The sequence below is a fragment of the Micromonospora sp. KC207 genome, from assembly GCF_004348615.1.
Lineage (GTDB): Bacteria > Actinomycetota > Actinomycetes > Mycobacteriales > Micromonosporaceae > Micromonospora.
In genome coordinates this window covers 1-44,016 of the sequence record NZ_SMKJ01000015.1, presented here as the reverse complement: position 1 = coordinate 44,016, position 44,016 = coordinate 1, and the positions used below count along the sequence as shown (strand labels likewise).

Genomic DNA, 44,016 nt, shown 5'->3' with positions numbered 1-44,016 from the left:
GTTCGTGGGCGTGCGCGTACTTCTTTTGGGTGGTGGGGGGCGCGAGCATGCGCTCGCCCTGGGGCTCGCTTCCGATTCGGCCGTCGAGGGGCTGATCGCGGCGCCGGGTAATCCGGGGATCGCCGAGGTGGCCGAGCTGCGGGCGGTGGATGCCGCCGATCCCGCCGCCGTCGCCGCGCTGGCCGTGGAGACCGGCGCCGACCTGGTGGTGATCGGGCCGGAGGCACCGCTGGTGGCCGGGGTCGCCGACGCCGTACGCGCCAAGGGGATCGCCGCGTTCGGGCCGTCCGCCGAGGCCGCCCGGCTGGAGGGCTCGAAGGCGTTCGCCAAGGACGTGATGACCGCCGCCGGCGTGCCCACCGCGCGGGCGTACACCTGTACGGACCCGGAGAGCACGGCGAAGGCGCTGGACGAGTTCGGCCCGCCGTACGTGGTGAAGAACGACGGGCTGGCCGCCGGCAAGGGCGTCGTCGTCACCGACGACCGGGCCGCCGCGCTGGCGCACGCCGCCGAGTGCGGCCGGGTCGTCGTCGAGGAGTACCTGGCCGGCCCCGAGGTCTCCCTCTTCGTGGTCACCGACGGCGAGGCCGCGCTGCCGCTGCTGCCCGCGCAGGACTTCAAGCGCGTCGGCGACGGCGACGCCGGCCCGAACACCGGCGGCATGGGGGCGTACGCGCCGCTGCCCTGGGCCCCGCCCGGCCTCGTCGACGAGGTCATGGCCGACGTCGTCCACCCGACCCTCGCCGAGATGCGCCGCCGGGGCACCCCGTTCGCCGGCCTGCTCTACGTCGGCCTGGCGATGACCGCCGCCGGCCCCCGGGTGATCGAGTTCAACGCCCGCTTCGGCGACCCGGAGACCCAGGTCGTGCTGGCGCTGCTGGAGACGCCGCTCGGCGGCCTGCTGCACGCCGCCGCCACCAACACCCTGGCCAACCACCCGCCGCTGCGCTGGCGCGACGGCGCGGCGGTGACCGTGGTCGTGGCCGCCGGAAACTACCCGGGCACCCCGCGTACCGGCGACGTGATCACCGGCGCCGACCGTCCGGGCGTCATCCACGCGGGCACCGCCCGCCGGGCCACCGACGGGGCGTTGCTCTCCGCCGGGGGCCGGGTCCTCTGCGGTACGGCCACCGGCCCCACCCTCGCCGCCGCGCGCGACGCCGCGTACGAGCTGGTGGGTGGCATCGGGCTGGCGGGCTCGCACCACCGCACCGACATCGCCGCCGCGGCGGTCGACGGCCGGATCACGATCCCCGGTCAGCCGAAGTAGCGGTGCAGCTCCCTGGTGAGCACCTTGCCGGTGGCGTTGCGCGGCAGGTACTTCACGAAGACCACGTCGCGGGGGACGCTGAACCGGGCCAGGTAGTGCCGGACGTACTCGCGGACCGCCTCCGGGTCGAGGGTCTCGCCGGGGTGCAGGGCGAGGAACGCGGCGAGCCGCTGGCCGTACTCCTCGTCCGGCACGCCGATCACGGCCACCTCGCGGACCTGGGGCAGCTGGGCGACCAGGTCCTCCACCTCGGACGGGAACACGTTCTCCCCGCCGGAGACGATCATGTCGTCGGCCCGCCCGTCGACGAAGAGCAGCCCGTCGGCGTTGACCCGGCCGAGGTCACCGGTGTCCAGCAGCCCGTCCCGGCTCTCCCGGGCCGAGCCGGAGGTGTAGCCCTCGAAGAGCATCTCGTTGCCGACGAAGATCCGGCCGACCTGGCCGGTGGGAACCGGCCGGCCCCCGTCGTCGAGGACGCGCAGCTGGGTGCCGTGCGGCGGCCGGCCCGCGGTGGTCGGGGCGGCCCGCAGCTCGGTGGGGCCGGCGATGGACGCCCAGGACACCTCGGTCGAGCCGTACAGGTTGTAGAGGACGTCGCCGTAGGCGTCCATGAAGCGCAGGGCGAGCCCGCCGGGCAGTGCCGACCCGCTGAGGGCGACCACCTTCAGGGGTGGCTTCCGCTCGGGCGGCGGCACCTCCATCAGCCGCTGCACCATCACCGGTACGGCGAACATGGCGTCGCAGCGGTGCGCCGCGAGCGCGTCCAGCGTGGCGGCCGGGTCGAAGCGGCGGTGCAGCACGATGGTCGCCCGCAGGGCGAAGCAGACCTGGAGGGCCGCGTACCCCCAGGTGTGGAACAGCGGCGCGGCGATCATCACGGTGTCCCGGACGTGCAGCGGGATGCGGTCGATGATGGACACCAGCGGGCCGAAACCGTGCGGGGTGGGGCGGCGCGCCCCCTTGGGCGCGCCGGTGGTGCCGGAGGTCAGCACGACGGTCCGGCCCTCGCGCGGCGGCGGCTGGAGGTCGCTGGGCGGTGCCGCCGCGACCAGTTCCTCCAGCCGGGCCTCGTCGACCCGGTGCAGTTCGGCGGGGAGGCCGAGGGTCCGCTCGGCGAACTCGGCGTCGTGTACGAGGACCTTGAGCCCCTGCTCCTCGGTGACGGTGGCGAGCTGGGCGGGGGAGAGCCCGGTGTTGACCAGCACCGCGTCCGCGCCGAGCAGGGTGGATGCGACCATGGCCTCGACCAGCCCGTGATGGTTGCGGCAGAGCAGCCCGATGGGGTCTCCGGGGGTCACGCCGAACGCGTTGCGTAGCGACTTGGCCAGCCGTTCGGCCCGGTCGAGCAGGGCACCGTACGTCAGCTCCGTGCCCCGTTCGTCGACCACGGCGGTGCGGTCCGGGTCCCGGGCGGCGGCCTGGCGCAGCTCACCGGCGAGGTTCCAGCCCCACCGGCGCAGTGCGTTGAGTTGCGCGGCGACCCGGATCGGCCGGCCCGGGGTGAGCAGCCCGCGCCGGGTCAGCGTGGCGACGGTGAACGGCAGATCCATCCGCGGGTCTCCTTCGGTGGCGTGCGGGCAGGGCCCCCACCTGGAACTCCGTGCCCGGCGGGGTCCTGTCGATCATGCACCGGCGGTGGTGGCGGGGCCCAATCACGCCCTGCTCACGGGCCTTTTCGGTGCCTTTCGTGGCCGCGCCGGAGCCCTCGGTGACGAGGGCTCCGGCGCGGCTGCCGTACGTGGTGCTGCGGTGACGGGCGCGGGATGGTCCGGCCGGTCCGGTGTCGAGGCCGCGGTGGCGGCTCGGGCTCAGCGGACGTACACCCCGGAGATGGCCCGGGAGATCACCAGCCGCTGGATCTCCGACGTGCCCTCGAAGATGGTGTAGATCTTCGCGTCCCGGTACCAGCGCTCGACCGGGTGGTCCCGCAGGAAGCCGGCCCCGCCGAGCAGCTGTACGGCCTTCTCGGTGACCGCCACCGCCACCTCGCCGGCCTTGAGCTTGGACATCGAGCCCTCGCCAGCGGTGAACGGGCGATTGTTGCGTCCCATCCAGGACGCCCGCCAGACCAGCAGTCGGGCCGCGTCGATCTCCATCCTCATGTCGGCCAGCGCGAACGCGACCGCCTGGTTCTCGATGATCGGCCGGCCGAACTGGACCCGGTCCTTCGCGTACTCCAGCGCGTACTCGTAGGCGGCGCGGGCCACGCCGAGCGCCTGCGCGCCGACCGTCGGCCGGGACAGCTCGAACGTGCGCATGGCGGCCTGGCCGGTGGCCTTCTGGCCGGAGCGGGCGCGGGCCAGCCGCTCGTCCAGGGCCTCCTTGCCGCCGAGCAGGCAGCGGCCCGGGACCCGGACGTCGTCGAGGAAGACGTCCGCCGTGTGCGAGGCGCGCAGCCCCAGCTTGCGCAGCTTCCGGGTCGCGCTCAGCCCGGCGGTGCCCGGCGGTACGACGAACGCGGCCTGGCCGCGCGAGCCGAGCGTCGGGTCGACCGAGGCGGTGACCACGTGCACCCCGGCGATCCCGCCGTTGGTGGCGTACGCCTTCTGCCCGCGCAGCACCCACTCGTCGGTGGCCTCGTCGTAGACCGCCCGGGTACGCATCGCGCCGACATCGGAGCCGGCCTCCGGCTCGGTGGTGCAGAACGCGGCGACGGCGGGGGAATCGGCGTCGCCGAAGCACTGGGGGACCCACTCGACGAGCTGGTCCGGGGTGCCCGCGCCGTAGATGGCGGCCACCGCGAGGGAGGTGCCGAAGATGCCCAGGCCGATGCCGGCGTCGCCCCAGAAGAGCTCCTCACTGGCGATCGGCAGGGACAGGCCGGTGGGGTCGGCCCAGCAGGTGGCGAGGAACTCGAAGCCGTACAGCCCGACCTTCGCCGCCTCCTGGATGACGGGCCAGGGGGTTTCCTCCCGGGCGTCCCACTCGGCGGCGGCCGGGCGCACGACCTCGGCGGCGAAGCCGTGCACCCAGTCGCGCAGGTCCCGCTGTTCCTCGTTCAGGTCGAGCGAGAACTCGGCCATCGTCAGGCCTTGGGGATGTCGAACAGGTTGGCGATGTTGGCGGCGAGGCCCAGGTCGCCCTTGGCCTTCAGCTTGCCGGTCATGAACATCATCACCGGGTTCGCCCCGCCGGAGACGATCTTCAGGAATTCGAGGGGACCCATGGTGAGGCTCAGCTTGGGGTCGTGCTGCGGGGTCTCGTTGACCGTGCACGCGCCGTCGGCGACCACGATCTCGTAGGTGTCGGTGCCCCCGTCGGGGCGGCCGGTGATGCTCCAGTGGATCACCGCGCTGGTGGAGCCGGCCCGGTCGGCGCGGAACAGCGTCGGCATCCGGCCGAAGACCTCGCTCAGGACCTTGCCGCGCAGGTCGCCGGACATCACCTCGGCGATCTTGTCGTCGGGGGTGGACTTGACCAGCTGGGCGAACTCCTTGGGGCCGTAGTTGGCGAAGTTGGCCGGGTCGAAGTCAGTCATGGGAAGTGAACCTCTCGGGCGGCAACTGTGGTTACTCTGGCGTAACCTTACGCACGAGTAGGTATGCTCGCAAGGTGTCCAGCACCCCCACCTTCAAGCGCCTCCCCCGAGCCGTACGCGAGCAACAGATGCTCGACGCGGCCGTCCGCGTCTTCTCCCGACGCGGCTTTCACGCGGCCAGCATGGACGAGATCGCCGAGGACGCCGGCATCTCCAAACCCATGGTGTACGCGTACCTGGGCACCAAGGAGGAGCTCTTCGTCGCCTGCCTGCACCGCGAGGGCACCCGCATGACCGAGGCGATCGCCGGAGCCGCCGCCCCCGACCTGGACGCCGACGAGCGGCTCTGGCGCGGGCTGCGGGCGTTCTTCGGCTTCGTCGGCGCGCACCGCGACGGCTGGGCCGTGCTCTACCGCCAGGCCCGGGGCTCCCAGCCGTTCGCCGGGGAACTCGCCGCCATGCGGGCCCGGCTCGTCGAGGTGGTCGCCGGGATGCTCGACCACGCGCTGCGCGCCCGGGGCCGCGAGGTGAGCGCCACCGACCTGGAGGTCGTCGCGTACGCCCTGGTCGGCGCGAGCGAGTCGCTGGCCGACTGGCTCGCCGACCACCCGGAGGCCGACCCGGAGAAGACCGCCACCCGGATGATGAACGTCGCCTGGCTCGGCGCGGACCAACTCCTGCGCGGCATCACCTGGCACGCTGAGGGGTAAGGAAGGGCCCCCTGTTGACGCCTTCGGTATGGGACGGGCCCCCTGTTAACGCGCCCGACTCCGATGCGTGCCGGGGCATGCGGGAGCACGTCGTGGCCCGGCCCGAGGTTGTCGGTCGGCGCACGAGGACGGGCGCGTGCTCGACGGATCGTCGGGCGGCGGCTGGCCATGCCTACGGCCCGGCCGGCGACGTGCCCGGCCGGTCGGCGGCGGCCGGCGGCCGGCAGCGCGATTGGCGGGGAACGGTCACCCAAGGTCAGCGGCGCGGCGGCGGGCGCGTTGCCGCAGCCAGCGGGCGGCCTCCAGCAGGCTGGTGATCGCGACCGACACCCCGACCCCGGCCAGGATGCCCTTGACGGGTTGCCGCTCGAAGGCCAGCCCGCCGAAGTAGCCGAGCAGCCCGCAGTAGACCGCCCAGGTGCTGCTGGCCAGGGCGTCGAAGACGACGAACGACCGCAGCGGGTACCGGACGGCGCCCATCGTCAGGGTCACCGCCGTACGCCCGCCGGGGACGTAGCGGGCGGTGGTGAGCATCATGCCGCCGTGCCGGTCCACCGCCCGGCGGGCCCAATCCGACCCGGCCCGCCGGCGGCTGCCCGTCGGCAGCCGCGCCAGCCAATGCGCGCCGCCGCTACGACCGATGGCGTACGACAGGTGGTCGCCGGCCAGTGCGCCGAAGGCGGCCAGCGCGATCACCATCGTCAGGTTCGGCTGCCCGCCGACCGCGAACACCCCTGCGGTCACCACGACGGCCTCGCCGGGTATGGCCGGGAAGACGGCGTCGACGGCGGTGACCACGAAGATCACCAGGTAGACCCACGGCGAGGTGATCGTGTCGTGGAGCAGGTCGAGCACCGACTGCATGTCCTCATGCTCTGCCGTCGCGGTGTCAGGAAGGGGCCCTTCCTATACAAAAGGCGTTAATAAGGTGCCCTTCCTTACACCCTTCCCGTCGGCGGTGGGGGAGCGGGAGGTGAGGACGACCGGCGCGGACAGCTCCTCCTCCACCGCCGTTGGCCAGTCGGCCGGCGGGCCGGCGGCGTCGTAGACCGGGCGGGCCGCCAGCAGGCGGGCCGTGAGGGCGGCCTGACGGTCCAGATCGCCGGGTGGCCCGGGGTCCAGCCGGTCGATGGTGTCGTAGCGGTGGCAGATCCGCAGGCCCCGGTCTGCCAGGTCGAGGTGGGTCAGCGCGAGCCCGTCGACGCCGCCGGCCACGGCAAGGGCGTACCGGTGGGCGACCGCGTCGAAGTGGCCGAACCGGAACCGGCCCTGCCACGGGTTGGTCGCGTTGTGCGGGTCGGTCAGCGGCAGCGTCGGGTCCTCGGTGACCAGCGGGCCGGGGCCGTGCCGGGTGGTGGCGATGCGCAGCACGCCGAGCCGCTCGGCGGTGCCGGCCAGCCCCGCCTCGGCGAGCAGCCCTTCGGCGTTGGCGAACGTGGTGGTGCTCCACGTCGTGTACGGGTGGAAGCCGTGCCACTCGTCGAGCAGCACCCCCTGTGCGCCCTCGAAGACGCAGGTCCCGGCGCGTAGCACCCCGGCCAGATGGGACCGGTCGACGATCGCCACCCGGTCGGCGAACCCGGTGAAGGCGGGCAGGCAGTCGTCCACGGGCGGGGCGTCCAGGGGGCCGAGTTCGGCGGTGAGCCGGTCGCGCAGCGCGGCGAGCCGGCGACGCAGCAGGGCCGGGGCGCGGCAGTCGGCCACCCTCGGCGCGGAGTCGGGGTGGGCGAGGCCGTACGCGACGGCCTCGCCCACCCCCAGCCCGCAGGAGCCGTGCCGGTCCGCTCCCCGGGCCAGTTCACGGGCCCGGTTGGCGGCCCGGTGGTACGGGGTCGCCAGCAGCGCCTCCCCGTCGACGGTGAGCCGGTCGAGCGCGTCGGGCACCCCGACCGAGGCGAGGTGGTCGGCCTCGGCGGCCAGCGCGAGGGGGTCCACCACCACGTGCCGGGACAGGTGGGTCCGCACGCCGGGGCGGAACGTGCCTGCCCCGAACTGTGCGAACGTGTGATGCCGCCCGTCGCGCAGGACGACGTTGTGCGCCGCCTGCGCGCCCCCGTTGAAGCGGATCACCGTGTGGACGGGCCGGGTGGCGCAGAGCCAGTCCACGACGGTGCCCTTGCCGGCGTCGCCGTAGCCGAGGTCTACCACCATCACGTGGTTCACAGCCGGGTCACTCCCCGGGAGGTGGGCGGCGTCGACGGCGCGGGCAGCGCGCACACCTGGTCCCGCGCGCCCCGGCCGAGTCGGGCCAGCGCCTTCGACACGGTGCCGGTGGCCGTCGAGCCGGCCCGCTCCAGGTCCGCCAGGCCCTGGTCGAGGTCGACGGCCTGCTCGCCGAGGCCGACGGTGAGCGCGATGGTCTCGCAGACCGCGTCGAGGTCGTCGAGCACGACGGCGTTCTGCCCGAGCAGGTCGCGCCAGAAGTCCAGCACCTTCGCGTTGCCGGCGTAGTGGCTGCCGGCGGGGAGCAGGTAGTAGGTGTCCCACCGCCGGGTCACCTCGTCGACGATCTGTCGTAGCGGCACGTCCTCGCCGAGGTCGTCGCCGATGAGCCGGCTCACCTGTCGCCGGTCCACCTGGGGGTAGGCCAGTTCGTCGCCGATGATGAACAGGTAGCCGCGCCGGCCCCGCTTGTCCCAACAGTCGGTGACCGTCCGCCGGGCCATGAAGTACATGGCCAGCTCGTACGACTCGGTCATCTGGCCGCCACCGCCGCCCTCCAGCACGATCCGGCCGAGGTCGTCGTCCATCCGGTTGTCCGACTCGAACTGCCCGACCTGCAACGGGACCCGGTCGCAGGTGGCGTCGCCGATCGCGCCGAACATGATCTGCGGATCGCGGGCGTACCCCTGGCGGAGCAGGAGCCCGAGCAGTTGCGGCAGCTTGGTCTGGAGGGTGCGGGGCACGTGCCCCATGGAGCCGGTGACGTCGAACAGCACCGCGATAGCGGTCGACTGCGGGTGCTCGGCCGAGTCGCGGCTCTCCCGGGTCGCGCCGTGCGGGTCGAGCGCGGAGTGCACCTTGCGCGCCCCGCTGTCGCTGTACGCGAACGCGCTTTTGCCGGTGGCCCGGCGGTACCGGTCGGCGGCGTCGTACACGTCGGTGGACCACATTCCACTGCCCATGGCAGCCTCCCTAGGGGTTGAGGGTGAAGGGTCGGAAGGTGCGCGGCCCGTAGAGCCGCTGAAGCACCTCGTCCAGTTCGCGCAGCAGCCGCCACGCGTCGTCGGGGCGGGACCGCAGGGCCGGTCGGCGGCAGCCGTCGGCGAAGGCACGCAGTTCGCGCGGGGCCCGGTCGCCCATCAGCCACGTCATGCAGCCGGCGGTCATCGCGAGGTCGGTGCCGGGCCCGCAGGGCCGCCGCGCGGCGACCTCCGGCGGGTACCAGTCCTCGTGGCCGGGCACCAGCGCCGGGATCGCTGCCCCGGTGGCCACGGAGAAGCACCAGTCGACGAGCACCACGCCGTGCCCGTCGGGCTCGATCAGCAAATGCCGGGGCAGCACCGCGCCGTGCACCACGCCGGCCCGGTGAGCCAGGCCGAGGGCTACCAGCAGCCGCCGCCACATCCAGGCCGCGTCCCGGCCGTCCAGCCCGTCGGGGTACGCCCGGCGCACCTCGTCGAGGCTGTGCAGGCCGGGCGCGGTTGCCAGCACGCTGATCCGTCGCTCGGCCCCGGTTGCCGGGTCCCGGTGCCGGAGGGTGTCGACGAGCCGGGGCACGTACGGCAGGTAGCGGGGGTCGCCCCGCTCCTCGATCGTGCGCAACGCGTGCTGTTCGCGGGCCATGAGGTCGTTGTCGGCGGGGTCGCGGGGCAGCTTGAGCAGCCGGTCCGCCCCGACGTCGTACAGGTCGGCGAGGTCGCCGGTGTGCGCGAGCGGGCCGAGCCGGTGGCCGCCGAGGACGACGGGACCGGCGCTCGTCCGGCCGACGCGCCAGCGGGTGGTGACCTGGACGAACGCGTCGGTGGCGGCGGCGCGTACCGCCGGGTCGAGCGCGCCCAGCCGGTCGGGGTGCAGGGCCGTGACCAGCTCGCGGTAGCGGCGGGCCGGCGCGTCGGCGCCGAACAGGTCGGCGTCGGTGCGGGCGGCGGTGACCAGCCGGATCGCCTCGTCGGTGTTCACCGCACCGTCTCCTCCCGGGCGGGGCGCAGCAGCGCCGGGTGCAGCAGCCGGGCGTCGCCGGCCCGGTAGAGCTTGGCGCGGGGGCCGCCGCGCGTGCCGCCGCGTTCGGTGCTCGTGCCGGTGCTCTCCACGAAGCCCGGCACGGAGAGCACCTTGCGGTGGAAGTTGCCGGGGTGCAGCGGGTGCCCCCAGACCGTCTCGTAGACGGCGCGCAGCTCGGTGATGGTGAACTCGGTGTCGAGGAAGCGGGTGGCCAGCGGCGTGTACTCCAGCTTGGACCGGGCCCGCTCCAGCCCGTCGTCGATGATCCGGTCGTGGTCGAAGGCGAGCTGCCGGCTGCTCAGCGCGGTCACCGGCAGCCAGATCGCGTCGTCGGCGTCACTGCCGGCGGCCGGGTCGGGCAGGTCGGGGGCGAACGCGAGGTACGCCACCGAGACGATCCGCATCCTGGGGTCCCGTCCCGGGTCGCCGTAGCTGCCGAGCTGCTCCAGGTGGACGCGGCGCAGCCGCTCGCCGCCGAGGTCGGTCTCCTCGGCCAGCTCCCGACGCGCCCCGGTCGCCAGGTCCTCGTCGGGCTGGACGAATCCGCCGGGCAGCGCCCAGTGACCCTCGAACGGCGGCGCGCCCCGGCGGACGAGCAGCAGGTGCAGCGCGTCGGACCGGATGGTCAGGGCGACCACGTCCACGGTGACGGCGACCGCCGGGTAGGCCCGGGGATCGTAGGCGGCGAGGAACTCCTGCTCGTTCACGGCATCTCTCTCACTATGAGAACGTCTCAACCTGAGAACAACTTAGCGCACGAAAGAGTGGATGCCAAGCCCCGCCGTCGAAGTGCCGCCCCGGCGTGCCGGTCAGCGCACGGACCCCGCCAGGTGCGGCCGGCCGGACCGCGCGTCGTGCAGGGCGAACTCCCAGGCCGGGCCGTCGGCGGTGGCACCGAAGGCCACCGTGGACGGCAGCGGCACCGGCAGCTTGAACGCCGCCTCGACCGTGTACGCGTCCGGCAGCCGGCTCTCCAGCGCGGCCAGACAGCGGGCCTTGCTCCACATGCCGTGCGCGATGGGGCGGGGGAAACCGAACAGCCGCGCCCCCAGCCGGGACGTGTGGATCGGGTTGTGGTCGCCGGAGACCCGGGCGTAGTCCGCGCCCACCTGCGGCGTCACCCGCCAGTGGGCGGTGGCGGCCGGCGCGGCGGGCCGCTCACCCCGGCTGCGCCGCTCGCCGCCGCCGGCCGTGCGCTCCCTGCCGAGGTACGTCGACACGCCGTGCCACACCTCCGCCCCACCGACCGAGCCGACCAGCGCCACGTCGACCTGCCGGCCCCGGTCGTGCGGGCGCAGGTTCTCGGCGTACGCGCGCAGGTCGAGCGTCTCGCCGGCCTCGACCGGCCGGTGCACGGTGATCCGGTTGGCCACGTGCACCAGCCCGACCAGCGGCAGCGGGAACCCCGGCGTGGTCATCAGCCGCAGCGCCAGCGGAAACCCCAGCACGTGCGGGTACGTCCCCGGAAGCCGGTCGGCCAGCCGGAACCCGCAGACCCGGTCGTAGTCGGCCAGGTGCGCCCGGTCGACGGTGACCCCGGCGACGGCCAGCTCGACCGCCGGCAGCGCGTCCCCGCGCCGACGACCCGCCCCCGGCAGCGCCCCGAGCAGGGCCCGCCGGTACAACGGGCCCGCCTGCGGCAGCCGAGGCAGCTCCACCACCGCCCGGCCACCCGTGTCAGCGCCGGTCATCACGCCCCCAGCAGGCTCTGGCCGCAGACCCGGACGATGTTGCCGCTGACCGCGCCGCTGGCCGGCCAGGCCAACCAGCCGATGGTCTCGGCGACATCCACCGGCAGGCCGCCCTGCGACATGCTGTTCATCCGGCGGCCCGCCTCCCGCATCACCAGCGGGATGCGGGCGGTCATCCGCGTCTCGATGAACCCGGGGGCGACCGCGTTGACGCTGATTGCGCGCTCGCGCAGCGCCGGGGCGAGCGACTGCACCAGGCCGATCACCCCCGCCTTCGAGGTGGCGTAGTTGGTCTGCCCCCGGTTGCCGGCGATCCCGGCGATCGAGGAGACCGAGACGATCCGGCCACCCGCCGGGATCAGCCCGCGCTCCAACAGCACGTCGTTGATCCGCTCCTGGCTGGACAGGTTCACCTCGATGACGCTGTCCCACCGGTCGGCGTCCATCCGGCCCAGGGTCCGGTCCCGGGTGATGCCGGCGTTGTGCACCACCACGTCGACCCGGCCGTGCCGCGACGCGAGATGCTCGACGAGCCGGGCGGGGGCGTCCGGGGCGGTCAGGTCGAGCTGCACGGCGGTCCCGCCGATCTCGTTGGCGACCCCGGCCAGCTCGTCCCCGGCGGCCGGGACGTCCAGCGCGACGACCCGCGCGCCGTCGCGGGCCAGCACCCGGGCCAGCGCCGCGCCGATGCCCCGGGCCGCCCCGGTGACCAGGACGACCTGACCGTCCAGCGGCCGGTCCCAGTTGGCCGGCGGCTCGGCCGTGCCGGCCCCGACCCGGATCACCTGACCCGAGACGTACGCCGACCGGCCGGAGAGCAGGAACCGCAGGGTGGCCTCCAGGCCGGTGGCCGTGCCGGCGTCGCCGTGCGCGGTGACGTGCACGAGCTGGGCGGTCACGCCCCGGCCGAACTCCTTGCCGACGCTGCGGGTCAGCCCTTCGAGGGCCCGCTGGGCGGTCGCCTCGCGCGGCGAGCCGCACTCGTCGGGTGGGGTGCCGAGCACGATCACCCGGCCGCTGGGCAGCACCGAGCGGGCCTGCGGGTGGAAGAAATCGTAGAGCTGGCGCAGGCCGGTGGAGTCGGTGATCCCGGTGGCGTCGTACACCAGGGCGGCGTGCCGCCGGTCGGGGCCGGCGGCGGCCGGGTCGGCCAGCTCGACCCCGGCGGCGGCCAGGACCTTGCCGACCGGCTCGGCGAGCCGGCCGCCGGTGGCCGAGCCGAGCAGGACCGGCCCGGGGACCAACGGGTCCCCCGGGGTGTGCCGGCGCAGTCGTGGCGGGTCGGGCAGCCCCAGGCGCTTGACCAGCGCGCGGCCGGCCCCCGATCGGACGAAACTCGCGTACCTGTCGGTCATAGGCGTAGCCTACTGGCCAGTAGGTTGTGGGCAAGTCCTGAATTGGAGGCGGGATCGTGCAGAGCATCCGGCGGGTCGCGGTCATCGGCGGCAACCGCATCCCCTTCGCCCGGTCCAACTCCCGGTACGCCAGCGCGTCCAACGCCGACATGCTGGGCGCGGCCCTCGACGGGCTCGTCGCCCGGTTCGGGCTGGCCGGGCAGCGGGTCGGCGAGGTCGTCGCGGGGGCGGTGCTCAAGCACTCCCGGGACTTCAACCTCACCCGCGAGGTGGTGCTCGGCTCGAAGCTCGACCCGCACACCCCGGCGTACGACATCCAGCAGGCGTGCGGCACCGGCCTGGAGGCGACGATCCTGGTCGCCAACAAGATCGCCCTCGGGCAGCTCGACGTCGGCATCGCCGGCGGCGTCGACACCACCTCCGACGCCCCGCTCGCCGTCAACGAGGAGATGCGACGCACCCTGATCCGGCTCAACTCCGCCCGCACCCTCGGCGAGCGGCTGCGGATCGCGGCGAAGCTGCGCCCACTCCAGCCGTTCCAGCCGGAGATCCCGCGCAACGCGGAGCCGCGTACCGGGCTGTCGATGGGCGAGCACGCCGCCCGCACCGCCCTGCGCTGGAACGTCGACCGGCAGGCCCAGGACGAGCTGGCGCTGCGCTCCCACCAGCGGCTCGCCGCCGCGTACGAGCGGGGGTTCTTCGACGACCTGATGACCCCCTATCTGGGGCTGACCCGGGACCAGAACCTCCGCCCGGACACCACGCTGGAGAAGCTCGGCTCGCTCAAGCCGGTCTTCGGCCACCGGGGCCCGGACGCCGAGCACGCGACCATGACCGCCGGCAACTCGTCTCCGCTCACCGACGGCGCGTCCACGGTGCTGCTGGCCAGCGAGGAGTGGGCGGCCGAGCACAACCTGCCGGTGCTCGCCTGGTTCTCCTGGTCGGCGACGGCGGCCGTCGACTTCGTGCACGGCGACGAGGGGCTGCTGATGGCCCCCGCGTACGCCGTGCCCCGGATGCTGGCCGGGGCCGGGCTGACGTTGCAGGACTTCGACTACTACGAGATCCACGAGGCGTTCGCCTCCCAGGTGCTGGCCACCCTCGCCGCCTGGGAGTCGCCGGAGTTCTGCAAGGACCGGCTCGGCCTGGACGCCCCGCTCGGGCCGATCGACCGGGACAAAATCAACGTCAACGGCTCGTCCCTGGCCGCCGGCCACCCGTTCGCCGCCACCGGCGGGCGGATCGTCGCCACGCTGGCGAAGCTGCTCGCCGAGGCCGGCTCCGGGCGGGGGCTGATCTCGATCTGCGCGGCCGGCGGGCAGGGGGTCACCGCGATCCTGGAACGCTGACCCGCCGGCTGACCCGTCACCCGGGCGCTGACGCACGGGCCGCGGCTCTTCGTCCCGGGCGCGCAGCACGTCGACGTCCGGCGGCCAGGTGGCCGGCGGCCGACGTTCACCGTGCGTTCAGCTCGGTGTGTGGCTGTGGTGACCTCGGGCCGGCAGGGTGACCGGCGGCGCGCATGCGCCGGCAAGATCCGTACTCTGCGTCCGAACGGGGCCCGGCACACCGATGGACATCAGCGCAGCCGGGGCACCGGACCTGTCCGTGGTCGTCCCCATGTACAACGAGCAGGACGTCGTCGCGGTGTTCGTCGAGCGGCTGCGGCCGGTGCTCGACGGCACCGGCACCACGTACGAGGTGGTCGCCGTCGACGACGGCAGCCGGGACCGCACGGCCCGGCTGCTTCTCGACCACGCCCGGTCCTGGCCCCAGCTGCGGGTGGTCCGGCTGCGCCGCAACAGCGGCCACCAGGCCGCCCTGACCGCCGGGCTGCACCGGTCCCGGGGGCGCTGGGTGGTCAGCATCGACGCCGACCTCCAGGACCCGCCCGAGGTCATCCCCGAGATGCTGGCCACGGCCCGCGAGCGGGGCGTCGACGTCGTGTACGGGGTGCGCGCCGACCGGAGCACCGACACGCCCTTCAAGCGGGGCACCGCAGGCCTGTACTACCGGCTGATGCGCCGCATCGTCGGCGCTGACCTGCCCGCGCAGGCGGGCGACTTCCGGCTGGTCAGCCGGGACGTGGTGGAGGTGCTGCGCCGGTTGCCCGAGCGCACCCCGGTGTACCGGCTGCTGGTGCCCTCGCTCGGCTTCGCCGCCGCCGAGGTGCGCTACTCCCGCGCGGTCCGGGCCGCCGGGGCGACGAAGTACCCGCTGCGCCGGATGGTCGCGCTGGCCTGGGACAGCACGGCGAACTTCACCGCCGCGCCGCTGCGGCTGGCCACCTGGCTCGGCGTGGTCAGCTTCGCGTCCTGCCTGGTGCTGGCCGTCCTCGGCCTGATCGCGTACGCCGGCGGCGCGACCATTCCGGGCTGGACCTCGCTGTTCGTGGCGGTGCTGCTGTTCAGCGCCGTCCAGCTCATCTGCCTCGGCCTGCTCGGCGAGTACGTCGGTCGCATCTACCGCACCGTGCAGAACCGCCCCACCCACCTCGTCGGCTTCGACTCCGCCGAGGTCCCCGACCCGCCGGACGTGACCGTCGTCGAGCCGACCGCCGTACGCGACGCGCCGGCCGTGGCGGTGACGGGTGGCCGGGCCGGTGACTGAACCGGCCGTGCTGACGCAGGACGCGGCGGTACGGGAGGCGCCCGCGACGCGGGGCGTGCCGGCGGGGCGGGGCGGGATGGCCCGTCGGGTCGCGGCGGCGCTCGCCTGGTCGGCGGCGCTCGCCGCCCTCCTCGCCGGCTGGTGGTGGACGGGCACCCCCGGCGGCGACATCGCCCGGTACGTCGCCTACTGGGCGCTCGCCCTGGTGCTGCCCGGCACGCTCGTGCACCGGGCGCTGCGGGGCAGCCGGGGCAACCTGCCGGAGGACCTGGGCTACGGCGCGGCGGTCGGTCTGCTGCTGGAGCTCGCCGCCTGGGCGGTCGCCACGGCCAGCGGCACGCAGCCGGCGCTGCGCTGGTGGCCGGTCCCGGTGCTGGCGCTCTTCGTCGCGGTGCCCGGGCTGCGGCGGCACTGGCGGATCGCCCGGCCCCGGCCGCTGCCGCTGCCCTGGACGCTGGCGGTCGCCGGGGTGCTGGTCCTGCTGGTGGCCTGGGCGGCCGTGGGCTGGCGGGCCAACCCGCTGCCGCCGGTGGACCACGTCTACTACCAGGACCTGCTCTACCACCTGGGGCTGGTGCACGAGCTGACCCGGGACATGCCCTTCGAGCTGCCGCAACTGGCCGGGGAGCCGCTGCGCTACCACTACCTGGTCGACGCACACCTGGCCAGCGCCAGCATGATCACCGGTACGGGGCCGGCGACGGTCCTGCTCCGGCTGTGGCTGGTGCCGGTCGCCGCGACGGCCGTCGTCGTCACCGCCGGGCTGGCGCGGGACCTCAGCGGACGCTGGTGGGCCGGTCCGGTCGCCGCCGGGACGGCGTACGTCGGGGTGTCGCTCTCCCTCGGCTCCGCCGCCACGGCCAGCGGCACCCTCCCGCTGTCCGTCGAGAGCCCGTCGCAGACGTACCTGCTGCCCCTGCTCCTGCTGCTCATCGGCGTCTGCGTGGACGTGGTGCGCGGCCGGCGGCCCGGGCCGGGCTGGGCGCTGGTGCCGGCGGCGGGCCTGGCCGTCGCCGGTGCCAAGTCCAGCGGCCTGCCCCCGCTGATCGCCGGGGTGGCGCTGGCCGGGGTGGTCGTCGGCTGGCGGGCCCGCCGGGTGCCGTGGGCCGTCGTGTCGCTGTTCGCGGTGCTGGTCGCGGCCATGGTCGTCGGGTACCGCCTGTTCGCCGGGGGCGGCGCGGGCGTGCTCTCCCCGCAGGTGTTCGGGGTGCTGCGCTTCACCGCGCCGTGGCGGCAGACCGTCGGCGCGGGCGGGGGCATCGCCGCCGGCGGCCTGCTGCCGCCGGGACTCGCGGCGGCCGGCGGAACCGGGTGGCTCTTCGCGGTCGCCGTGCTGGGCTGGTGGCTGGTGCTCCAGGCGCCCCGGTTCGTGGGAGTGCTGCTCCTGGCCCGCCGGGGCACCCGGGTCGACCCGGCGGCATGGCTGCTGGCCGGCGCGCTGGTCGCCGGGGCGGGCGGGGCCTGGTCCTTCTTCCACCCGTCGGTCAGCCAGCTCTACTTCTTCCTGGCGGTGGTCCCGTTCGGGGCGCTGCTGACCGGCTGGCTGCTGGCCGCGGCGCGTCCGTGGTGGCCGGTCGTGGCGGTCGCCGGGGCGGTGGGCGCGGCGGCCCAGTGGCTGCTCGACCCGCTGGGTCCACCCGAGCGGACGCGGCGTGCCTGGCTGTGGGCGATGGCCGTGCCGGCGGGCCGGGTGCTGTTGCTGGCCGGCGTCGCCGCGCTGTTGGCCGTCCTGCTCACCGGGTTGCGCGCCCGACGGGGCCGGGGCCGGCTGCCGGCGGGGCCCGGCGAGGATCGGCCTCCGGCGGGGGCGTCGTGGCGTAGCCGGGCGGCGGTGGCCGGGGCGGTCGCCGCGCTGTGCGGGGCGAGCGTGGCCGGCGGCCTGGAGTGGACCGCCCGCCGGGTCGGGGACCCGCCCCGGGTGCTCTCCGCCGCCGACCGGCCGTGGGCGATCACCCGGGACGAGGCGCGGGCCGCCCTCTGGCTGGACGCCCATGCCGGCCCGGAGGACGTGGTGGCCACCAACGTGCACTGCCGGCCGGTGCCGACCGTCGCGCACTGCGACGCGCGGGCCTTCTGGGTGAGCGGGCTGGGCGGACGGCGGGCGCTGGTGGAGAGCTGGGGCTACACGGACGAGGCCCTGGCCGCGCACGCGCGCGACGGCTTCTCGTACCCCCGACAGCCCGCGCCCGACCCCGAGCTGTTCGCCCGCAACGAGCGGCTGTTCACCGCGCCGACGGCCGGGGAACTGGACCGGGTGCGCCGCGAGAACGGCGTCCGGTGGCTGTTCGCCGACTCGGCCGCCGGCCCGGTGTCGCCGGAGCTGGCCCGGCTCGCCGAGGTGCGGTTCGTCGCCGGCCCGGTGACCGTGTACCGCCTCCGCTGACCATGTCTGCGGCGGTGGTCCCTCCTGCGCAACGCCCACGCCACAGCAGACCAAGACCCTCGTGGTGACCGCGACGTTGCACGACATCCCGCGTCTGACCAGCAGCGGCTTCCCGCCGGCCCGCGCCGGCCCGCTCCGTCGCCAGGGGCGGGCTGGCTCGGGTGGCGGGCCCGGCGTGCGAAAGAATGAGGCACGTGACGACGATCCCGAACGTGCTCGCCCACCGGTACGCCTCGCCCGAGCTGGTCGCCCTCTGGTCACCTGAGGAGAAGGTGCGGATGGAGCGGCGGCTCTGGCTCGCCGTCCTCCGCGCCCAACGGGACCTCGGCGTGGCCGTCCCCGACGGCGTGGTCGAGGCGTACGAGCGGGTGCTCGACGACGTCGACCTGGCCTCGATCGCCGAGCGCGAGCGGGTCACCCGGCACGACGTGAAGGCCCGCATCGAGGAGTTCGGCGCGCTCGCCGGGCACGAGCACGTGCACAAGGGGATGACCTCCCGGGACCTCACCGAGAACGTCGAGCAACTCCAGGTCCGGGCGTCGCTGGAGCTGGTCCGCGACCGGGTGGTGGCCACCCTCGCCCGGCTCGCCCGGCTCGCCAACGAGCACTCCGGCCTGGTCATGACGGGCCGGTCGCACAACGTCGCGGCGCAGGCCACCACGTTGGGCAAGCGCTTCGCGTCGGCCGCCGAGGAACTGCTGATCGCGTACGAGCGGCTGGAGGACCTGATCGCCTGGTACCCGCTGCGGGGGATCAAGGGTCCGGTCGGCACCGCCGCCGACCAGCTCGACCTGTTCGACGGCGACGCCCACAAGGTCGCCGAGCTGGAGCGTCGGGTCGCCGAGCACCTCGGCTTCGCCCGGGTGCTGGACAGCGTCGGCCAGGTCTACCCCCGCTCGATCGACCTGGCGGTGCTCGCCGCGCTGGCCCAGGTCGCCGCCGCGCCGTCGTCGCTGGCCACCACGATCCGGCTGATGGTCGGCCAGGAGCTGGTCACCGAGGGCTTCAAGGCCGGCCAGGTGGGCTCCAGCGCGATGCCGCACAAGATGAACACCCGGTCCAGCGAACGGGTGAACGGCTTCGCGGTGATCATCCGGGGGTATCTGTCGATGGTCGGCGAGCTGGCCGGCGACCAGTGGAACGAGGGGGACGTCTCCTGCTCGGTGGTCCGCCGGGTGGCCCTGCCGGACGCGTTCTTCGCCGCCGACGGGCTGTTCCAGACGTTCCTCACCGTGCTGGACGAGTTCGGGGCGTACCCGGCGGTGGTCAACCGGGAGCTGGAGCGCTTCCTGCCCTTCCTGGCCACCACGAAGATCCTGGTCGCGGCGGTACGCCGGGGCGTCGGCCGGGAGGCCGCGCACGAGGCGATCAAGGAGCACGCGGTCGGTGTGGCGCTGGCGATGCGGGAGCGGGCGGCCGCCGAGAACGACCTGTTCGACCGCCTCGCCGCCGACGCCCGCCTGGGCCTGTCCCGCGCCGACATCGATGCCCTGGTTGCCGACCGCACCGCCTTCGTGGGCGCGGCCGGGGCCCAGGTCGACCGGGTGACCACCCGCATCGCCAAGATCGTCAGCGCCCACCCCGCGGCGGCAACCTACACTCCGCCCCCTATTCTCTGACCCCGCCGGCCGGCGGGGACGGGTCAGGAGTCGCGGGTGGGGGTTTCGGCCGCAGAGGAGAGGTCGGGGGCGCTGGCGGGTTCGGCGATGCCGCCCGGGTCCTTGGCGATCGTCGGGTCGTGTGCCGTGTCGGCGGCGATCGCCGGCTGGTCCGGGGGCATGACGTCCGGGGTCTTGGGGGCCACGATGACGGCCGTGCCGTACGCGCAGATCTCCATCCACATCTCGCCGCAGTCCCGGCTGTCGAAGCGCATGCCGATCACGGCGTTCGCGCCGAGGCGGCGGGCCTCGTCGCCGAGGCGGGCCACCGAGTCCGTACGCCAGCGGGTCAGGTTGTCCGGCGCCATCGGGTCGTACGCGCCGCCGCGGAGGTTCTTCACCCCCTCGCGGTACGGGTTGCGCGTCCTGGCCATCGAGGACACCACTTCACCGAGGATCTGGCGGATCTCGTAGCCGGGCAGTTGATCCGTCGTCACGACCAGCACGTTCTGATGCTGTCGCACCGGCCGGCGGCCGTTCGTCGGCCATGGCCACCTGACCGGATGCTGCAAAAGGGGTCGGCGCGGACGGCCGGCGCTCCGCCGACCATCCGCGCCGGGCAGGGCCCTAACCGGCAGACACCGGCCACCGAGGTATCCGGGGTCCGGTTGTACGCGATGTAACGATTCGGCGAACGCAGCCGCGGTGAATCGCCTGCCTCCGGACGTATCGCGCGGGATCGGACGCGATACGTCCCCGCGTCCCGCCGGTTATGTCGATCACTGCCTGGACTGCCCCCGGCCGGTGCGGCTGAGGCGGTATCTGCCAGGTAGGCTGGCTGCGCTCGCCCGTTGTGGGTCGGCACCCAACTGCGTACACAGTCAGGAGTGCCCAGTGCCTCGCGTCGTCGTCGACGTCATGCTCAAGCCCGAGATCCTCGATCCTCAGGGCCAGGCCGTCGCAAACGCGCTGCCCCGGCTCGGCGTCAGCGACGTCGCCTCTGTCCGGATCGGCAGGCGGATCGAGATCGACTTCACCGGTGAACCGGACCTGGACCGGGCCCGGGAGATCGCCGACAAGCTGCTCGCCAACCCGGTCATCGAGGACTTCACCGTCCGCCTCGTCGAGACCGTGGACGCGCAACCGTGACCGCCCGGGTCGGTGTGGTGACGTTCCCCGGCTCGCTCGACGACGGGGACGCGGCGCGGGCCGTCCGAATCGCCGGCGCGGAGCCGGTCCGGCTCTGGCACGGCGACCCGGACCTGCGCGGGGTGGACGCCGTCGTCCTACCCGGCGGCTTCTCCTACGGCGACTACCTGCGCTGCGGCGCCATCGCCCGGTTCGCCCCGGTGATGGAGACCCTGGTGGACGCCGCCCGTGGCGGCCTGCCGGTGCTCGGCATCTGCAACGGCTTCCAGATTCTCTGCGAGGCTCATCTGCTGCCCGGCGCGCTCACCCGCAACCAGCACCTGCACTTCCGCAACCGCGACCAGGTCCTGCGGATCGAGGCGGCCGGCACGGCGTGGACGAACACCTTCCAGCCCGGCCAGGAGATCCTGATCCCGGTCAAGAACGGCGAGGGCTGCTACGTCGCCGACGCCTCGACGCTGGACGAGCTGGAGGCCGAGGGTCGGGTCGTCGCCCGCTACGTCGGCGGCAACCCCAACGGGTCGCAGCGCGACATCGCCGCCATCACCAACCCCGCCGGCAACGTGGTCGGCATCATGCCGCACCCCGAGCACGCCGTGGAGGCGCTCACCGGCCCTTCCCTGGACGGCCTCGGCTTCTTCACCTCGGTGCTCAAGTACCTGGTGGGGGCGCCGGCGTGACCGTGCGCGGCACCAACGGTCGGCTCCACCGCCCCGGCGGCGGCGAGCGCAACGAGGAGAGGTCATGACCACCCATCCGGACCCGGCGGTACGGGAGACCCCGGGCGGCTTCCCCGCCGCCCCGGCGGAGCCCTTCGCGGCCACCGTGGCTCCGCAGGCCGGCCCGGTCGCCCCGGCCCGGCCCGGCGAGCCGGTCCACCCCGAGTCGTCCCGGCCCGTCCCGGCCGCCGACTGGGCGCACGGCCTGGACACCGTGTCGCGCGCCGCCGAAACCCCCGAGGAGCTTCAGCCGTACGCGGAGCTGGGTCTCCGCGACGACGAGTACGCCCGGATCCGGCAGATCCTCGGCCGGCGTCCCACCCAGGCCGAGCTGGCCATGTACTCGATCATGTGGAGCGAGCACTGCTCCTACAAGTCGAGCAAGGTGCACCTGCGCCAGTTCGGCGAGAAGGCCCCGCCGAGCGACCGGCTGCTGGCGGGCATCGGCGAGAACGCCGGCGTGGTCCAGGTCTCCGACGAGCTGGCGGTGACCTTCAAGGTCGAGTCGCACAACCACCCGAGCTTCGTCGAGCCGTACCAGGGCGCGGCGACCGGCGTCGGCGGCATCGTCCGGGACATCCTCGCCATGGGTGCCCGCCCGGTCGCCGTGATGGACCCGCTGCGCTTCGGCGCGGCCGAGCACCCCGACACCGCCCGGGTGATGCCCGGCGTGGTGGCCGGCGTCGGCGGCTACGGCAACTGCCTCGGCCTGCCCAACATCGGCGGCGAGGTCGTCTTCGACCCCTGCTACCAGGGCAACCCGCTGGTCAACGCGCTCTGCCTCGGCGTGCTGCGGGTCGACCGGCTGCAGAAGAAGGAGGCCACCGGCCCCGGCAACGTCGTGGTGCTGATGGGCGCCCGGACGGGCCGCGACGGCATCGGCGGCGTGTCGGTGCTGGCCAGCGCCACCTTCGACGAGGGCAGCGAGCAGCGTCGCCCGTCCGTGCAGGTCGGCGACCCGTTCATGGAGAAGCTGCTGATCGAGGCCTGCCTGGAGCTGTACGACGCCGAGCTGGTCGTCGGCATCCAGGACCTGGGCGGCGCGGGTCTGACCTGCGCGCTCACCGAGACGGCCGCCTCCGCCGGCACCGGCATGCGGGTCTGGCTGGAGCGGGTCCCGCTGCGCGAGGCCTCGATGGAGCCGCAGGAGATCCTGGCCAGCGAGTCCCAGGAGCGGATGCTGCTGGTCGTCGCACCGGAGAAGCTGGAGGCGGTACTCAAGACCGCCGAGAAGTGGGGCGTCTGGGCCACCGCGATCGGCGAGGTCACCGCCCCGTCGCCGGACGGCCGGCCGGGCCGCCTGGTGATCACCTGGCGCGACCAGCTCGTGGTGGACGTCCCGCCGGGCTCGCTGGTCGACGACGGCCCGGTCTACGCCCGCCCGATGCGCGAGCCGGCCGACCTGATCCTGCTCCAGGCCGACCGCGCCGAGACGTTGCCCCGGCCGTCGACGCCGGAGGCCCTGCGCGAGACGGTGCTGCGCATGATCGCGTCGCCGAACCTGGCCGACAAGACCTGGGTCACCGAGCAGTACGACCGGTACGTGCTGGGCAACACCGTGCTCGCCCAGCCGGAGGACTCCGGCGTGATCCGCATCGACGAGCGCACCGGCCTCGGCGTGGCCCTGTCGCTGGACGGCAACGGCCGGTACGCCCGCCTCGACCCGTACCACGGCACCAAGCTGGCGCTGGCCGAGGCGTACCGGAACGTGGCCGTGACCGGTGCGAAGCCGATCGCCGTGACCAACTGCCTCAACTTCGGCTCGCCGGAGGACCCGGGCGTGATGTGGCAGTTCGCCGAGGCCGTGCGTGGCCTGGCGGACGGCTGCCTGGAGCTGGGCATCCCGGTGACCGGCGGCAACGTCAGCTTCTACAACCAGACCGGCGCGGCGGCGATCCACCCGACCCCGGTCGTGGGCGTGCTCGGCGTGCTGGACGACGTCGCCAGCCGGGTGCCGATGGGCTTCGTCCCCCGCTCCGCCGGCGACCACGACCAGCTCTTCCTGCTCGGTGAGACGCACGTGGAGCTGTCCGGCTCCGAGTGGGCCTGGGTCACGCACGAGCACCTCGGTGGCATCCCGCCGCAGGTCGACCTGGGCCGCGAGCGGCAGCTTGCCGACCTGCTGGCCGAGGCGGCCCGGGTCGGGCACCTCAGCTCCGCGCACGACCTCTCCGACGGCGGTCTCGCCCAGAGCCTGGTCGAGTCCTGCCTGCGGCGTGGCGTCGGGGCGGCGATCGCGGTGCCGGAGCAGTTCACCGGTGGCTCGATGCCGTTCGTCTTCCTGTTCAGCGAGTCGGCCGGGCGGGTTCTGGTTTCGGTGCCGCGCGGCCACGAGAAGGCGTTCACCGCACTGTGCGCCGAGCACGGGGTGCCGTGGGAGTTCATCGGGGTCACCGACCCGGCCGGCGGGGCGTTGGAGGTGCGCGGCCAGTTCCGGATCGGCTTGGACGAACTTGCCGCCGCGCACACCGCCACGCTGCCCAGGCTCTTCGGCGGGTCGGAGCAGCCGGTCGCGTCGGCGAGGGCCGTCCCCGCCGCGCCGTCCGCCGCAGCGGCAGCGACGCAGCCCGTCGCGGCGACGCTGGCCGTTGGCGAGGCGGAGTCGTCCGCGCCAGCAGCGGAGCCGCCCGCACCGGAGGCTGCCGAGCCGCCAGCGGCTCAGGTCGCCCCGGCTGTCGCCGCCGACGGGCCGCAGCCGGCCGGGGCCGAGCCGCAGCGGGTCGACGGCGCGGAGCCGGCGGACGGTCCCGACCCCGGTGAGTCCGATCGGTCCGCCGCGCCCGATCAGCGCTGAGGCGTTGACCGTAACGGTCTACGCCCAGCCCGGCTCGGGTGCCCGGTTCGACTGGGGGCTGGCCGGGGCGGCGGAACTCGGCCGCGTCTGCGCCGTCCTGGTGGTGGTGGACGTGCTCTCGTTCACCACCACCGTGGAGGTGGCGGTCGCCCGGGGCATGCGGGTGCACCCGTTCCCCTGGGGCGAGCAGGCGGCCGAGTACGCCCGCCGGGTCGGCGCGGTTGCCGCCGTGGGGCGTCGGCAGGTGACCCCGGCCCAGCCGTGGTCGCTCTCCCCGGCGGCCCTGCGCACCGCGCCGGCCGTCGCGGACCTGGTGCTGCCGTCGCCGAACGGCTCGGCGATCAGCGCCGCCGCCAGCGCCACGGGGCTGCCGGTGGTCGCGGCCTGCCTGCGTAACGCCCGCGCCGTCGGGCGTTGGCTGACCGACCAGGGGTACGGCTCGGTCGACGCCCCGATCGGCGTGGTGGCCTCCGGGGAGCGCTGGCCGGACGGTTCGCTGCGCCCGTCGGTGGAGGACCAGCTCGGGGCGGCGTATGTGCTCGACGCGCTCTCCGGTGTGCCCGGCGGGCTGTCGGTGGAGGCGGCGATGGCGCTTGCCGCGCTGGCCGCCATTCCGGACGTACCGTCCGCCGTGCGCGGCTGCGTCTCCGGCCGCGAACTGACCGAGGGTGGCTTCGGCGGGGACGTGGAGGTCGCCGTCCAGGTCAATGTCTCGGGCGTGGTGCCGGTGCTGCGCCAGGGCGTCTTCTCCGCCGCCCGGCTCTGAGCAGCCGGGCCACACACGCCTACTCGAGGGGAGCGGCTGCCGGAGTCGGCAGCCGCTCCCCTCGTCGTTCGGGCGCGGGATGGGCCCGCGTCAGATCAGTCGTCCAACCAGTCCAGCCGGCGGCCACCCCGGTCCTGCTGCGGCGGGCCGTCGGGCCGGTCCCGGCCCTGCTGCTGGGCCTGGTCGTCGTAGTAGCCGCCGCCCTGCTGCTGGTCGTAGCTGGTCGGCTGCGCGTAACCGCGGTCGTCGTAGCCGCCGCGTTGCTGCGGGGGCTCCTGACCGTACCCGCCCTGTTGGCCGTAGCCCCCCTGTTGGCCGTAGCCCTCGGTGCCGTACCCGCCGCGCTGGTCGTAGCCGCCTTGCTGGCCGTAGCCTTCGGTGCCGTACCCGCCGGTGGGTGCACTGCCGCCGGCGTACCCGCCGGTGGGCTCGCCGCCGCCGTAGCCGCCGGTGGGCTCGCCGCCGCCCCGGCCGTACTGCGGGGCCTCCGGCTGGCCGTAGCCGTGAGCCTGCTCTGGCTGGTAGGTGCTGGTCGGGTACGGGTCGGCGGGTGGTGTGTAGGAGGCGGTGCCGTCGCCGGTGTAGCGCCCGGTCGGCTCGTCGTAGCGCTCGCCGCCGTAGCCGCCACCGCCCTGGGCCGGGTACCCCCTGGCCGGTGCGCCCGCCGGGGCGCCGTACCCGCCGCCGGACGGTGCCTCGGCGCCGTATCCGTCGCCCGCGTTGCCGTACCCGCCACCCGAGGCCGGCGCGCTGCCGTACCCGCCACCCGAGGCCGGGGCGCTGCCGTAGCCGCCACCCGAGGCCGGCGCGTTGCCGTACCCGCCACCCGAGGCCGGGGCGCTGCCGTACCCGCCCGGCGCGGAGGCGCTGCCGTAGCCGCCGCCCGATGCGGGGGCGGTGCCGTAGCCGGCACCGGAGGCCGGCGCGCCGCCGTACCCGCCGGCCGCGCCGTAACCGCCGGCCTGGGGCTCGTCGCCGTAGCCGCCGCCGGCCCAACCGCCCTGCTGTTGGCCGCCCGCGCCGTACTGGGCGGGCGGAGCGCCGTAGGGGTCCGGCGGAACGTCGTCGACGATCGGCCGGTGCATCATCGTCGGGGCGTCACTGAGCGAGGTGCCGCCGACCATCGTCGGGGCGGGGCCGGCACCCACCCGGTTCACCACTCGCGTCTGGTCGTCCACCCCGCCGTACGCCCCCCGGGTGGCCGGGATCGCGCCCGCCGCGGCGGCACCCGTCGGGGCGTCCTCGGTGTCGTCGCCGGTCTCCCGGCGCTTCATCCACAGCAGCACGATGGTACCGACGCCGACCGCCACGAACAGGCCGCCGAGCAGGATGAGCAGCCAGGACCCGAAGCCGCTGTCGTCCTCGGCGGCGGCGTTCTTCACGGCGCCCGCGGTGGCACCCGGCGTCTCCTCGGTGGCCTCGTCGGTCGCCTCGTCGGTCGGCAGCGGCTCCTCGCTGGCCGACGGGCTGGGGCTCGGGCTCACCTCGACCTTGATCGCCAGGCTGAGCCGCTGGCCGCTCACACTCTGCCCGGCACTCGCGGTGAAGGACTTGGTGGCGTTCACCGTGCCCTGGATTGCGCCGATGTCGATCCGGCCGGGAGTGATGGGCCGGTCGGTGCTGCCGGTGAAGCTGAAGTTGCCGCTGCCGTTGCTGGTGGTCTCGTAGCGGTGCCCGGCGCTGTCCTGGAGCATCACGACGGCGTTCGGCACCGCCTCGCCGTTGGCCGTCGCGACGACCTTGCCGGAGACCGACCTGACGGTCTGTGTCTGGGCGGGGGTCGTCGGCGCGGCCTTGGCGACCAAGGTGACCGTCGTCGAGCCCTGCTGGCTCTGACCGTTCGTGTCGGTGGCCTTGACCGTGATCACAGCGGAGCCGTTGGCGGCATCGGCGGCGAGCCTGAAGGTTGCGGTGTAGTTGGCGCTCTGGTCGACGCGCCCGCGAGAACAGCCGTCAACGCAGGTCAGCTTCGAGTTGTTCGAGTTGACCTGCACGTCGGCCGATTCGTCGGGGATGGCGAATTTCAGGCTGTAGGTGACTCGCACGGTGCCGCCAGCTTCGACCGAACTCGGCGAGGCCGATACGTTGCCGACACTGGGAGCGGCCAGGGCGGGTGTGGCGGGGGTGGCGAGCAGGGCGCCGACAACCAGCGCCACGACCACACCGGCCCGCTGCTGCCAGGCACGTCGGTGTGTTGACACGTCCACCGCCTTCCGGTCTGACTTCCCTGGCCGGCGGGGCGCCGGCCGGGGATCATCACGGTACGAATACGCCGTCGGCAACTATGCCTTGTCTGACCGGATCGGCGCGACCCAGGGCCAGCGTCGAAAGCGCCGGAGCAGGGTCGTATCGTCCCTTCGTGTCCTCTCCGCACTTTAAGTCCGCAGCGGTCGCCGAGGCGCTCGCCGCGCTCGATGAAGGTCGTACGCCCGAACGGCCGGTGTTCCGGGAGGCGGTCCGTGCCTTGTTGGCCGCCCTCACGGAGCGTGCCCCCGGCCGATCGGTGGAGGTGCGTGTCCCACCTTACGGTGCAGTTCAGTGCATTCCCGGTCCCCGACACACCCGCGGCACCCCGCCGAACGTCGTCGAGCTGGATCCGACCACGTGGCTGGAGCTCGCGACGGGCCGCCGGAGCTGGGCGGACGCGGTCACCGAGGGTCGTGTTCGGGTCAGCGGGGCCCGTTCGGACCTCTCCGCGCACCTTCCGCTTCATCTGAGTGAACGATCCGACTAGACGATCACTCACCGGAGCTGGACCGTGACTTTCTGTATTGACGCTGATTCGCGTACACTGTCAGGCGACGACAGTGGTCCCGGCCGGGCAACGCGGACCAGCAACTCCGTCCGGCCCGGCCAGTCCCGACCAGCATGAGGGAGCGGCAGGTGCCCCGAGGCGACGGCCGGCTGAGCCACGACCTTGATCCCCAGCGACCCGGCCCCCAGGACGCCTGCGGCGTCTTCGGCGTCTGGGCGCCCGGGGAGGAGGTCGCCAACCTGACCTACTTCGGGCTCTACGCCCTCCAGCACCGTGGCCAGGAGGCCGCCGGGATAGCCGTCAGCGACGGCTCCGGGGTGGTGGTCTACAAAGACCTCGGCCTGGTGGCCCAGGTATTCGACGAGCCGACCCTGGCGAGCCTGCGTGGGCACCTGGCGATCGGTCACGCGCGATACTCGACGACCGGCGGCTCGACCTGGGAGAACGCCCAGCCGACCATCCGGTCCACCAGCGCGGGCACCACCATCGCGCTGGCGCACAACGGCAACCTGGTCAACACCGCCGAGTTGCAGCGCGAGGTGGCCGAGCGGGGCCTGGTCGCCGACGGCGCGACCAACGACACCTCGCTGGTGACCATGCTGCTGGCCAGCCGGCCGGACCTGTCGGTCGAGGCCGCCGCGCTGGAGGTGCTGCCCCAGCTACGCGGGGCGTTCAGCTTCGTCTTCATGGACGAGTCGACGCTCTACGCGGCCCGCGACCCGCACGGCGTGCGCCCGCTGGTCCTCGGCCGGTTGGAGCGCGGCTGGGTGGTGGCGAGCGAGACCGCCGCGCTGGACATCGTGGGCGCGAGCGTGGTCCGCGAGGTGGAGCCGGGCGAGCTGATCGCCATCGACGAGGACGGCCTGCGATCGGCCCGGTTCGCCTCGCCCGAGCCGAAGGGCTGCCTCTTCGAGTACGTCTACATCGCCCGCCCCGACGCCACCATCGCGGGGCGCAACGTGCACGCGGCCCGGGTGCAGATCGGCCGTCAGCTCGCCAAGGAGCACCCGGTCGAGGCGGACCTGGTCATCCCGGTGCCGGAGTCCGGCACCCCGGCGGCCATCGGGTACGCCGAGGAGTCCGGCATCACCTACGGCGCCGGTCTGATGAAGAACCCGTACGTCGGCCGGACCTTCATCCAGCCGTCGCAGACCCTGCGCCAGCTCGGCATCCGGCTGAAGCTCAACCCGCTGCGGGAGAACGTGCGGGGCAAGCGGCTGGTGGTGGTCGACGACTCGATCGTGCGCGGCAACACCCAGCGGGCGATCGTGCGGATGCTGCGCGAGGCGGGCGCGCTGGAGGTCCACGTGCGGATCTCCTCCCCGCCGGTCAACTGGCCGTGTTTCTACGGCATCGACTTCGCCACCCGGGCCGAGCTGTTGGCCAACGGGCTGGACAACGAGGGCATCCGGCGGTCCATCGGCGCCGACACGCTGGGCTATGTTTCGCTGCCCGGCCTGATCGCCGCGACCGAGCAGCCGAAGACCCGGCTCTGCCGGGCCTGCTTCGATGGGGAGTACCCGATCGAGCTGCCGGCCGGGAACCTGATCGGCAAGCACGTGCTCGAAGGGGTGGGACGCCGGGTCGCCGATGCCCCGGACGCCCTCGGGCACGTCGTCCCACCGCTCGTCGCCACTTCGGGCGGCGCGACCGTACACCGCCCATAGCATCGCCCGACGCGGGTCCGACCGGCCACCGCCGGGCCCCGCGAGAACCACAAAAGGGGAGAACCGTGACGCACGTGTCCGAGCGCAGCGGCACAGGAAGCAGCTCGACCAGCACCGGCGGCGACCGCACGCCCTGGACGGCCGGCACCGGCCGCCCGGCGCGTAAACGCTCGGTCTCGTACGCGGACGCGGGCGTCTCGATCGAGGCGGGCGACCGTGCGGTCGAGCTGCTCAAGTCCAAGGTCAAGCAGACCCGTCGTCCGGAGGTCATGGGCGACCTCGGCGGCTTCGCCGGCCTGTTCCGGCTGGACACGAAGAAGTACAGGAACCCGATCCTCGCGTCCTCCACCGACGGCGTCGGCACCAAGCTGGTGATCGCCCAGCAGCTCGACATCCACGACACGATCGGCATCGACCTGGTCGCGATGGTCGTGGACGACCTGGTGGCCTGCGGGGCCGAGCCGCTGTTCCTGCTCGACTACATCGCCTGCGGCGAGGTCGTCCCCGACAAGGTGGCCGAGATCGGCGCGGGCATCGCCGACGGCTGCAGGTACGCCGGCTGCGCGCTGCTCGGCGGCGAGACCGCCGAGCACCCCGGCGTGCTGCGCCCGGACGAGTACGACGTCTCCGCCACCGGCGTCGGGGTGGTGGAGGAGAGCGAGATCCTCAGCCCGGAGCGGGTGGAGACCGGTGACGTGGTCATCGCGATGCGCTCCTCGGGCCTGCACTCCAACGGCTACTCCCTGGTCCGGCACGTGCTGCTGGGCGCCGGCCGGATGCGGCTGGACGTGGTGATCGAGGACTTCGGCCGGCAGCGCACCCTCGGCGAGGAGTTGCTCACCCCGACCAAGATCTACGCCCAGGACTGCCTCAAGCTGATCGCCGAGGCCGAGGTGCGGTCGATCGCGCACGTCACCGGCGGCGGCATCCCGGGGAACCTGGTCCGCATCCTGCCGGAGAACGTGGACGCGGTGGTCAACCGCTCCACGTGGAAGCCGCAGCCCATCTTCGACCTGATCCAGTCCAAGGGCCGGATCGAGGACCACGAGATGGAGGCGACGTTCAACATGGGCGTGGGCATGTTCGCCATCGTCTCCGCCGAGGACGCCGACCGTGCGCTCGCCACGCTGACCGGGCGGGGCGTGGACGCCTGGCAGGCTGGCGAGATCATCGAGGGCACCGGCAAGGTGCAGATGGTTGGCCAGCACACCCGGGGTTAGTATCGAGAGTCATTGATCAGTCAAGGCGTCTGAGCGGGGGTTACCCGAGCGGCCATCGCCGCCTAGCCTGAAGGCCACCCTTCGGGTGGGGAAGGAGGGCGATGGCTGCTCGGGGACGGCCGCTCAGCGGGATGCGGGGAATCTCCCCGGTCCCGTCGTACGTCGTGATGCAGCCGACCACCCTCTGCAACCTCGACTGCGCGTACTGCTACCTGCCGTTGCGGGCGGCGGATCGGCGGATGCCGGTCGCGGTCGCCGAGGCGGTCGCGGCCTCGGTGAACCGCTGGGCGGTGGCCGGCCGGTTCTCGGTGGTGTGGCACGGCGGGGAGCCGCTCGCGGCCGGCCGGGAGCACCTGGCCGCCCTGATCGCCCCGTTCGGCCCGGAGGTCGAGCACCACGTGCAGACCAACGCGACCCTTATCGACGACGCCTGGTGCGAGTTCCTCGCCGCGCACCGGGTGCGGGTCAGCGTGAGCGTGGATGGGCCGCGCGGGCGCAACGGCGACCGTGTCACCCGCGCCGGCCGGCCGGCGTACGACCGGATCGTGCGGGGGGTCGCGGCGCTGCGCCGGCACGGGCTGCCGTTCTCGGCCCTGGCGGTGGTCAACGACCCGGAGCCGGGTCGGGCCGCTGAGCTGTACGACTACTTCCTCGGCCTGGGCTGCGAGGTGCTGGGCGTCAACATCGAGGAGACGGAGGGGGTCAACACCCGGGGCAACGCCCACGACGCGGCCCAGGTGCGAGCGTTCTGGGCGGAGCTGGTGTCCGCCTGGCGTCGCGACCCCCGCATTCACCTGCGCGAGGTGGAGTGGTCGCTGCGGTACGCCGCGGCGGTCCTCGACGGTACGGTCGACGGGCTGCTGCCCCGGCGGCTCGACCCGATCCCCACGGTCGGCCACGACGGGTCGGTGGTCGTGCTCTCCCCGGAGTTGGCCGGCTTCTCCGCCCCCGGGTACGGCGATTTCAGCAGCGGCAACGTGCTGACCACACCGCTGGCCGAGATCCTGGCCAACGCGGAGCGGGCGACCGGCTGGGTGGGTGAGTTCCTGGCCGGTGTGGAGGCGTGCCGGGCGTCCTGCCCGTACTTCGGGTTCTGCGGTGGCGGGCACGCCGCCAACCGTTACTTCGAGCTGGGGCGTTTCGACGGTACGGAGACCGAGCACTGCCGCAACAGCAAGATCCGCTTACTGGAGGGAGTGTTGGACCATGCCCGAAAACACCGGACACCGACAGCCTGAGCGCGTCGGAGGGACCACCGAGGGCCCGGTCGCCGACCGGGTGCTGGATGTCGCAGACGGGCTCGTCGCGCTGCTGCAGGAGGCGGAGGATGCGCGCCGGCTGCGGTCGGAGGCGGCGGGACACGATGGCGCGGGCGCGGTTTGCGCCTGGAACCACTTCGAGAACATCCCGACGTTCTACAACTGGAACAACCGGCCCCGTTGAGGGGCATGACTCCGAGATCAAGGACCTGCCGATCGGTTGGAACGCCGCCGGTGGACAGATCCTTGATCATCGGTTGGTACGCCGGCCCCGGACGGGCACACACGCGAGCACGCGGACTACCGCGTGCTCAACTGCCCCCGGGGGTCAACGGGTTGGGCGGACCCAAGGGTCCGGGTCCTCGTCCGCGTGATCCTCGTCGTCGTCGTCGACATACTCTTTGTAGTCGTCGTCGAAGTCGTGGTTCGACTTACCAGCACCCGCCAGTTCGCGCTGCAAGGCGGTGAGGTCGGTGTTCGGGGAGTGGTACTTCAACTCCCGGGCCACCTTCGTCTGCTTGGCCTTAGCACGGCCGCGCCCCATGGCTCGACCCCCTCGCACAGAATTCGGGGCAGCCCGAAGGCGGGCCCCGATGACGTCAGGCATCTCTCGTGGCTCTTACGGTACATGGGGATGCCGCCCTTCGGCACCTCGGGTTACCGCAGGCCGGCTCCACGCGTCGCAGTCATCCGGCCGTCACCGATCGTATCGAGGTAAGGGGCGGTTGCCGAAGTGCCCGTGACTCCGGGCAGTTGGGCCGTTTCACCCCGATTTCCAGCTTAACGTCACCTGCCCGGCAGCCCTGCCCGGTCGCCCGACCCGGGGCGGTGACCGCCTCCGGGTCGGGCTGTGACCTTCACCGCAGTAGGTGACCCTCACCGCAGGTGGATGGCGCGCAGCCGGCCGACCTCCGCCATCCGGCGCTCGGCGAGTCGGTCCGCCGCCACCGCCGGCGGCACCCCCTCGGCGTCGGCGAGCCGCAGGATCTGCCGCGTGGTGTCGTAGATGCGGGTGGCCCGGAGCTTGGCCCGCTCGAAGTTGAAGCCCTCGATTTCGTCGGCCACCTGGATCACCCCGCCGGCGTTCACCACATAGTCGGGGGCGTAGAGGATGCCCCGTTCGGCGAGCAGCTTCTCGATGCCCGGGTGGGCGAGCTGGTTGTTCGCCGCCCCGGCGACCACCCTCGCCCGTAGCGCCGGCACCGTGTCGTCGTTCAGGGCGCCGCCCAGCGCGCACGGGGCGTACACGTCGATGTCGGCGGCGACGAGGGCGGCGTCGTCGACCAGCTCGACCTGCGGATGGTTGGCGCGCACCCACTCGCGCGGCCGGGGGTCGACGTCGGTCGCCACCACCTCGGCGTGGTCGTCGAGCAGGTGCCGGGTCAGGTGCTTGCCGACCTTGCCCAGCCCGGCCACGCCGACCCGCCTGCCGTTCAGGGTGGGCGCGCCCCAGACGTGTTCGGCGGCGGCCCGCATCCCCTGGAAGACGCCCCAGGCGGTCAGCACCGAGGAGTCCCCGGCACCGCCGTGCTCGACGCTGCGGCCGGTGACGTAGCGGGTCTCCCGGGCGATCACGTCCATGTCCGCCACGTATGTGCCGACGTCGCAGGCGGTGTAGTAGCGGCCGTTCAGCGACTCCACGAAGCGGCCGTACGCGCGCAGCAGCGGCTCGCTTTTGAGCTGCTCCGGGTCGCCCCAGATGACCGCCTTGCCGCCGCCCAGGTCGAGCCCGGCGAGCGCATTCTTGTACGCCATGCCGCGTGACAGGTCGAGCACGTCGGCAAGCGCCGACTCCTCGTCGGCGTATGGGTAGAAGCGGGTGCCGCCGAGCGCGGGGCCGAGCGCGGTGGAGTAGATCCCGATGATCGCGCGCAGGCCGGTCTGCGTGTCCTGGCAGAACACGACCTGCTCGTGGCCGGTGGACGACGGGTCGTCGGTGCTGGTGAAAACGCCCATGGCTGACTCCTGTGACGGTATGCGTCCTTGTGGGACGCGGACCTGGTCGCACGCCGGCGGGATGCTGCCGGTGCTACCGAGCCTAGTATCGGCCGACGCCGTGCCGTCGTCCGCAGCGTGCCCAGGTGCGCGGGCGTCCGGCGGGCCGGTGGGGTGCCGCGCGCGTGACCGGGGGCGCTGTGGGCGTCGGGGTTCCGTCTCGTGGGAGGATCGCGCCGTGCCGTCGCTCTTCGCTTCGTACCTGCGGGTGTACGAGCCGCTGACCGCCTTCGACCGGGACCGCCAGTCCTTCTGGCGGCGCTACGTCCAACAGGGGCGGGCGGTGGCCCCGTCGGAGGGGCCGGTGCGGCAGCGGACGGCGGTCATCGAGGCGCTCGGTGCGGGCTGGACCCGGCTGCCCGACCTGCCCGAGGAGGCGTACGTCCTGGAGGTCGACGACACCCTGCTGGTCTGCCCGTGGAACCTGCGAATCCGGGTGGCCGAGGCGGCGCTGAGCGCCCGCGACGGCGTGCCGTCCGTGCTGGCCGACGCGTTCGTGCCACCGATCCTGGCCGGGCAGGCCAAGGCGGTCGTGGAGGACTGGCGCAGCGGGGCCCGGGTGTTGGAGCACGGCGTCCCGCGGGTGCACGAGCAGATCGCCACCTGGGGGGTGCCGCTGCGCTGGTTCGTGCTGTTCGACTTCGAGGAGCGGGACCTGGTGACCCGGCCCGGGCGGCGCGCGCTGCGGTACCGGACGGAGATCTCCAAGGCTCGCCGCCGGTCGTCCCGGGCGCTGTCGGTGCTGCGCAAGACCGTCGGCGAAGCGCCGATCACCGAGGCGGTGAAGGAGGCCGCGCGCTGGCTGGAGGAGTTCCACCCGCGCTCGGTGGTGGAGCTGGACTACGGCGGCCTGGTCCAGTTGCTCTCCGACGAGGCCCTCGCCGAGGACGATTCCCCGGCTCTCGTCGCGGGTGGCCTCACCGGGCTGTCCAAGGGGGAGGCCGAGGAGGCGTCAGCGGCGTACGACCGGCTCGTCGCGCGGTGGCGGGCGGTCCAGTTGCTGGAGCGGTGCAACTAGCGCTGACCTGGGTAAAGACCTACCCAAGGGGGAACAAACCGCCCATGGAACCGCTCCCAAGGTGAGGTTGGCTCGTAATTGGAGCATCACGACCAGTGATTATGAGTCCGAATAAGGTGGTTTCTGACGTGTATTAGTCGTATAAATCGGGCATGGTTCATCCGTCCGTCTAGGGACCTTCGGCCGTTCGGCCCATGTCGGACATCGGGGACTAGCCGGACCATGGGAGACGCGTCGGCCGGCGGGACCCCGGCCGATGTCTATACCTGTGGAGGAGTGACCGATATGGCATCGCGAACGCACGAACCGGAGCCGCTGCTCACACCGGCCGAGGTGGCGTCGATGTTCCGTGTCGACCCGAAGACGGTGACCCGGTGGGCCAAGGCTGGCAAGCTCAGTGCCATCCGCACCCTGGGCGGCCACCGCCGTTACCGCGAGTCGGAGGTTCGCGCCCTGCTGCAGGGGCAGATCCCCCAGCAACGCCAGGGGGACTGACCCGCCGGGAAGTCCTTCAGAAGTTTTCGTTCCGATCAGGGGCGGCAGATCGCATCTGCCGCCCCTGATCCGTGTCCGGCCCGGGGCTTCAGGTCGCCGGGCTGCTTTGCTCGCCTTCGAGGCCCTGCCCTCTCAGCAGTTCGCTTCCCTCCGGGATTTCGCGCCTCACCCGCTCTGCTCGGCTCCGGGGTCGGCCTGCTCGGCGAGGGTCAGCCGGATGCCCACCGTGCCGCCCTCGCCCCGGCGTAGCCGGCTACCCAGCAGGCTGAGGCGGCCCAACAGCCGGTACTTCTGCTTCAGCAACTCGCGGATTCGCAGGGTACCCGCCGGATCACAGATCGTCGCCCGGCCGGCCACCGCCGCGCCGTGCGGGCGGCCCCGCACGTCGCACGGGGCGACCGTGACCTCGCCGCTGCGCCGGATGCGTTTCACCTTGCCGGAATCAGAGGCGGTCCACGCGGCGAGCGCGTCACCGTCGCGGACCACCCACACCGGTGTGGGCACAGCCCGCCCGTCCCTGCGGAACGTGGTCAACAGTACGTACTTCTCGGCACCCAGCCGGTCCAAGGTGGTCACGCCGACAGGATACGGCCGAGCGGCCGGACCGCAGCGGGGATAGCGTGAACCCTATGACCGGGGAACCCAGGATCGGCGACGTCTTCGGCGAGCTGCTGCGGGACGCCCTCGCCGTGGCCAGCGGCAGCGGCGCCCGGCCGCTGGCCGGTGGGCGGCTGCCCCGGCCGGTCGTGGAGGTCATCGAGCGGGACGACGGCCTGATCAACGGTGCCCCCGCCGCCCACTACCTGGCCGGCCCCGAGGACTGGCAGCCGTACGACCACCGGGCCGTGGACCGGGTGCGCGGCGAGACGCTGGACGTCGGCGTCGGCGCCGGCCGGATCGCGCTGTTGCTTCAGGAGCGCGGCGTGCCGGTGACCGGTCTGGACACCTCGCTCGGGGCGCTGAAGGTGTGCCGACGGCGCGGCGTGCGGGACCTGGTGCACGGCACGGTCGACGAGCACGTCGCCGACGGCCGGCGGTACGACACCTTCCTGCTGCTCGGCAACAACCTCGGGCTCTTGGAGGGGCGGGAGCGCGCGCCCGCGTTCCTCGCCGCGTTGGCCGCGCTCGCCCGGCCCGGGGCGCAGGTCATCGCGCACGGCACCGACCCGTACGGCACCAGCGACCCGGTGCACACCGGCTACCACGAGCGCAACCGGCGGCGCCGCCGGCTCGGCGGCCAGCTACGGCTGCGGCTGCGCTACCGCGAGCTGGGCACCGAGTGGTTCGACTACCTGGTCTGCTCCGTGGCCGAGCTGGCCGACCTGGTGCGGGGCACCCCGTGGCGGCTGGCCGACGTGGACGACCGGGACGCCCCGTACTACCTGGCGACGCTGACCCTGACCGGCTGAGCGCGCCGCTACGTCCCTGGGGCGTGGCCGAGAGCCGGGCGCGGGCGTTAGCAGGGGCCCCCTGTCAACGTCCGCGTTAACAGGGGGCCCCTGCTATGCAGAATGCGTTAACAGGGGCCCTTCCTTGCATCTCAGACCTGGACGGTCGGGGGGAGCTGCTCGGGCGGAAGGCCGCCGTCGCCGTCGACGACCTCGTCGGGAGTGCCGTCCTCGTCGAGGTCGACCATCGTGATGTCCACCTTGCCGTCACCGTCGGTGTCGAACTGGAAAAGGTCGGCCCGGCCGTCGCCGTCGGTGTCGACCACCCAGACGTCGGTCTTCCCGTCGTTGTTGGTGTCCGCGCGGAGCAGGTCGACCCGCTCGTCGCCCCGGGTTTCCACGGTCTCGGTGCTCTCCACACTCTCCGGTGCCTGGCTCATGTCGGGTCCTTCCCTCGGTTGACGGCCGTCCTTACCCGGATCGACGCGCCCCCACGCATCCGCCGAGTGGCGGTGCTGCATAGGGTCGCACCCATGAGCCAGCGGAGCGAGCGCCTGGGCACGGCGGAGACCCCGCGCGCCGGGCGGAGCGAGGAGACGTCATGAGCGGTCGGTTTGTCGTCGTCGGGGCCGGCACGATGGGCCTCGGCATCGCCTACGTGGCGACCGGCGCGGGGTACCGCGTCGAGCTGGTGGAGGTCGACGCGGGCCGGGCGACCGCCGCCGGGGCGCGGCTCGGCGAGCTGTGGGAGCGGGCGGTCCAGCGCGGAAGGCTCACCGCCGACGAGGCGACGGCCAACCGGGAGCGGCTGACGCTGCGCGGGTCCCTCGGCGAGATCACGCCCGCGCCGGACGTGGTGGTGGAGGCCGTCCCCGAGCGGCTCGACCTCAAGCGGGCGGTGCTGCGCGACGCCGCCGCCCTGCGTCCCGCGCTGCTCGGCAGCAACACCTCCAGCATCGCCATCGGCGAGCTGGCCGCCGGGCTGGACCGTCCCGAGCGCTTCCTCGGCCTGCACTTCTTCAACCCGGTCTGGGCCATGGCGCTGCTGGAGATCGTGGTGGGCCCGGCCACCGCCGACGAGACCACCGCGGCGGCCGTCGCGCTCGCCGGCCGGCTCGGCAAGGACCCCGTCGTGGTACGCGACCTGCCCGGCTTCGCCACCTCCCGGCTCGGGGTGACCCTCGGTTTGGAGGCGATCCGGATGGTCGCCGACGGGGTGGCCAGCCCCGCCGGTATCGACAAGGCCATGGTGCTCGGCTACCGACACCCGGTCGGCCCGCTGGAGCTGACCGACCTGGTCGGGCTGGACGTCCGGCTCGACATCGCCCGCACCCTCCAGGTCGCGTACGGGGACCGGTTCGCGCCCCCGCCGCTGCTGGAGCGGATGGTCGCCGAGGGGAAGCTGGGTCGCAAGTCCGGGCAGGGCTTCTACCGATGGGACGAGGGCGGGAAGCGGTGAGCGGGCTGCGGATCGAGGAGCGTCCCGACCGGCTGGTGGTGACGCTGGACCGGCCCGAGAAGCGCAACGCGATCGACGCCGAGCTGATCGCCGAGCTGCACGCCGTCTGCGCCGAGTTGGAGGCCCGGCCCCGGCTGCTGCTGCTCACCGGCGGCACCGAGGGCATATTCGCCGGCGGGGCGGACATCGGCCAGCTTCGCGGGCGCGGCCGGCTCGACGCGCTCGCCGCGATCAACTCCGCCGCGTTCGCCCGGGTCCGGGCGTTGCCGATGCCGACCGTCGCCGCCGTGGACGGGCCGGCGCTGGGCGGCGGGGCCGAGCTTGCGTACGCGTGTGACCTGCGGTTGTGCACGGCGCGCGCCGTCTTCGGGCAGCCCGAGGTGCGGCTGGGCATCCTGGCCGGCGCGGGCGCGACCCACCGGCTGCCGGCGCTCGTCGGTGAGGCCCGGGCCAAGGAACTGCTCTTCACCGGCCGTCGGGTGGACGCCGCAGAGGCGCTGCGGATCGGCCTGGTCAACCGGGTGGTCGACGAGCCGGCCGAGCTGCTGCCCGCCGCGCACGGGCTGCTCGACGAGATGGCCAAGGGCTCCGCGCTGGCGCTGCGGCTGACCAAGCTGGCCGTGGACGCGCCTCCGGCCGCCCATCCGCACCTCGACCTGGTCAGCCAGGCGGTGCTGTTCGAGGACGAGGAGAAGCGGCGGCGGATGACCGAGTTCCTGGAGCGCCGCCGGAGCCGCTGATCCGCCGCCACGACCGCCGAGGCCGCGCTGGCTCCCCGCCGGAACCGCCGAGGCCGCCGGCCCCCGCCGGAACCGCGACGGCCGCCCCCGCGAGCGATCCTGCGGGGGCGGCCGTCGGTGCGGTCGGGTGCCGTCAGTGCTGGATCTGCACCCCGGAGTCGGCCAGCGCCCGGATCACCTGCGCGGACTCGCCGAAGCCGATGACCAACACCGCGTCCGCGCCATACGCCTTGATCTCGCGGGCCCCGGCGGTGAAGTCCAGCGGCGGGGCCTTCGCGTCGGCCGGCGGCTCGTACGTCAGCAGCTTCACCCGGTCGCCGTCCAGCCCGGCCCGCTCCAGCTCGGCGCGGACGTTTTCCTGGAGGCCCTCGCCGTAGGAGTCCTTTCGCGCGACCAGGGCGATCCGGTGCGGCCCGTCACGCAGGATCACGTCGGCCAGGGCGCGCCCCTGGAGGCTGTCCGGTGGGGCGGTACGGAAGTAGAGCCCCTTGTCCTCGACCGCGGTCAGCCCGGCGTCGGTGTTGGACGGCGAGAAGAGCACCAGGCCGGCGGCCACCACGTCGGGCAGGACGGCCCGGGAGATGCCCGAGGCACCGGCGCCGATGATGACGTGCACGCCCTCCTGGATGTGCTTCGCCACGGTGGCCTTCGCGACGGACGGGTTCGTGCCGTCGTCACCGTCGACCCAGACCACGTCCTCACCGAGCACCCCGCCCGCTGCGTTGATCTCCTTGACGGCGAGCGCGGCTCCGGCGGCCAGCGGCGGGTACGCGAGGGCCAGGTCGCCGGTGCGCGGCAGCAGCCCGCCCAGGACCAGTGGCGCCGAGTGGGCCCTCGCGCCGCGCTGCCGTTGCGGCCGGGGCGGGTTCTTGGTGCTCGCCGCCGAGTCGTCACCGGCGCCGACGAACTCGGTCTTGCCGTCGTCGATCTTCTGCTGGCCGAAGGTCAAGGTGGCGTAGCTGGCCGTGGCCGGCTCCCCGGCGTCGGTGAACCCGGCCCGGTTGAGCGATACGCCCCGGTACTCGATGTCCCGGCCGTCCCGCGCGAGCCGCAGGCAGTCCGCCGGCTTCTCGCACCGCTGGCCGTTGTTGGTGACACCGACGATCTGCTTGGCGATCGCGGCCGGCTCGGTGGTGCCGGCAAGCTGCGCGGCCAGGGCACTGATCATGACCGCGTCGTACGACTCGGCGGAGTAGAGGTAGTCCGTCAGCTTCGAGTTGACGCTGCGGAGGCGGTTCTTGAAGGAGTCCGGCAACGGCGTGAGCGGGGTCGTGCCCTTCATACCGTCGAGCAGGTCGGCGCGCTCCTTAAACTCCACGGCGTACGCGTTGGTCATGTTGCCGTCGGTGCCGTAGAGGCGGACCTGTGGGGTGGTGGTCGCCTCCTTGGAGTCGTCGGTGCCGCAGCCGGCACCGGCGAGGAGCAGCGCCCCGCAGGCCGCCAGGGCGGCGACGCGCGAGCCGGGTGATACGAGCATGGTCGTCCTTCCTCCGGGAAAGGTCCGCTGCGCACATTAGCGTGCCTGGCTGGCCGGCGGGACCGTGGAGGCGAGCCAAACGCCTGCTAGCCCTGTGTGTGCACGGAGGGTCACGGGTTCGCGCTCTCGGGTGGTCACCGCTTGACCACCCGACGTACAGTTCGGCGGGTGACGGACGTACCGCAGCAGACGCTGGACGACGCGACCGCCGTGCTCCACTCGGCCCTGACCGGGGACGGCGAGGCGGTGGTGGGCACCTTCGACGAGGTGGTCGACCGGTCCGGCCTGGCCGGCGCGTACGGGGTCGCCTGGTGCCTCGCGGCCACCATGGTCGGGGACGTGCCTGCCCACGGCGGCGCGGCGCTGGAGTTCCCCGGCATCGACGAGGCCGGCTACGACACCCGCTGGGTGGCGCGCTTCGTCAGCGCGTACGCCAACGCCGACGCGGACACGGGGGAGGCGCTCTTCGGTGCGGCGGTCGCCGACGGCCTGCTGCCGGACTGCCTGCTCACCCTCGCCGGCTCGACGGTGGCGACCCTGCGCAGCCGGGCCGCTTGACACCCGGCCCGGCCCGGGGGGACGGGCGCCGGGGCTCCGCCGGTCAGAACGCGTGGTACGCGATCAGCGGCTCGTACTCGTAGCGCAGGTTCGAGAAGCGGACCCGGAAGTTCACCCCGTCGCGGACGTTGGTGGCCACCGTCGTCCACCCCGAGTTCGCGGGGAGGTAGGTCCAGTAGTTGCAGTTGTTGGTCTTGTCGACGAAGACCACGCACGCCTGGGTGCCGAAGCTGCTCGCGTTCCGGACGTTGATGTCCGCGCAGCGGCTGGTGGTCCGGTAGGTGCCGGCCTCTCCGCCCCAGCCTCCGGTCTGGAAATACGAGCGCACCGCGCCGCCGTAGCAGGTGGTGAGCGTGCCGGTGAGGTTGTCGGCGGGTAACGGGGCGGCGACGGCGGGCGCGGCGAGGGCGAACGCCGACACGGCCGCAGCCGTCGAGGTGGACAGCAGGCGGACGACCGGGGACGACATGGGTGCCTCCAACGGGTTGCTGACCGTCCAGGTGGGACGGCCGACCGGCCATGGCAATGATACTGGTCGATCTCGGCGGCGTCGGGCGGCCGTGGCAGGGTCGATGTGATAGCTCTGGTGGCATGTCGCAGGCCATGCTCGCCAAGGTGCGCAAGCTGCTGGCGAAGGCGGAGGACCCGGCCTGCACGCCGCAGGAGTCCGCCGCCTTCACCGCCAAGGCCACCGAGCTGATCGCCCGCTACGGCGTGGACCGGGCCCTCCTGGCGGCCCGCGACCCGGCCACCGACCCGGTCGGCGACCGGGTGGTCGAGGTCGTCGCCCCGTACGCCCGGGACAAGGCCGGCCTGCTCGCCGCCGTCGCCGACCCGCTGCGCTGCCGGTGCGTGCGCCGCCGGCACGGTGACGGCTTCGCGATGCACCTCTTCGGCTTCGCCAGCGACCTGGAGCGGGTCGACCTGCTCTACACCTCGCTGCTGGTGCAGGCCGCGCACGGGCTGGCCGGCGCCGCCGTCCCGGCGGGCGAGCACCTGGCCGCGTTCCGGCGGTCCTGGCTCGCCGGGTTCGCCCAGGTGGTCGGCGGGCGGTTGGCAGCGGCGGAGGCCGGCGCGGTGGCCGACTCGGGCGGGCCCTCCGTCGCGCTGGTGCTGGCCGACCGCTCGGACCAGGTCCAGCGCCGGGTCACCGAGGTCTACCCCCGGCTGCGCACGGCCGCACCGAGGCGGCTCGGCGGCACCGGGTTCGGCTCGGGCGCGGCGGCGGGCCGCCGCGCCGACCTGGGCGGCCGGGGAGTGCCCCCCGCCTCTCGGCCGGCTCGGGGCCTCACCCGCTGACCGGCGCGGGGCCGCTGGCGGTCCGCAGGGGGTGCCAACCATGGCGGGTGGAGCCGATCGGGTACGCGGCGGAGCCGGGCCGGGTCAGGCATCAGGGTGCAGGACCGAGGACAGGTACCGGGAGAGCAGTTCGTGCCAGCCCGCCGTGAGCGCCTGCCGGTACCCCTCGGCGGCCTCGCCGTGCCGGTCGAAGTGTCGGTGCTCGACCTCCACCCGGGTCTGCTCCGGGCCCTCGGGAAGGAACAACACCTCGACCTCGCTGGCCTGCGCCGGGTCGGGGACCGGTACCCGGTCCGGCCCGATCTGCCAGACGAACACCAGGCGGCGGGGCGGGTCCCAGGTGAGCACCCGGCCCCAGTCGGCGCGGAAACCGTGCGGGCCGATTTCGTAGAGCATGCCGCCGGCGTGCGGCTCGATGCCCAACTCGGCAAGCGCGGCCGGCCCGGACCAGGTGTATTCCGGCACCCACCAGTCGGTGAGGGCCCCCGTGAAGACCGCGAAGGCTCGCTCGGCGGAGGCGGGAACGAGGAGACTGCTGCGGAGCGAGTACTGGGCGACGTCCTGCCGGACGGTTGTCGGACCGTCGATCTCCTGTCCCATAGGCCCGGACCATACCGGCTGGTGCCTTGGAGTGCAGCTTGCATGGTGCCGGTATCCGGACCCGATGCGCTCGGATGCCGGACAGTCGCGCCGAGTGGTCTGACGCCGCCAGCGAGGGGGATCTTGGAGGTCGGGGGTTCCTCCGGGGGCCGGGACCGTTCAGGATGTGCCCGAGTGCCCCATCGCTGAAACGGGGCCGACGCGACTGGCACCGCAAAAGCAAGATCCCCACCCGCGTTTCCGCTGGTGGGGACCTCTGTAGCCCGGCGAAAGGCTATGTGGCCAGGGGCGGGGTCGAACCGCCGACCTTCCGATTTTCAGTCGGACGCTCGTACCAACTGAGCTACCTGGCCGTGCTGCTCGGCTCATCGTACCCAAGCGGCGGAGTCACCGTCGGTAGGGCACCTGCTCCGATAACGCAGAACGCCGCGCATCTTACGCGCGGCGTCAGCGCTTGCGGTCCTGACGGGACTTGAACCCGCGACCTCCGCCTTGACAGGGCGGCGAGCACTCCGACTGCTCCACAGGACCTTGCTGGTGTTACCGGTGTTGCTCCGGCTTGCGCCGGTCGTGCCCCCAACGGGATTCGAACCCGTGCTACCGCCTTGAAAGGGCGGCGTCCTGGGCCGCTAGACGATGAGGGCGGCCCCGCCATCATTGCACACTCGCAACTTCTAGCGGACTTGCTCCCATCCGGCCCCGCCGGAGGCTTGGAAAGCATACGTGACGGGCGGCCCGCGAAACAAATCGGTATGGCCGGGGGCGCAATCGGCTGCAAAACGGCAGTTCACGGGCGGTCTAGCCGAGCCGGGTGAGCCCGTAGCGCCGCTGCAGGTCGCCGATCAGGCGAGCGCAGGCGGCGACCGTGGCGGCCCGGTTCCCGCCCCCGTCGTGCATCAGCACGACCGAGCCTGGCCTGGCCGCGCCGGTGACCCGTTTCGTGATCGTCGGGGCGGTCGGCTTCGCCCAGTCCTGCGGGTCGACGCTCCAGTGCAGCGATCGCATGCCGAGCTGCTTCGCCACCGTTACCACCTCGGGGGTCCACCGCCCACCCGGCTGGCGGTAGAGGGACACCTTGGCCCCTGGCGCGGCCGCCTGGATGGCGCGGTTGGTGCGCGTCAGGTCGGCGCGGATCTCGACGACCGGCCGCCGGCCGAGGTCGATGTCGTGCCGCCAGCTGTGGTTGCAGAGTTGGTGACCCTCGCGGGCGATCCGGGCGACCAGCTGCGGGTGCTTTCGTACCTGCGTGCCGACCACGCAGAAGATGGCTTTCGCCCCAGCCGCCCGGAGCTGGTCGAGGATCTTCGGCGTCCACGTCGGGTCGGGCCCGTCGTCGAAGGTCAACGCCACCGCCCGGCCGCCCGTGGTCCGGCGCAGCCCGGCCGGGAGGGCGGTGGGG

At 73.5% G+C, this 44,016-nt stretch carries 41 protein-coding genes, 3 tRNA genes and 1 pseudogene; 22 read left to right on the top strand and 23 right to left on the bottom strand.

Features of this window, described 5'->3' with window-relative positions:
- The first annotated feature begins 10 nt into the window (after positions 1–10).
- Positions 11–1,270: a phosphoribosylamine--glycine ligase gene (gene purD, locus E1258_RS03620; protein WP_132396798.1), complete on the top strand. Its 1,260-nt coding sequence runs from the start codon at positions 11–13 to the stop codon at positions 1,268–1,270.
- On the opposite strand, the gene E1258_RS03615 is transcribed toward purD, so the two are convergent.
- The 3 genes from E1258_RS03615 to E1258_RS03605 form a co-directional block, all read right to left on the bottom strand.
- Positions 1,258–2,820 carry an AMP-binding protein gene (locus tag E1258_RS03615; protein ID WP_132396796.1) on the bottom strand — a complete coding sequence of 521 codons (1,563 nt, stop codon included), beginning with the start codon at positions 2,818–2,820 and terminating at the stop codon, positions 1,258–1,260. The two genes, purD and E1258_RS03615, sit on opposite strands and share 13 nt — an antisense overlap.
- Before the next feature lie 258 nt (positions 2,821–3,078).
- Complete coding sequence (locus E1258_RS03610; protein ID WP_132396794.1) at positions 3,079–4,293, bottom strand: acyl-CoA dehydrogenase family protein; 1,215 nt, start codon at positions 4,291–4,293, stop codon at positions 3,079–3,081.
- A 2-nt stretch (positions 4,294–4,295) separates the two neighbouring features.
- The gene (locus E1258_RS03605; RefSeq protein ID WP_007073970.1) at positions 4,296–4,748 is read right to left on the bottom strand and encodes an SCP2 sterol-binding domain-containing protein; all 453 of its coding nucleotides are present in this window, start codon (positions 4,746–4,748) and stop codon (positions 4,296–4,298) included.
- A 74-nt stretch (positions 4,749–4,822) separates the two neighbouring features.
- On the opposite strand from E1258_RS03605, the gene E1258_RS03600 reads away from it, so the two are divergent.
- Positions 4,823–5,458 carry a TetR/AcrR family transcriptional regulator gene (locus E1258_RS03600; RefSeq protein ID WP_132396792.1) on the top strand — a complete coding sequence of 212 codons (636 nt, stop codon included), beginning with the start codon at positions 4,823–4,825 and terminating at the stop codon, positions 5,456–5,458.
- Between the two features lie 246 nt (positions 5,459–5,704).
- Here E1258_RS03600 and E1258_RS03595 read toward each other — a convergent pair whose 3' ends face one another.
- The 7 genes from E1258_RS03595 to E1258_RS03565 form a co-directional block, all read right to left on the bottom strand.
- Positions 5,705–6,322 (bottom strand): DedA family protein, encoded by a 618-nt coding sequence (locus tag E1258_RS03595; RefSeq protein ID WP_132396790.1) that lies wholly within the window; start codon positions 6,320–6,322, stop codon positions 5,705–5,707.
- 42 nt (positions 6,323–6,364) lie between these two features.
- Positions 6,365–7,621, bottom strand: coding sequence for an adenylosuccinate synthetase (locus E1258_RS03590; RefSeq protein ID WP_132396788.1), 1,257 nt, complete (start codon positions 7,619–7,621; stop codon positions 6,365–6,367).
- Entirely contained in the window at positions 7,618–8,583 is a 966-nt protein-coding gene (locus tag E1258_RS03585) for a hypothetical protein (RefSeq protein ID WP_132396786.1), read from the bottom strand. Before E1258_RS03585 ends, E1258_RS03590 begins: the two co-directional genes overlap by 4 nt.
- A gap of 10 nt (positions 8,584–8,593) precedes the next feature.
- Positions 8,594–9,580: a serine/threonine protein kinase gene (locus tag E1258_RS03580; RefSeq protein ID WP_132396784.1), complete on the bottom strand. Its 987-nt coding sequence runs from the start codon at positions 9,578–9,580 to the stop codon at positions 8,594–8,596.
- Complete coding sequence (locus E1258_RS03575) at positions 9,577–10,329, bottom strand: NUDIX domain-containing protein (RefSeq protein ID WP_132396782.1); 753 nt, start codon at positions 10,327–10,329, stop codon at positions 9,577–9,579. Before E1258_RS03575 ends, E1258_RS03580 begins: the two co-directional genes overlap by 4 nt.
- Before the next feature lie 102 nt (positions 10,330–10,431).
- Positions 10,432–11,313, bottom strand: coding sequence for a MaoC/PaaZ C-terminal domain-containing protein (locus E1258_RS03570; RefSeq protein WP_132396780.1), 882 nt, complete (start codon positions 11,311–11,313; stop codon positions 10,432–10,434).
- Entirely contained in the window at positions 11,313–12,668 is a 1,356-nt protein-coding gene (locus E1258_RS03565; protein WP_132396778.1) for a 3-oxoacyl-ACP reductase, read from the bottom strand. The genes E1258_RS03570 and E1258_RS03565 overlap by 1 nt, the downstream gene beginning before the upstream one ends.
- A gap of 56 nt (positions 12,669–12,724) precedes the next feature.
- Here E1258_RS03565 and E1258_RS03560 point away from each other — a divergent pair, with 56 nt between their 5' ends.
- From E1258_RS03560 to purB, 4 genes are all read left to right on the top strand, one after another.
- The gene (locus E1258_RS03560; RefSeq protein ID WP_007073978.1) at positions 12,725–14,017 is read left to right on the top strand and encodes an acetyl-CoA C-acetyltransferase; all 1,293 of its coding nucleotides are present in this window, start codon (positions 12,725–12,727) and stop codon (positions 14,015–14,017) included.
- A 223-nt stretch (positions 14,018–14,240) separates the two neighbouring features.
- Positions 14,241–15,278, top strand: coding sequence for a glycosyltransferase family 2 protein (locus tag E1258_RS03555; protein WP_243715152.1), 1,038 nt, complete (start codon positions 14,241–14,243; stop codon positions 15,276–15,278).
- Positions 15,271–17,661, top strand: coding sequence for a hypothetical protein (locus E1258_RS03550; RefSeq protein ID WP_132396776.1), 2,391 nt, complete (start codon positions 15,271–15,273; stop codon positions 17,659–17,661). Before E1258_RS03555 ends, E1258_RS03550 begins: the two co-directional genes overlap by 8 nt.
- Positions 17,662–17,855: 194 nt before the next feature.
- On the top strand, positions 17,856–19,280 hold the full coding sequence (purB, locus tag E1258_RS03545) for an adenylosuccinate lyase (RefSeq protein ID WP_132396774.1): 1,425 nt from the start codon (positions 17,856–17,858) through the stop codon (positions 19,278–19,280).
- Between the two features lie 23 nt (positions 19,281–19,303).
- On the opposite strand, the pseudogene E1258_RS03540 reads toward purB, so the two are convergent.
- Positions 19,304–19,869, bottom strand: a pseudogene (locus E1258_RS03540) (YbjQ family protein).
- Between the two features lie 284 nt (positions 19,870–20,153).
- Between E1258_RS03540 and purS the strand changes: the two are divergent.
- The 4 genes from purS (at position 20,154) to E1258_RS03520 (ending at position 24,687) form a co-directional block, all read left to right on the top strand.
- Positions 20,154–20,408 (top strand): phosphoribosylformylglycinamidine synthase subunit PurS, encoded by a 255-nt coding sequence (gene purS, locus E1258_RS03535; protein WP_036373627.1) that lies wholly within the window; start codon positions 20,154–20,156, stop codon positions 20,406–20,408.
- Positions 20,405–21,088, top strand: coding sequence for a phosphoribosylformylglycinamidine synthase subunit PurQ (purQ, locus tag E1258_RS03530; RefSeq protein ID WP_132396770.1), 684 nt, complete (start codon positions 20,405–20,407; stop codon positions 21,086–21,088). Before purS ends, purQ begins: the two co-directional genes overlap by 4 nt.
- 64 nt (positions 21,089–21,152) lie before the next feature.
- The gene (purL, locus tag E1258_RS03525) at positions 21,153–23,921 is read left to right on the top strand and encodes a phosphoribosylformylglycinamidine synthase subunit PurL (protein WP_132396768.1); all 2,769 of its coding nucleotides are present in this window, start codon (positions 21,153–21,155) and stop codon (positions 23,919–23,921) included.
- Between the two features lie 4 nt (positions 23,922–23,925).
- A complete protein-coding gene (locus E1258_RS03520) occupies positions 23,926–24,687 on the top strand; it encodes a 2-phosphosulfolactate phosphatase (protein ID WP_132396766.1) in 762 nt (253 codons plus the stop codon).
- Between the two features lie 95 nt (positions 24,688–24,782).
- Here the strand turns inward: E1258_RS03520 and E1258_RS03515 are convergent, their stop codons facing one another.
- Positions 24,783–26,888, bottom strand: coding sequence for a carboxypeptidase-like regulatory domain-containing protein (locus E1258_RS03515; protein WP_165949617.1), 2,106 nt, complete (start codon positions 26,886–26,888; stop codon positions 24,783–24,785).
- Positions 26,889–27,046: 158 nt separating this feature from the next.
- Between E1258_RS03515 and E1258_RS03510 the strand changes: the two genes are divergently transcribed.
- From E1258_RS03510 to amcA, 5 genes are all read left to right on the top strand, one after another.
- Positions 27,047–27,421 (top strand): sterol carrier family protein, encoded by a 375-nt coding sequence (locus tag E1258_RS03510; protein WP_132396764.1) that lies wholly within the window; start codon positions 27,047–27,049, stop codon positions 27,419–27,421.
- A gap of 149 nt (positions 27,422–27,570) precedes the next feature.
- A complete protein-coding gene (gene purF, locus E1258_RS03505; RefSeq protein ID WP_132396762.1) occupies positions 27,571–29,109 on the top strand; it encodes an amidophosphoribosyltransferase in 1,539 nt (512 codons plus the stop codon).
- Positions 29,110–29,174: 65 nt separating this feature from the next.
- Entirely contained in the window at positions 29,175–30,329 is a 1,155-nt protein-coding gene (gene purM, locus E1258_RS03500) for a phosphoribosylformylglycinamidine cyclo-ligase (RefSeq protein ID WP_132396760.1), read from the top strand.
- A 131-nt stretch (positions 30,330–30,460) separates the two neighbouring features.
- Positions 30,461–31,567, top strand: coding sequence for a cyclophane-forming radical SAM peptide maturase AmcB (gene amcB / locus E1258_RS03495; RefSeq protein ID WP_305847262.1), 1,107 nt, complete (start codon positions 30,461–30,463; stop codon positions 31,565–31,567).
- Entirely contained in the window at positions 31,536–31,772 is a 237-nt protein-coding gene (gene amcA / locus E1258_RS03490) for a multiple cyclophane-containing RiPP AmcA (RefSeq protein WP_132396756.1), read from the top strand. Before amcB ends, amcA begins: the two co-directional genes overlap by 32 nt.
- A gap of 144 nt (positions 31,773–31,916) precedes the next feature.
- On the opposite strand, the gene E1258_RS03485 is transcribed toward amcA, so the two are convergent.
- A complete protein-coding gene (locus E1258_RS03485; protein ID WP_036373645.1) occupies positions 31,917–32,132 on the bottom strand; it encodes a DUF3073 domain-containing protein in 216 nt (71 codons plus the stop codon).
- A 332-nt stretch (positions 32,133–32,464) separates the two neighbouring features.
- Positions 32,465–33,544: a Glu/Leu/Phe/Val dehydrogenase gene (locus tag E1258_RS03480; protein WP_132396754.1), complete on the bottom strand. Its 1,080-nt coding sequence runs from the start codon at positions 33,542–33,544 to the stop codon at positions 32,465–32,467.
- 217 nt (positions 33,545–33,761) lie between these two features.
- Here E1258_RS03480 and E1258_RS03475 point away from each other — a divergent pair, with 217 nt between their 5' ends.
- Together E1258_RS03475 and E1258_RS03470 are read left to right on the top strand one after the other, a co-directional pair.
- A complete protein-coding gene (locus tag E1258_RS03475; RefSeq protein ID WP_132396752.1) occupies positions 33,762–34,601 on the top strand; it encodes a hypothetical protein in 840 nt (279 codons plus the stop codon).
- A 285-nt stretch (positions 34,602–34,886) separates the two neighbouring features.
- Positions 34,887–35,096 carry a BldC family transcriptional regulator gene (locus tag E1258_RS03470; RefSeq protein ID WP_007073996.1) on the top strand — a complete coding sequence of 70 codons (210 nt, stop codon included), beginning with the start codon at positions 34,887–34,889 and terminating at the stop codon, positions 35,094–35,096.
- A gap of 165 nt (positions 35,097–35,261) precedes the next feature.
- Here E1258_RS03470 and E1258_RS03465 read toward each other — a convergent pair whose 3' ends face one another.
- On the bottom strand, positions 35,262–35,672 hold the full coding sequence (locus tag E1258_RS03465) for a PPOX class F420-dependent oxidoreductase (RefSeq protein WP_132396750.1): 411 nt from the start codon (positions 35,670–35,672) through the stop codon (positions 35,262–35,264).
- 53 nt (positions 35,673–35,725) lie between these two features.
- Between E1258_RS03465 and E1258_RS03460 the strand changes: the two genes are divergently transcribed.
- Positions 35,726–36,505, top strand: a complete 780-nt coding sequence (locus E1258_RS03460) for a bifunctional 2-polyprenyl-6-hydroxyphenol methylase/3-demethylubiquinol 3-O-methyltransferase UbiG (protein WP_132396748.1) — start codon at positions 35,726–35,728, stop codon at positions 36,503–36,505.
- A 131-nt stretch (positions 36,506–36,636) separates the two neighbouring features.
- Here the strand turns inward: E1258_RS03460 and E1258_RS03455 are convergent, their stop codons facing one another.
- Positions 36,637–36,924 carry a hypothetical protein gene (locus E1258_RS03455; protein WP_132396746.1) on the bottom strand — a complete coding sequence of 96 codons (288 nt, stop codon included), beginning with the start codon at positions 36,922–36,924 and terminating at the stop codon, positions 36,637–36,639.
- Positions 36,925–37,085: 161 nt separating this feature from the next.
- Here E1258_RS03455 and E1258_RS03450 point away from each other — a divergent pair, with 161 nt between their 5' ends.
- Together E1258_RS03450 and E1258_RS03445 are read left to right on the top strand one after the other, a co-directional pair.
- Entirely contained in the window at positions 37,086–37,943 is an 858-nt protein-coding gene (locus E1258_RS03450; protein WP_132396744.1) for a 3-hydroxyacyl-CoA dehydrogenase family protein, read from the top strand.
- Positions 37,940–38,683 carry an enoyl-CoA hydratase/isomerase family protein gene (locus E1258_RS03445; RefSeq protein ID WP_207919379.1) on the top strand — a complete coding sequence of 248 codons (744 nt, stop codon included), beginning with the start codon at positions 37,940–37,942 and terminating at the stop codon, positions 38,681–38,683. The genes E1258_RS03450 and E1258_RS03445 overlap by 4 nt, the downstream gene beginning before the upstream one ends.
- Before the next feature lie 133 nt (positions 38,684–38,816).
- Here E1258_RS03445 and E1258_RS03440 read toward each other — a convergent pair whose 3' ends face one another.
- Positions 38,817–40,160, bottom strand: a complete 1,344-nt coding sequence (locus tag E1258_RS03440; RefSeq protein WP_132396740.1) for an ABC transporter substrate-binding protein — start codon at positions 40,158–40,160, stop codon at positions 38,817–38,819.
- Positions 40,161–40,328: 168 nt separating this feature from the next.
- On the opposite strand from E1258_RS03440, the gene E1258_RS03435 reads away from it, so the two are divergent.
- Positions 40,329–40,718, top strand: a complete 390-nt coding sequence (locus E1258_RS03435; RefSeq protein WP_132396738.1) for a hypothetical protein — start codon at positions 40,329–40,331, stop codon at positions 40,716–40,718.
- A gap of 43 nt (positions 40,719–40,761) precedes the next feature.
- Here the strand turns inward: E1258_RS03435 and E1258_RS03430 are convergent, their stop codons facing one another.
- Positions 40,762–41,187, bottom strand: coding sequence for a hypothetical protein (locus E1258_RS03430; protein WP_132396736.1), 426 nt, complete (start codon positions 41,185–41,187; stop codon positions 40,762–40,764).
- A 122-nt stretch (positions 41,188–41,309) separates the two neighbouring features.
- On the opposite strand from E1258_RS03430, the gene E1258_RS03425 reads away from it, so the two are divergent.
- A complete protein-coding gene (locus E1258_RS03425) occupies positions 41,310–42,017 on the top strand; it encodes a DUF2786 domain-containing protein (RefSeq protein ID WP_132396734.1) in 708 nt (235 codons plus the stop codon).
- Positions 42,018–42,101: 84 nt separating this feature from the next.
- On the opposite strand, the gene E1258_RS03420 is transcribed toward E1258_RS03425, so the two are convergent.
- The 5 genes from E1258_RS03420 to E1258_RS03400 all read right to left on the bottom strand — a co-directional run.
- On the bottom strand, positions 42,102–42,617 hold the full coding sequence (locus E1258_RS03420; RefSeq protein ID WP_132396732.1) for an SRPBCC family protein: 516 nt from the start codon (positions 42,615–42,617) through the stop codon (positions 42,102–42,104).
- A gap of 279 nt (positions 42,618–42,896) precedes the next feature.
- Positions 42,897–42,970 (bottom strand) — tRNA-Phe (locus E1258_RS03415).
- Between the two features lie 104 nt (positions 42,971–43,074).
- Positions 43,075–43,148, bottom strand: a tRNA-Asp gene (locus E1258_RS03410).
- A 40-nt stretch (positions 43,149–43,188) separates the two neighbouring features.
- Positions 43,189–43,261, bottom strand: a tRNA-Glu gene (locus E1258_RS03405).
- 154 nt (positions 43,262–43,415) lie between these two features.
- Positions 43,416–44,016: polysaccharide deacetylase family protein (locus E1258_RS03400; RefSeq protein WP_132396730.1), on the bottom strand; the 601-nt coding region annotated here is incomplete at its 5' end.

What these genes read in the sequence shown, in the direction of transcription:
- E1258_RS03615 (WP_132396796.1), bottom strand. Translation starts at nt 2,820, where the DNA reads ATGGATCTGCCGTTCACCGTCGCCACGCTGACCCGGCGCGGGCTGCTC.
- E1258_RS03610 (WP_132396794.1), bottom strand. Translation starts at nt 4,293, where the DNA reads ATGGCCGAGTTCTCGCTCGACCTGAACGAGGAACAGCGGGACCTGCGC.
- E1258_RS03605 (WP_007073970.1), bottom strand. Translation starts at nt 4,748, where the DNA reads ATGACTGACTTCGACCCGGCCAACTTCGCCAACTACGGCCCCAAGGAG.
- E1258_RS03595 (WP_132396790.1), bottom strand. Translation starts at nt 6,322, where the DNA reads ATGCAGTCGGTGCTCGACCTGCTCCACGACACGATCACCTCGCCGTGG.
- E1258_RS03585 (WP_132396786.1), bottom strand. Translation starts at nt 8,583, where the DNA reads ATGGGCAGTGGAATGTGGTCCACCGACGTGTACGACGCCGCCGACCGG.
- E1258_RS03570 (WP_132396780.1), bottom strand. Translation starts at nt 11,313, where the DNA reads ATGACCGGCGCTGACACGGGTGGCCGGGCGGTGGTGGAGCTGCCTCGG.
- E1258_RS03565 (WP_132396778.1), bottom strand. Translation starts at nt 12,668, where the DNA reads ATGACCGACAGGTACGCGAGTTTCGTCCGATCGGGGGCCGGCCGCGCG.
- E1258_RS03555 (WP_243715152.1), top strand. Translation starts at nt 14,241, where the DNA reads ATGGACATCAGCGCAGCCGGGGCACCGGACCTGTCCGTGGTCGTCCCC.
- purL (WP_132396768.1), top strand. Translation starts at nt 21,153, where the DNA reads ATGACCACCCATCCGGACCCGGCGGTACGGGAGACCCCGGGCGGCTTC.
- amcB (WP_305847262.1), top strand. Translation starts at nt 30,461, where the DNA reads ATGCGGGGAATCTCCCCGGTCCCGTCGTACGTCGTGATGCAGCCGACC.
- amcA (WP_132396756.1), top strand. Translation starts at nt 31,536, where the DNA reads ATGCCCGAAAACACCGGACACCGACAGCCTGAGCGCGTCGGAGGGACC.
- E1258_RS03485 (WP_036373645.1), bottom strand. Translation starts at nt 32,132, where the DNA reads ATGGGGCGCGGCCGTGCTAAGGCCAAGCAGACGAAGGTGGCCCGGGAG.
- E1258_RS03480 (WP_132396754.1), bottom strand. Translation starts at nt 33,544, where the DNA reads ATGGGCGTTTTCACCAGCACCGACGACCCGTCGTCCACCGGCCACGAG.
- E1258_RS03470 (WP_007073996.1), top strand. Translation starts at nt 34,887, where the DNA reads ATGGCATCGCGAACGCACGAACCGGAGCCGCTGCTCACACCGGCCGAG.
- E1258_RS03460 (WP_132396748.1), top strand. Translation starts at nt 35,726, where the DNA reads ATGACCGGGGAACCCAGGATCGGCGACGTCTTCGGCGAGCTGCTGCGG.
- E1258_RS03455 (WP_132396746.1), bottom strand. Translation starts at nt 36,924, where the DNA reads ATGAGCCAGGCACCGGAGAGTGTGGAGAGCACCGAGACCGTGGAAACC.
- E1258_RS03450 (WP_132396744.1), top strand. Translation starts at nt 37,086, where the DNA reads ATGAGCGGTCGGTTTGTCGTCGTCGGGGCCGGCACGATGGGCCTCGGC.
- E1258_RS03440 (WP_132396740.1), bottom strand. Translation starts at nt 40,160, where the DNA reads ATGCTCGTATCACCCGGCTCGCGCGTCGCCGCCCTGGCGGCCTGCGGG.
- E1258_RS03430 (WP_132396736.1), bottom strand. Translation starts at nt 41,187, where the DNA reads ATGTCGTCCCCGGTCGTCCGCCTGCTGTCCACCTCGACGGCTGCGGCC.
- E1258_RS03425 (WP_132396734.1), top strand. Translation starts at nt 41,310, where the DNA reads ATGTCGCAGGCCATGCTCGCCAAGGTGCGCAAGCTGCTGGCGAAGGCG.
- E1258_RS03420 (WP_132396732.1), bottom strand. Translation starts at nt 42,617, where the DNA reads ATGGGACAGGAGATCGACGGTCCGACAACCGTCCGGCAGGACGTCGCC.